Origin of the sequence: Rhizobium sp. PRIMUS64 (assembly GCF_023006465.1) — a bacterium.
In the GTDB taxonomy this organism is placed as follows: Bacteria; Pseudomonadota; Alphaproteobacteria; order Rhizobiales; family Rhizobiaceae; genus Rhizobium; species Rhizobium leguminosarum.
Map to the genome: position 1 here is coordinate 1 of NZ_JALBGX010000027.1, position 57671 is coordinate 57671.

Here is a 57671-nt window from a genome sequence, read left to right on the forward strand (position 1 = left end):
CTCCCACTCCATCCGCCGCCAAAAGCCGGATGGTCAGATGAAATCTGAGGGGGGTCAAAATTGGACGCCGATTACCCCGCCAAGGGGGTCAAATTTGCACGCCGAAACACACTCACACCGCGCCACTTGGCGTATTCAAAACCGCCGAGGCTCTAATCGCCGCCGGATGAAAATTCAGTGGCAGGTCACCTCTTCCATCCCTTGGTGTCCACCTATTTGGGTGGACACCTCATGCCAAAGCTCACTCAATTGCAGAAGGTGCGGAGAAAATCGCGCTTACGATCGTTCAGAAAACATTGCCTGTTTTTGGAGGCGCAGGCGGTGTTTGGCCGGGCCATTAACCAAGTACCGGTTTTGAGGCATTCTCTCACTCAACTCACCCAGCTTCACCGCCAAAACTGCATACGTTGGAACTCAACCACTGCCCAATATGGTCATTGATTTGCGGCACATTCAGAGCGCCAAGACAGCGCCCTTTTGCGTGACAGTTAAACTCAAACGGATGTCGGTGGCCGAGAACCCAGCCATCACTGCAAATTCCCCCGCCTCTATCCGCCAACGCCGCTCGGTCGTGTCGAAGAAGGCAAATGTTCGGGCGTCAAGTATGAAACGCAACCTTCGTTTCTCACCGGGTTCCAGGGCAATTTTCGAGAAGGCTTTCAGCTCTTTAACCGGTCTGGGTATAGATGCTTCAACATCGCCGACATAGATTTGCACCACTGCCGAACCTGGCCGCTCGCTGATGTTGGTCAATTCCAGTGTCACTGTCACCGCGCCGGCAGCGTCCGGTAGCCCTACCGTCAGGTCCGACATCGCAAAGCTTGAATAACCGAGACCATGACCGAACGGGAACAGCGGCTTAATGCCGTGGCGGTCGTAGTGCCGATAACCGACGAACACACCTTCGTCATATCGCACATGGCCGTCCTTACCTGGATAGACCGCGTCATCCTCGGTATGTGTGGGGTTGTCAGCCCAGCGCACGGGGAAGGTCTGTGCCAGTCGGCCCGAGGGCTCGGCCTTGCCGAGGAGCACATCGGCGATCGCGTTGCCAGCCTCCTGTCCGGGATACCAGCATTGCAGTACTGCACGAGCACCGGAAAGCCAGGGCATTTCCACCGGTCCACCGGTTTGTAGTACGACGATCGTGTTCGGATTGGCCGCAATTACCGCCTCAACAAGCTGGTTCTGCAGACCGGGAAGTGCAATACCGCGAAGATCGGAGCCCTCGGTATCCCAGTCGCCCGTTCTGCCCACGAAGACTACCGCATGATCAGCCTTTGCCGCGACGGCTGCTGCCTCGGCAATCTCCGCTTCGGCCGAAAATCTGCCTATTCCTACCCGAATTGCAGCGATATAGAGGTTGACGTGGTCGTGCCGGGCGTACTCGGCGACGACCTCGTATGTACGGCCGGCTTCGAGCGTGATTTCACCCACGACCTCTTCGCAGCCTTCTTCAAAGAATGTGGTACCACGTATCCAGGAAGCCCAAGCGTCCACCACAAGTCTGCCGTCCACATAGACCCGGCCAAGCCCGGCCGAGGTTAGTCCGACGCGATAGATGCCGGCTTCCGAGGCTGTGAAGATGGTGCGCATTCTAGCCGAAAAGCGAAGGGGATCGACAAAGCCCTCGGCCACGGGGGGCAACCATACACCAAGGCTCGACGGTTCCTCGACGACCTTCACCGGTTCGCCAGCTAGCTCCCTTCCTTGGAAAAACTCGAAGGTTGTGGGGTTTTCGATTAGCGGCTGAAACCGATAATTGTTGCAACCCTGAGCGTAGCACAGATTCTCCTCACCCAGCGCGTCCACCAGCCCCTGCCACGGACTGATGACATAGTGAGGGTTCAACTGCGCCGAGCCGCCTCCCATCACCTGCGCGACCTTAGCATTGGGTCCAATGATGGCGACCATACCTTGCTGAGCCAATGGCAGGACCCCGTCATTCTGTAGCAGAACTGCGCTTTCCGCTCCCGCGCGCCTGATCAATGCCCTATGTTCCGGTCGATCAATGGCGTACTCCTTAAACTCGCGATGATCGTTGATAGCGCCGGTGCGTTCCATCAAAGTCAGGATATTGCGCACACAGGCGCGGATCGTCTCGACACTAACCTCGCCGCCTTCGACCGCAGCCAGTAGCTTGGAGCCGCGATCGCGAGTCGGGCCCGGCATCTCCAGATCCAGCCCGGCATTCACGGTGGGTGCGGTCGAACGCGAGCCGAACCAGTCCGACATCACCACGCCGTTAAAACCCCAGTCACCGCGCAGAACCTCGTTCAACAGCCAATGGCTTTCCGCCGTGTAAGTACCGTTTAGCTTGTTATACGAAGACATCACGGCCCAGACCTTTGCCCGCTTCACCGCCGTCTCAAAGGGTATCAGGTAGACTTCGCGCAGCGTGCGTTCATCGATATCTGAAGAGATGGTTGTACGTTCAATCTCGGACTCGTTGCCGACGAAATGTTTTATCGTGGCACCGACTTTCGTGGACTGCAGACCTTCGATATAGCCGACTGCAAGTTCCGCCGTCAGGATCGGATCCTCAGAGAAGCACTCAAAGTTGCGGCCGTTTGTGACGCTACGCTGGATGTTAACGGTGGGGGCTAACGAGACGTGGGCACCTTTTGAAAGAACCTCGTCACCTAGGGCACTGCCGATTTCCTTGGCTAGATCCGGGTTCCAACTCGCTCCGATGGCGATGCCCACCGGGAAAGCCGCTGCAGTCACACCTCCGACAAAAGACCCCGCCCCGCGGGCGCCGTTGGGGCCGTCGGTCAAGCGCAATCTCCCTATCCCTAGGCGGTCGATGGGCGGTAAAGACCAGAACGTATCGCCGGAAAGTAGCGAGACCTGCTCCGCCAAGGTCATATTATCGAGTAATGCTTTCTTATCAATCATCTTCTCTGCTTCTTGAATCTCGATACTTACCTGTCCCAGATCGGCATCTCGAGATGCATATTGGGGAAGCTGGTGATCTCGGCGCCATGGAGCCGTCCATCCATAAAAAGGACGCCCGTTTGTTCATCAAGGCGTCGCGTCCCGCCGTCGCGAGGACGACGACATGTTCGAAGCCTTCACATAGCCGAGATGCGGTCACCGCTTTCCATTGAAAACAAGGGACATCGCGGCAATCGATTTCAGCAGTGAAAGTTGTGCCGGCTGCGGCAGCGCCGGTTCTGTTACGGAGTTATTCCTCCGCAAGTTTGTGAGACAGTTTGAACCTTAGCAAGCTTTATCAGACAATCTGTTGACAGACAACCTCGGTCGCGCAGCTTTCGTGTCGTCATTGATGATTCGATGCTTCCCTCGGAGGCGGATCCCGATTGATGAAGTTTCTTCGCCGCCTATGGACAAGGATCGACCACAATGGACAGGCTGTTGTCCCGTTTCCGGCTACAGAGTAATCATTTTCGTACTGTCTTTCATAATCAGCATTTGCGCGGTGGGGTTTTCGGGGCACTACGCCGCGGGTCTCCTACAAGGCCGCCTGGAAACCTCGAGCGAGGTGATGCAGGTGCTCTCGGGTTTCCGTGACGTCTCCGCCTCGTCCGTCTGCATCGCCCTCACGCCGTGCTTGAATCCTCCCTACATATGCAGGCATTCCCGGTTGATATCGATCCAGATTGTCTGAGAGCTACCAGTATTCGTTGATCCTGCCGTTATAGCTTTGCCTGCTCGTCTGCACAAATTTAGATATCGAGAGATCAAAAACGGGCGCCTGGAGGAGAGCCGTGGCAGTACCGCATTCGTACCGGCTGGTCGTGTCAGACAGCCGAAGACTTGCGGATTCTCTACCATCATGGATGGCCTCCGCTCAGAGAGGGATCGGAGGCTGTCACGTATTTTTTTCCGCTTTCGGCATGTTAAAGGATGCCAGGCGATCTTGCTGCCAATTATTTTTCTGGCTGCGAGCGACCGCTTTCTGCCGGCACTCAAATTCCCCTGGTGAAGCAGGGCTATCGCATATGAGCGATGATAGAGATGAGGAACTGATCGTCCCACCCTGCGTTCTTGATCTTTCGACGAATGGAGGCCTTATCTGGATGGGCTCGGATGAGGTTGAGGGCAATCTTTCGTAACAGAGCAATGTTTGCCGGTCCGTGATCCTTACGGTTTCTGGCGGCATCCTCGCGGAACTGGACGTCGAGCACCCAGTGCAGTTTGTTTTCGATCTGCCAATGAGTTCTGGTTACCTCGATCAGGGCGGCAGCCGACATGATGGTGGAGAGCAGGAAGTAGCGGACATGGCTGGTCAGACGGCCATCGGCATGACGGCTTGTGGCCTCGACGGATCCGATGGCCTGCAGGCCGGGGAAGTCGATGTCATTGACGGCGACGATGCAGGCACGGCGTCTTTCGCAGCGGTCATGGTCATTCTCGGCGGCGGTCTGGACGCCGAGTGGCTCGACGTCGTCCAGACGAGCAATCGTCTGTGCCAGGAGGCCGGGCTGATTGGCCTTCAACGCCAGGGCATAGTCGCCGCCGGCGGAAAGGATGGCATGAGCGGTATCGGCGCGGCAATGCAGGGCATCGGCGGTGACGATGGCACCTTCCAGCGACAAAAGCGCAAGCGCATCGAGCGCCCCTTGGACCTCGTTGCGGCCCGGCGCGGTCTGTTGGCCGATGACCAGGCCGCAACCGGCAGCCCAGACCTTGACGAGGGGCAGCGGCGGCGCCTCGTACCGCCTTGCCGTCGACCGCCACCACGCCTTCCATGCCCTTTGCAAAGGCTTCGGTAAAGCGGCTTCGAAGGCAACCTGATTGAGGCAGCGGAAAACGGTGGAGAAGGTGCCATGGCCGGCGATGCCATAGGGCAGCGGCACGATCGTCTTGAGCCACTTCTTTTTGGAAACGCCGAATCGGCCATGTCGGCGCAGCTTTCGGCGCCGCAAACGATCGCGGCAATGGCAATGAACAGGATCGACATCAGCGGATGACGTGTGTTGCGCCCCGAGGGTCGGGCAGATCTTTTAAAACAGGTGGCAAATCGATTCATCCGAACCTCCAAATTATCGGAGAGTTCTTGAGTCGATTTGCCTCAGCAAAACAACTCCTTACCATCCATGTGCGATTCTCCTGCCTGGTGAAGCTGTCTCGTCTGGTCGTCACTTCAATCGCCCGCAACCGGCGCCTTAAGGTAGTCGAGAAACGTCCGGAGAGCGGACGGCACCTGTCGATGCGAAACGTAGTATGCATGAAAACCCGGCCCGGTAGAGGTCCAGTCCGGCAGCACGACTTCGAGTGAACCGGCCGCAAGTTTGTCCTCGACCCGGGCCTGCAGGCAATAAAAGAGACCGCCTCCCTCCTCCGCCATGCGGATAGATAGTTCCGAATCTCCGAGCGTGAGAAGTCCCGGAACGTCGAGAGAAACCATGCGATCGCCGTCGCCAAGTTCCCATTTGCAGAGGTGATCTGTACCGGTTCGGATCCGGATGCACTCGTGCGTCAAGAGATCTTCCGGCCGCGCGGGCCGCCCTCGTTCGTTGAGATAGGCCGGAGAACCGACTACGATCCATTCGAGTTCGGATGTCAGACGCGACGCGATCATCCCCTCGGGAACCGTTCCCCCATAACGGATGCCCGCGTCAAAACCTTCGGCGACCATATCGATGAAGCGATCCTCGACGCTGACTTCGACCTCGACATCTGGGTAGCTCTTGCGAAAACTGTGCAGTCGAGGAGCGATCAGCAGCTCGGCGGCGTCACGCAGGGTGGTCACTCTCACTCTGCCCGTAGGCCCGCTCCTGAAACTGTCTAGGAGATCCATCGCAGCTTGAATGCCGAGGAAACGGGGCTCCAGTTCGGCAAGCAGCACTTCGCCGGCGGCGGTGAGACTGATGCTCCTGCTTGTCCGATGAAACAGACGGACGCCCAGACGGGCCTCCAAACCCCTGATCGAGTGGCTGAGGGCAGACCCGGAAACGCCGCGAAGCGCGGCGGCCTTTCGGAACCCCCCCGCACGCGCGATCGCGACGAAAGTTTCAAGGTCGGCCAGATCGGCCCGCGTTGATACCATGAGTTATGGATACTCGCACTTGTACTGAAAAAGATCGCCCTTGCCGGCGCCGACCTTGCTTCAGGCCGGCCGGCACCTTCAATCCTTATTTAACTGGCCCTGTATTTGGTATGTGATGGCCGAGGAAGCAGTCAAAAATTTGACCTAGTGATCCATGTTGGATCCTGCGAAGGACGGCGGAGATGGCCCGGTCGCTGAAAAACGAAAACGTCCGGGATTAGATCGTCATGCAATGAAGATCTTCGTGTCCACAGCCACGAGAGACGGCACCGGTTGGTTCCGCGAGGCGGTCTAACAGTCCCGGAGGTTCTAGTTCTGAGCTCTCGAAAACGCGGGCTACCAGTCCTGCCGGGTTGGATGGACGAAATGTCGTTGATCGTGATCTCCGGGGGCTGGTCTAGTGCATAGACCACGGCTTCAGCCATCGACGACGGCGGAATACCCTGCTTGTTGAGCTCTCCGGCGATCTTTCTGCCCGTCTCGTCATGAACCTTGTCGGCCCAGCCGGTATCGATCACGCCAGGGCTGATCATAGACACTTGGATCCCGCTACCCACGCCCACCTCCTTCCTGAGGCTTTCGGTAATACCGCGTATGAAGAACTTCGTGGCTCCGTAAACCCCTGCCGCCTCGCCGACATGAACGCCGGCGATAGAGCTCATATTCAGGATGCGGCCGGACCGGCGCTCCAACATCGACGGCAGCACCGCGGCGATCGCATGCAGATAGCCACGCAGATTGGTATCGATCATCTTGTTCCAATCGCCGACGGCGGCATCCTTCCAATAGGAAAAGAGCATGAGGCCGGCATTGTTGACCAATATATCGACCGGGCCGTACGTCGTTGTGGCGAACGCGACGAGGGCCTTGGTACTCTCAAAATCCGTGGCATCAGCAACCTTGTAGCTGGCAATACCTCCCGAACCGGTGATGTCTTCGACGATCTGACTGAGGCGTTCCTCATTGCGGCCGGCAAGGACGACGCGCGCACCTTTTTCCGCCAATCCTCTGGCGGTCGCCGCTCCAATGCCCGAGGAAGCCCCTGTGACGATGGCGACCTTGTTTTTCAGATGTGACATGACGTGCTCCTTCACTGCGGTTGGGTCAATTCGGCTTGCCGCGCGGCTTTGACGGGCTCGGGGGTCGTCCGGTTTTCCAACACCTGGCGCTTGGTTTCCTGATCTCCGCCGACGATATGGTCGATGCCGTTCATGAGAGCCTCGAACCCCTGCTGGGCGACGAGCGTCTTGTCGTTTTTTTGTTGGCCACCGAGCTTCGTACCGCCCATTCCAGCGTTCGCGTGGAAGTCGCTGTTGGTGGCGCCCGGAAGGAGTGCCGTCACCGTGACCCCGGTCGAGCGCAACTCCTCGCGCAGACGCGAACATATAACCAAATGCCTTCGACGGGCCGTAAACGGTTTCGTATGGCGTGGGCAGGGTCGCCGAAACCGAGGAGGTGATGAGAATCCTGCCGCGGCCGTTCTTGACCATATGTTGGACGACGCGTTTGGCCATATGGACGGTCCCGGTTACATTGATCGCAAGCAGGCGAAGCTCATCCTCGAGATCGTTATCGACAAAGGCGCCGCCAATACCGATACCGACGTTCAGAGCCGCGGCTTCCAAGGGGCGCCCCAGCCCGTGCGTAAAGGTCCAGAACCTCTCGACGCCATCGTACGTCGAGGCATCCGCTTTGAACGGATATGCTTCGGCATCAAGGCTTCGTAGCGCATCGGCGGCCTCGTTCACCTTGTCGCTTGAGCCTGAAATGGCGACATCGAATCCATTCTTGGCGAATTGTTTGGCAAGCTCGAAGCCTATTCCAGATGAGCCGCCCGTGATCATTGCGAGTGGTTTATTCCCTGTCATGATTTCACTCCTTTGGTTTGGTCAGCACCACGATCGTCTCGAGGCGCTGGTGACCAAATGCCCGTGGAGCCGATTGGTTACATGAGCAAAATTGATCGGGGCGGTGAGTGAAAATCATCCACCGATCTGGCAGGGACCAGGAGTGCGTTACCTTTTTGGTCCCGTCCGCGGTCGAACTGGCCAGGCATTCCCTACGTCACGAAGGCCCTTGAGTGAACACGGCTCATCGGTGCGTGCGATCCCGCTCACTTCAAGTAGCCGTCGCGCTACCCTATTCTTATAGTGCGATCGAACGGTCGTTCGCAGCCCGCGGATATGATCCGACGACCCAAGCGCCCGAGTAGCGTTGATGGACTTCTCTGCGCTGGTGCCATCGGCCGGCACGCTTCTCGGAGAAAAATTCCACGGCGACGGCTTGTCCGGCACACCTTCCAGCGGTGACGGTCCAATGACGGGAAAGACAAAAAATGAGCGAGAGAATGAACAGCGTCGTTGCTCCTGGCCGCGTTGCGGTCATCACGGGAGCTGCGAAGGGCATCGGCTTGGCAATCGCGAGGGCTCTCGCGGCCCGCGGCATGAAGCTCGCGCTGCTGGATCTCGACGCCGACGCACTTGAGGATGTTACTTCGACACTCGACACGGACATCCTGATCGTGAGCGGCGACGTATCAGATTTGTCGGCACTGACCAGGTTGCGGGACGAAACGATTTCGCGGTTTGGCGACGTGGCCGTTCTAGTAAACAACGCGGGCATAACGCAAGGAGCCGGCCCTTGGGACAATCCTGCAAAGTGGCGACGCCAGATCGATGTAAACTTCCGAGGTGTTCAGGCCGCGCAACACGTCTTCGTGCCCTACATGATCGAAGCCGGTCGCCAGTCGGCCGTTGTCAACCTCGGCTCCAAGGAAGGTATTACGACTCCTCCAGGTAACGCCGCATATTCGGTGGCGAAGGCAGCTGTCAAAGTCCTGACCGAACAGCTGTCGCACGAGCTTCTGAAGGAGACGGGAGGTCGTGTTTCGGCTCATCTCCTCGTCCCTGGCTACACGTGGACACCCATGAACATCGCACTCAAGCCGCAGGGCATTGCGAAACCCGATGAGGCATGGACCGCAGAGCAACTGGTGGAATACTTCCTGGTCCGTCTGCTCGACGAGAATTTTTACATCATCTGTCCGGATAACGCGGTTACGTCTGCGATCGATGCCAGAAGGATCCGCTGGGCGGCCGACGACATGATCCTGAACCGGCCGGCGCTTTCACGCTGGCACCCCGACTGGATGGATAAATTCGCAGCCTGGTTGAAGGCAGGTCACTGACGGTGGAATGTTTGTAGAGGAGAGTAATCCAATGCCCAGACCCTATGTAATCTGTCACATGATGTCGCCGCTGGATGGCCGATTGATCGTCAATGATTGGGCCGAGGCAACCGGCCATTCGGTCGATGAGCTCGTGAAGATCTATGACGGCCTGCATGAGAAGATCGGTGCCGACGCCTGGCTTTCGGGAAGAGCGACGGGAGAAGAGTTCGCGGACGCCGTCGACCGCCCCTATCAAGCAACCGGCACAGCCGCGCGACCGATCCATATCGCCAACCCGGACGCCGGCGAGTTCGCTGTCATCGTGGATAAGGACGGTCGGCTACGCTGGGACAAGAGCGACATTGACGGAGCTCACCTTGTGGTCCTGACAGGATCTGACGTGGATGATGCTTACCTGGCGGGCCTCACCCAGGCTGGCGTTTCCTATATCGTCTCGGAGAAAGATGGCGTCGATCTGAAAAACGCGCTTGACCTTCTTGGAACCGAGTTCGGTGTGAAGCGCTTGATGCTGGAAGGCGGGGCGCAAACCAATGGCCATTTCTTGAAGGCGGGTCTTGTTGACGAGGTCAGCCTGGTCATCTTCCCTGCGATCGGAGGCAAGTCGAATACACCGGCCATATTCGAGGGCGGCGAGGATGGGCTTGCCGGCAGGGCGAGGCTCACGTTTATCAGCGCCGAAGCCGCTGGCCTCGGCTCCGTGCATCTGAGATATCGCGTTGGACGTCCATAAGAGACGTCCATAGGAGAAGATTGTGGAAGGGCTCCCTCCTGCCGTCGTCGAAATGATCGTCGAGGAGCAGGGCGCGATACTCCTGAGCAAGCAACCTTGTTTCGAGATCATCGCGCAGCGCAGAGAGCCGGAAGAACTGGCGTAGTCTGCCCGTGGTGTCTCTCCGATTAGGCGGTGTGATGAACGGTATGTGACGCCGACATTAATGCCCGCGGCGGTGACCGCGATATGAGCGTCAAGGCGTTGCTCGAGTGCAGCTCGACAAACAAACAAGGTGAGACGCGTATTGCCGCACGTAACGATGCTCCCCACAAAAATGTCGGGCCTACTACACCTGCTGTCAGGTTTGTCAGGTGCGCGCCATGGTGCTGTTCCGCCCGACTTCCTACCGCGCTCTCGTGGAAGTCCTTGAAGCATAGGCACAAGATTCCTTCTGAGGCTCGATCCGGCCAGAGTGGCATGAGTCTTGAAACTTTCTCGTCGCGCGGCGGCAGCTGTCTTCTCCCGAGAAAGCGCGCGAGTCAAAGTCGAATTGCAGGTGAACGCATGGTGACGCAGTAGAACTTTGTGGATGCGGTTCGACCCGGGGAGAACAAAACTCCGGGCAGAGGTTTGGGAGGGTTGTTTGTCTGTGTCTGACAAAATTGCGATCTTCGGTATGGCGAGCGTTTTTTCGGTCACCCATGCGCTATTCGCAGTCGCTCAAGAGGCCAGGGCCGTGACTAACCCCCTGGCCTATATGCTGCAACCTATCACAAAATCCCAGGGGATGCTGAAAACCTTCGAACAAAGCCGGGAGACATTTCCGGGCGAGGTTCTGCTCGATATGAACGCTACCTATCTCGACCGACAGATCTACAATCCGGCCACGGCGCGCTACGACCACGTTAAACTGCGCGGCTATCAAGACGCCCGCCAGACCGGCTTATCCGGTGCCGACACGCCATTGGTTGGACCGACCATCGATCTACGGCCCGGTCAGACGGTGCGGGTAACGCTTCACAACCTGTTCCCTCAGGATTCCACCTGCGGCATCGGCGGTGGCAGTGCCAATACCCCCCATTGCTTCAACGGTACCAACCTGCATTCGCACGGTCTCTGGGTAAATCCGTCTGGCAATGGCGATAATGTGCTGATCTCAATCCGTCCCGGCGTTTCGTTCCAATATGAATACAACATCGCCGTTGAGCATCCCGCCGGCACCTTCTGGTATCACCCACACCTACACGGATCAACCGCATTGCAGGTGTCGAGTGGCATGTCCGGGGCGTTGATCATCCGTGGCGATCGCATGCCGACACCGACCGAGACTGGCGATATAGACCGCCTATTGAAGCAGCCGGGCGGCTCCGATATCGCCGAACGGGTTTTGGTGCTACAGCAGATTCAATATGCTTGCACCGATAACAATGGCGACATCACTTATGATTGCCAGCCAGGACAGGTGGGCGGCATCGAAAGCTACGATCAGTTCGGACCTGGCAGTTGGCCGGCTTCGGGCCGCTTCACCAGCGTCAACGGCCAGGTGCTTGGTCAGTTGGCATCAGCGGAGGCTGGCTCGGTCGAGCGGTGGCGGATGATACACGCCGGGGTTCGCGACACCATCAATTTCGAAATCCGGCGCAAGACCGGGACGACCGCGTTCCGCACGCTTGCGGCAGCGGACACCGACAGATGGATCGACCAGAATTGCGGCAAGGATACTATTCCGTATGGGGTGGTGGCCCAGGACGGGCTGACAATGGCGCAGGTGCAGATGCGGCAGCAAGCGATCCTGCAACCGGGCTACCGCGTTGACGCGCTGGTGGTGTTGCCAGGAGCGGGTGACTACTGCATCATCGATGGCGCCGCACCGGCAGCGGCCAGCGTCAACCAGGAGGCTCCAAGCCGACGGCTTCTCGGCATAGTCACTGCAGTAGGCGGCCATGCCGTCAATGGCGAGATCGGCACCTATCTTCAGGATTGGCTGATTTCGGCGGCTGAGCGCACGATGTCACAGAATGTCGCCGGCAAGGTTATCGATGACCTCAAGAACGAGATGTCGCTCTCAAGCTTTATTCCCCATCCGGACATCGACGCGGGCGAGGTCACCGGCGAGCAGCAACTGGTGTTTAACATCGATGTGAAACAGCCGGGTGCCACCTTCTTCGAGGTTGACGGCAAACCTTATGATCCCAACCGCATCGACCGGACGTTGCCGCTGAGCGGAGTCGACGAATGGACGCTCCGCTCGGATTTCGTCAGCCACCCATTCCATATCCATGTCAATCCGTTTCAGATCATCAAAATTGTCGATGCGGCCGGCAACGATGTCAGCGCGCTTGGCGCCGATGACGACGGCGATCCGCAATATCCAGGCTTGAAAAATGTCTGGAAGGACACGCTGTGGATCAAGAATCCCGGCACCGATCCGTCGGCGCGCTACACGATCACCGTGCGGACGCACTACCAGCGCTATATCGGCGAGTTCGTTCTGCATTGCCACATCCTCGATCATGAGGACCAGGGCATGATGCAGAACATCAGGATCACCCTGCCGGACGGCCAGGGTGGCACCGTTTCCGGCCATCATTAGGGCGTCGATCGCCATTGGGAGGAACTATGAGCTTCACTGGCACTTGGAGTTATCGCAGCCTGATCAACAATCCCGATTTATCGGTTGATTTCAATGCACTGGAATTTGGCCAGGGAACGCTGGTGCTGACCGAGTTGGCTCGGCGCAAGGTCGGCGGAACCATTGGTGGGCCCGGGTGGTCGCTGGAATTGACCGGTACGGTGCGTCCGGGAGACCCTGTCGAGCTGCAATTCACTGGAAAGGGCGATGTGGCCGGCGAGACCTGGATCTACAGCTATCGCGGCTACATCGTGCCGAACTGGCCGAATGGCGTCGATCAAAGGGACGCCATTGTCGGTAGCATCGTCCGCGACGTCCCGCATTCGCATGGGGTCGCCGCAGCCGGCTACGTTGCCTCCTGGTATGCCGTGCGACAGTGATGCTCCAGCATTTGCCGCAGCTCGAAGACATTCGGATCAACATTCACCGGCCAGGGTCTAGGTCGACGGACCGATGCCTCACATTTGAACCGCGTGCTCTGGCGGTTCAGCGGGATGTGCTGCCCGAACTTGTCGAACACGATCGTCGCCAGCAACTGAGGGCCGATGAAGCCGCGCGGGCGTCGCATGGAACGGTGCGGGAGCCTGACTGATCGCCTCGCAATCGCGGCAGGTAAATTTCTCGCGCACCGTCTCGATCACCTTGAATCGGCGCGGGATATCCTCCAGCGTTTCCGTCACATCCTCGCCCAGCTTCGACAGCCGCGAGCCGCCACAGCAGGCACATGCCGTCGGCGCTTCGATGACGATGCGTGCGCGCTCGACGTCTTTGGGCCACGCCTTGCGCACTGGACGCTTGCGGGCGAAGGCGCGCACGGACTGCGTTCTGGCCGCGGCCTCTTGGACGCTCAGTTCGTCCTCGGCGGCCTACGCCACGAGCTCTTCGAGCTGCAAATTCCAACTGATCGATCAGCCGCTGCGTGCGCTCGCGGCGCGGCCCGTGCTTCTCGCGCTCCAGCTTGCCGGTCAGCAACTGCAAATGCACGTTGAGCGCCTCAATGCTCGACAGCCGCGCCTTCGCGTTGGCCGCGTCCGCCTCAGCTTGCAGCCGCGCAGCACGTTCGGCCAGCAGCGCCGGATGAGCGCTGGCAAGGTCCGATGGCAGGGTAAGCGGCGGCAATGTCATAACGACATTGAATCAGATTTCTCAACAATTTCAATGCAAAAATTGAGTCAAACCCGGCTGGGGCGCCAGGTTTCCTGCCGTGCGCGCCAGTCAATTCCCTCCAGCGACAACGCATGTTGATGCCCCTCCTGGTGAGGCTGAATGATTCTCAGATCGAGTTGATGAATGGTACGGTTGCGAAGGTCGCGAACCGCGTTGACGACCGCTGGGGAATTTTGGAACAAATATGCTCCGGTTGATTGCTGGTCGATGAGCAGGCGCTTCCGCCTGATTTGAACGTAAATCCAATTGACGGGAATATCGAGCCTGGCGGCAAGTTGTACGGCGCTGAGCAAACTAGGTTCGTGTGTCCATCTGTTGCGCTGTGCCTTTACCTAGATGCCCGCTGCAAGGCGGAGGCGTTGCACAGTGATTGGCAAAACCTTCTCCTCACAATTGGGCGAATGGTGTCCTTCGCGCGTCAGTATTTCAGGCTTCGACATATCCCTGTGTCGCAGACACGGGTATCAGCAAGGTCGATCCACCACGATGTTCAACCTCATACGACGGCGCGAAGTTGCCGCCTCTACGTCCCACCTCACGCATCACATTAAAGGGGCGTCCAAATAACGGATGGCTCGGATCCAGCACCTCGATCTTGTCCGGTGATGATTCGTCAGACTCACAAGCAGGGATATTTCTGTAGACCTTCGAGCAGATAACCGAGCTGCGCCGGTGTGATCACCACCGTGCCGTCAGCGGCTGACGGCCAGATGAAGCGGCCGCGCTCCAGCTTCTTCGTGAACAGACAAGCGCCCTGGCCGTCACGCTAGATAAACCTTCCTCGCTCCAATTTTTTCGTGAACAGGCAGGCCCCCTGGCCATCGTGCCAAACGACCTTGATCAGATCGCCGCGTTTGCCCCAAGGCGGCGCATCCTCGGATGCTTACTTTTGTCCGGAAAGTTTTGGCCGCATTGAACTCATCAAATAAGGATTTGCGCCGCGCGGACGAGCACGCGGCGCTTTTATTCGGCAGGGAAAGCAGCTTCGTCTAAGCCTTTGGCCATATTCGATGAATTCTTGCTCCACAATCTCTGACGGGCCAGCGCCGGCAGGGCAGAGGAGATTAATCCTTCAAGAGGCTTTTGTTCTCAGTCGTCGGCACGTACTGGAAAGTGTCTTGTCCTTGCTCAATGGCCGGACCGGAGCCGCCTTCGTAAGCGAGGTTCCAGCTCGTGACTATCTCAGTGTTGTTGCCGTTGACCTGTGCGTAGCCGGTCCATCCGGTTGCGGAATTGCAGTTCTCCGTCGAATTGTTCCAGCCGACCGAAAATGCGATGAACGTCCCGTTTACCCTTCCTGTTAGCGGATAGGGCGAGTTCTGGCATCCGGTGCCCTGGGCTCTGTTTACATATTGGCCGGAGACATTTCCGAACGAGTCGACTTGAATGATCATCGTCGAGCCGGACTGGTTCTGCCAACTGCTGGAAGCCGATGCGATGCTTGAAAAATCCTTGAAGTTGCTTGCATCGAAAGCAAGAGCTGAGGTTGCTACAGCAAACACAAGTGCTGCAACTGCATTAGTACGGATCATGGTTTTTCCTCCTGATGTGCGCCGACCGTCGGCGATCGTACCGAAGGTTGCATATAAACTCGTAATAATCAATCAATCCGAGTAGCAATTTCCCGGGTTGAGAAAACCGAAAGACGGGCCGCGCGTTGCGTGGCGCGGCCCGAGAACGAGCATCAGGAGTGAAGACTTACACGATGCAAATTACGAACGGGATAGCGCAACGCTAATATTTGACCATCATTGGAACGGACAAACTGCATGGCCGCAACCCCGAGAGCTACCTCACGGACGTCCTAACCCAGATCAAAGATTAACCGGTAGATAGGCTTGAAGACCTGTTGCCGTGGAATATGCTTCCGACGGTCTCCACTGCGCAAAAGGCCGCCTGATGGCTCGTTCGATGCATATCTGCACGATCGAAGACGTGGCCACCATGACCGGCGAGAACCTCGAACTGCTCAGAGAGATCGTATCCATCCGAGCAGGGCCGCGGGATTTTGGGCGCCGCGCGTAGTAACGTCGGTTCATGGAGATCGGATCGAACTGCACGGAGATCGGGTGAGAATCGGCGCCGACGGTACGCCATCACATGACCGCGACAGACCCGATCATCCGCCAACACTTGCCGATCGTGCATGAGGCGATGCATCACGTCACCCATATGACCGTGCGCAACCGCGGCACCTTCGGCGGCAGCGTCGCGCATGCGGATCCAGCGACCGAGATGCCGATGATGACACGGTTCCTCGGTGGGACGGTCATCGCCTCCTCTCAGCGCGGCAGACGCGAAATACCTGCAGCCGATTTTTTTGTCGGATCGCTGGTCAACTCGTTGGAACCGGACGAGTTTGTAATTCGCGTCGAGCTCGACGCGATGAGACCGGATGCCGGATGGGGATTTGAGGAGTTTGCAAAACGCCACGGGGACTTCGCACTCGCTTGCTTTGCGACGACGCTGCATTGTGTAGATGGCAGGGCGTCTGACGTTCGCGTTGGCATGATGGGCGTTGGTGAAACCCCGCTGCGGCTTGAAGAGATCATCGAGGACGGATGTTTCCGAGCCGGCTCTCGATACGGTGGCGGATCGCCTGGCTGGAATCCTCACGCCCAACACGGATATCCATGCCTCTGCAGATTACCGCAGGCATCTCTCAGGCGTCCTTGCCAAACGGGCCCTTCGCGCCGCCTGGAGCCGCGCGAACCACGAAAGGCTTCAAGCAAGATGAGTGAGAAGACGATCACCGTCAGCGTCAACGAAGCGTATATGACGCGCACGATCGAAGCACGAACGCTGCTGAGCCACTTCCTGCGCCAGGATCCTTTGCCTGACCGGAACCCATGTCGGGTGCGAACATGGCGTTTGCGGTGCCTGCACCGTCATTCTCGATGGAAGGAGCGCACGCTCCTGTCTGATGCTTGCAGTGCAGGCAGACGGGAGCGAAATCGAAACCATGGCCAGGGAAGCGTCGATACTCGGACGAATCCAAGAAGCGTTCCGCCAGCATCATGGCCTGCAATGCGAATTTGTAGGCCCAGTTTCATCGTTGGCGATCATCGACCTTCTTCGCCACCATCCGCTGGAAACCGATGATAAGATCAGGGAAGCGCTCTCAGGAAACATCTGTCGTTGTACGGGCTATGAAAACATCGTCAACGCCGTCCGCGAACTGGCTAGCAAGAGAGGACCTTAAGATGAAGATGCATTTTCTCGAGGCCGGCCGCCTTCGTATGCGCCGGTCCATCTACGTCCCTGGGGCGCTGAAGGAAGAAGCGATTGAATTGCCGGTTCACGCCACCCTGATGCGCCATCCCCAAGGCAACGCGCTGTTCGATAGCGGATGCAATCCAGAGGCCGCCATCGATCCAGGCGCGCGATGGGGTGGGTTAAGCAAGGTTATGACCCCGATCTTTTCGCCAGAGCGGACGGTCGTTCATCAGTTGAAGACTCTTGCTCTCGATCCCGAGGACATAGATGTTGTGATCTGTTCACATCTGCATCCCGATCATTGCGGCTGCAACGCGTACTTTCGGCGCGCAACGATCCTCTGCCACGAAGCGGAGGCGCAGGCCGCCACGGCAAGCGGTGCAGAAAATCAAGGCTATCTTCGAGGAGAATGGGACCAGCCCCAGGGTTTCCAGACCTTCAATGCCGAGCATGACGTCTTTGGCGACGGGCGCATCGTCTTGCTGCCCATGCCGGGTCATACCCCCGGAATGACCGTCGCCCGTGTCGAGCTGGAAAAAGATGGTTCATTTATACTCGCTTCAGATGCTGCCCCGCTCCAGGCGAGCGTCGACACCGGTATCGCTCCGAGAAATACTTGGAACATCGAACTCGCCGCAGAGGCACTCGCTCGCCTGAAAGCTCTTCGGGAGCGGGGAGCTTCTATCATTTTCGGCCACGACGACGCGCAATGGCAAGAGTTGCGAAAGGGTGTGGAGTTCTACGAATGAGCCAGCAGGACCATTCCGTCGAGCTGCGGCCCAAACTTGTCGGCAAGCGGGACAAGCGCACCGAAGATCCACGTCTGCTGACGGGTGTTGGTCAGTATGTCGATGACATGGCGCCGCGGTATGTTGCATATCGCATTGCGACGCTCCGACCAGCCACATGCCCGAATCCTGAACATCGATGTCGGCGATGCGTTCTCGGTGCCCGGCGTCGTCGCGATCTATAACGCGAGCGACCTGGAAGGAGAGATCAAACCTGCCATACCGACCTCGCGTATGCCTGGTTATTACGCCACCCCCATATGGCCACTTGCACGCGGGAAAAGGTGGCCGTTCTATCGGATCGTGTCCCAGTACGTGGCGTAGGTGACGGTAGGGAGTAAAGCCGAGCGCCCGCGCGCTTCTCGTTGCGCTGTAGCGGGTGACCGGCTTTGCGGGCGGCCATCAGTGTTTTTCCGCTAGGGTCGGGTTGTTCAAGACCAACCTGACGGAAAGATCACCGATGACCAATGACATGATGAACGTGCGCTCCCTTGTTGAGAAGAGTGCCGATGCAGATTTGTTGCGTGAGATGATCGGTCTTGCTGCCGATCGGCTGATGGAGCTGGAAGTAGGCTCGGCTACGGGTGCAGACTTCGGTGTGAAGAACTCGATGCGGCTCGCACAACGCAATGGCTACCGTGACATCGGGAGACGCGGGCTGGCACCGTCGAGCTTCGCATTCCGAAGCTGCGCAAAGGCAGCTACTTTCCGAGCTTCCTTGAACCGCGCCGCATGGCAGAGAAAGCTCTGACGGCCGTTATCCAGGAAGCGCATATCCAGGGAATCTCGACTCGTTCTGTCGACGACTTGGTCAAGGCCATGGGTATGAGCGGCATCTCCAAAAGCCAGGTGAGCAGCCTAACATCGGGACGAACGCAATCTGCGGGGCGAAGGTGGCTGCGACGGCCATCCTCATCAGCGGCTGGAGATAGATCAGATAACCGCCCACGGTGACAAGGATGCCGATCTGGAGTAGCGGCTCGGAGATGCTGGTCCCAACGAAACTGCCCACCGGTTCCGCTTCCGCAAAGACGATCGACAGCTCAACCCCCTCGAGCGTGGATTCCGATGGCGGCGTCTCGGCCCGATGCAGAACGCGCGCCCCGAGCCAAAGCGTGCTTTTTTCGCCCACCCAGCTTCTTTAGAGGTTGGAGGTGAATTTATCGCGCCCTTCAACACTGCGACCGCGAGATAGAGGGAGACGAGAAAGAGAAGAGACCGGTATGACGCTTGCTCGGTCGCCTCATTGACGATCCGGCGCTGGAGTTCGAGAGGCGCCGCGCCGATAACGAAAAGAGCCAGGGACAGCCCTGCGACCAACGCCTGATGACGCCTTCCCATCAGCCAGATGAAGCCGAATAGTTCGGAGAGCATCGAATCCGTCGCGCCATTTGCGGGACGCGGCCGGACAATTAAATCCTGGAGGGCCAGATGTTCATCGCGCACTCACGGGTCAGAGAGAGCGCTCGACGCGCCCGGTTCGGGAGTCGTCGGATGGCCTCACCAGTAGGACGCTCACGACCGTCCCCACCATGAGGATCAGGATGACGAGGAGAAGCCTCGACACGACGGCGTCTGCGATGACCCTGACAAACATGACGGAAACTCCAGGGACGATTTCATAGTTTGAGAGAGCTCACCATGCGGTATCCAGGGTGATGTTGTTTACCACGCCGCCGACGCCGCGGATGCTTTCCGCCGCCACCCTGGCCGCCGAGCATTCCAGCTCCGTCTCGACCTCTCCCCTCAGGGTCACTGCCCCGTCGGAGACGGTCGCATTGACGATGGGGAACCTTATTTCGAACTCGGTTTCCAGGCGGCCACGAACGGCCGTCCCTAGGGCCTCGTCGCCGGAAGCAGTACACTGCCGTCGAACATCGAGAAGCGCTCGCATCAAGTCGTGACGGCTGATTATGCCGGCGAGTCTGCCGTTCGGTGTTTGATGTCGTGGGCCTGCAGGAGTTCTGCGAGCTGGCTCGCGGTTGCGCTCGGGGCGGCGCTGACGACGGGCGTCGACATCACGTCCTTGACGCGCCAGCTTCGGGCCTTCACATAGTCCGCCAGTGCATCTTCGCGGTCGCGCGTATGCGGTACCGCCCGTCTCGCCCAGGATGACGCCACCCGGCGCAGCAGGTCTCCCCGGTGACGATGCCGGTGAGCCGCCCTTCGCCATCGATGACGGGCACCGCGCCGATCTTGCTGGCGTTGACGATCTCGACGGCTTCCCTGACGTTGTGTCCCTCGTCGAGCGTCGTCACGGGGTCGTCATGATGTCTCTAGCAAGCATCGCGCTGTCTCCTTTTCGATCGGACAATTACGGAGCCAACTTGTTGAGCGCATTGACGTGGATCAAGGCAGACACGAAGCCGCGGGAGGCATCCTTCACGCGTCGTCGTCTCTGAAGCCTTCCGACGAAGTGCGGCGTCAGGCTCGCCCGCATTGCAACTTATTGAGGATCGAGGCGTTACGGTTCGGTCTCGTCCTCGCGCGGCGTACCAAATTCTTCCCGCGCCGTCGCAAGGAGTCTTATGCAGCAACCCGTCAAGCTGGTATCCGTCGGCACCGCCGTTCCGCCACATGTCATCGACCAGCGTGACGCGGCGCGAGCCTCGCACACCGCGTTCTCATCGCGATTTGGCGATTTCGAAAAGCTGGCAAGGGTGTTCGAAACCTCGGGAATTCGGCGCCGCTATGCCGTCCGGCCGATCGAGTGGTATCTCGAGACGTCGGGATGGCCCGAACGAAACCTCGCTCATATCGAGGGCGCTGGTGCAATGTTCGTCGCCGCCGCCAGCAAGGCTCTCGTGTCGGCGGGCATTGCAGCAGGCGATGTCGACACGATCGTAACCGTCTCCTCGACTGGTATTGCGACACCTAGTCTGGAAGCGAGGGTAAGCCGAGAACTGGGCTTCCGGGACGATGTCGAACGGGTTCCCGTGTTTGGCCTCGGCTGTGCCGGCGGAGTCTCTGGGCTTTCAATCGGGTCACGGCTGGCGGCATCCCGGCCAGGCTCAGTCGTGCTGGTGGTCGCCGTCGAGACCTGCACGTTGGCATTTCGCATGGACAAGCTTACGAAGGCGAACATCGTGGCGACCGCCCTCTTCGGCGACGGGGCCGCCGCCTGCGTGGTGCGTGCTAGTGAGACCGGTCTGGCCGAGGTCGAACTTGCAGGCCAGCATACGTGGCCCGACACGCTAGACATCATGGGATGGAGCGTCGATCCGGAGGGTCTGGGCGTGATCTTCGATCGTGCGATACCACCGTTCGCCGAAACTCATGTGCTGAAGGGCGTAACGTCCATACTCGCCCGATCAGATCTTGCTCCTGCCGACGTTGACCGGTTTGCGTGCCACCCCGGTGGATCAAAGGTTATCACCGCCTTGGAATCGGCGCTTAAACTAAGCCAGGGAACCCTCGACCAGGAACGTGAGGTTCTCTCGGACTATGGGAACATGTCCTCGCCAACCGCGCTGTTCGTACTCGAGAAGCTTCTTGCGCAAGGACTACCCAGGAGAACTGTCCTGACGGCGATGGGACCGGGCTTCACCCTTAGCTGCCTCTCGTTGACGGCTGCAGCATGACCCGGCGATCATTCTCCAGGACGTTTTAAGATCGCATCGTTTGCAGAACGAACAGGACTCGAAACACGTAGCTGACGCTGCAAAGGCTGCGATTGCCGTGGGACACCCCAAGTCGAAGGCGAGGTTGCCACCTCGCACTCGAATCCTTTCTCTTGCGTGCCGGCGTAGCTGCGGCAGTATGGCTGGTGGTAGTCGCTACCCAATCCGGTCCTCTGTCGCACTAGGAGGAGCGTGCCCAGCGCCAATTCTGGATTTCCGGCAAGTCTTCTCCACGCTCCCGCACGAACGCCCGGTGCTCGTCGAGCTTTGCATGCAAGGCTGCCGTCACATCTGGCACCTTTTCGGCGAGGCCGGGCACGCGCGCGATCGGTCGCGATGTCTATCTGCGTGTATCTGAACCATGCGATCCAGCCATGGCACTGAATGTGCATCGGCAAACAAAAGCGGATTTACAACCAACGTTGTCAGATACGTCTCCCCCAAGCGGGATTGATGTCTCGGGGGCCAGTGTCTCTCGATTACGCCTGTCATCGATCGCCGACCTCGGCAGGCCACAAGGAGTGGGAAACTTTGATCTCCTACGCACTTTGCTCATCGCTTCCCATTCCTAGCTGCATTGAAGCGTATCTGGGGCAGAGTGACTTCAAATAGGCGCTTCAGCGGAGTCCACCGACCGAGGCACTGGATGTTCGCAACCAACTGCCGCTTTTCCGGAAGATGATGAGTTAAGGTGGCAGGAAACGGAATAAGACTGGTTGACGAGAAGCCCGGGAAAAACAACAGAAACTGGTTCGAAAGTTCTTGTTCGTTCATCAGCGCTTTTTGTTGGATTGTGAGAGCACGGATCCTGCCAACTGCTTGGTAGCAGTGCTGTATTTCGTGCTCGATAGAACCTGCGAAGCCTTGTCCTCCATCGCAGCTCCTGTCTGCTTTGAGGTGCCCGCCTGCAAGGGCTCTGTTGCAAGATCGACTCCGACTATGTCCTGATGTACCCGGCGATCCGCCCCGGCAGCTACGTCCTCATTTCCGTGACCGACACCGGCACCGGAATGACGTCCGATGTGATGGAGAGGGCTTTCGACCGTTCTTCACCGCGAAACCGACGGGCTCGGGAACGGGGCTTGGGCTGAGCATGGTCTACGGTTTCGCAAAGCAATCCGCAGGGCACCTGCAGCTCTACAGCGAACTTGGCGAAGGGACGACGGTGCGCCTCTTTCTTCCACGCGCCGACGCCGGAAAGGATTCTCATCCGAACGAGCAGCGGGCTGAGGAAGCCCCGCCTCGGGGCACGGAAACTATCCTGGTGGTCGAGGACGACGCGAGAGTTCGCCGAGTGACGGTCAGCCGCCTGCAGACGCTTGCCTACTTCGTGATCGAAGCTACGAACGGGATCGACGCGGTGAAGGAGCTGGAGGCGGGGCATGACGTAGCGCTCCTGTTCAGTGATGTGGCCATGCCGGGAATGAACGACGACGAACTGGCCCGGAATGTCCGGGAGCGCTGGCCGAGGGTGAAAATTCTCCTGACGTCGGGCTTTTCTGAACCCCATGCCGCGGACAAGGAGATCGAAGCGGGCGCCGGCTGGCTGAAGAAGCCGTACACTGCATCGGAGATGTCGACACGTCTCAGGCTGCTGCTCGCCACGAGGCCTAATAGCGATTCTGCTCGACAGCAGGATTTCAATTTAGAAAAATCAAACCCAAACCTCAATCGCGCTGCCGTTGCGGGGACTCATATCTTTCTTCGCGGAAGATCCCAGCCTACGTCGCCACCCAAGGTCGCTCTCCAAGAACATCAATGGTCGCCTTGTGCTCGCGACGGAGGCTCTGCAACGGGTGGTGCGGAATTTCGTTCCGAAGACGAGATCTGCGCGCAAGTCGATCAAGGAAATTGGGCTCTATGCGAAGGGCGCTCAGCGGCGCCCTTGCTGCTGAGTGTGGGCAGAGCAGTAATGTCTAGCCAATCCCGATATTCGATCACCCGACCGTCAGTCGGTCGTCGAGAGTGCTGATCCCTGGAGCGGACCATGCAGCGCGCTCCGCCGCCTGCCGTTCCGACCAGGTCTTCACCTTGCCGGAGAGGATTACCTTTCTGCCTTGGACGTCGATTCTGATTGCATCGGCCTCAAGAGCGGCGTCGCGCTGGAAAGCATCCTCGATGCGTTTCTTGACATCCACCGCCGTAATATGCGGCTTCAGCTCCACTAGGTTGGACACCCCTACTACGCCGGCGAGATCCCGCACGGCGTCGTAGGCCGCGTTCTTTTGATATTGCCACTCGACCTCTCCCCGCAAGGTGATCCACCCTTTGAGGACCCGCACCTGCACCGAATCCTTTGGCACGGAAACGTTCCAGTCGAGCATTTTGACAGCTCGCCGGGCGATGTCGTCGTCGTCTGTTTCCTTCGGCCCGAAAATCCGGACCTCGATATCGGCAGCTATTCCGCGCACGCCCTTGACGCGACTAACCACGCGCTCTGCGGCTTCTTTCTCCGCGTAGGTGCGCACGTGACCAGTCAGTGTGACGATCCCGCTATCGACCGCGACGCCGATATCAGCCGCGTCGATGCTGGGCTCGAATTCCATTTCGTCGAGAATGTTCTGTCTGAGTTGAATGTCGTTCATGACAACCTCCTTCAGGTTTGCGACGTGCCGATCGTGACAGCGCCGCAGATTTTCGTCGTTGATCTTCATCAAGCACGAGAGCGACCTTGGAATTTCAGCGGACAGAACACGGTCTGCGGGCTGCTACTGGGTCTGCACGTCAGCGGCCACGAAGAGGCGGTGGCCGTTCCTCACGACGGTGATGAGAGCACGGGCATGCTCCTTCACGAGTATTGAGAGGAGTTGCCCGACGTCCGTCACCGGCTGCTGGTCGAGAGCGACGATAACGTCGTCCGGCTGCAGGCCGGCCTGTGCCGCGACCGAACCCTCGGCGACGACGACGACGCGGGCGCCGGGACCATCGGGAGAGTTCGCCATCTCGGCGTCGGCGAGAGGGCCGCGGGCGATATGAATGGTACGCGAAGCAGCCGGTTCGGCAACCGGTGCGTCGGACACCACGGGAAATGCTTCTATCCTTCGGCTCGCGCGGTCGATCTGGAAGGACGGCTTGGACTGCAACGGTAGCGATCCCACAAGCCTTCGAACGTCGGACGCGCCGCGCACCGTCCTTCCGTCGACCATCCGAATGACGTCGCCCGGCTGAATTCCTGCATTTGCCGCCGGTGAACCCGGAAGGACTTCGCTGACCAGCGCGCCCGCCCCTTCATCGACGCCGAACGCCTTTGCGAGACCGGGCGTCAGGTCCTGCGTTAAAATTCCCACCTCGCCGCGTACCAACTTGCCGGTCAGGATGAGCTGCCGCATCACGATGCCGACAGTCTCGGCTGGGACCGCAAAACCGATGCCGATGCTTCCTCCGGCGGGGCCGATGATCGCGCTATTGATCCCGACCACGACGCCGTCCTCGCTTACAAGCGCGCCGCCCGAATTGCCGGGATTGGTCGACGCGTCCGTCTGAATGAATCCTTCGTACCCCTCCGATCCCACGGCACGGCGCCCAAGCGCGCTTACGATGCCCATCGTCGCGGTCTGGCCCAGGCCGAAGGGATTCCCGATCGCCACGACGACGTCGCCGACGTGAAGCGAGGACGCGCTTCCAAACTCGGCTTGAACAAGATGATCAGGTGGAATTTGAACGACAGCGACATCCGTCTCGGGATCGGCGCCGACAAGTTTCGCTTGGAAGCGTCGGCCGTCGGAGAGCGCCACCTCGATTTTTGAGGCGCTTGCTATGACATGCTGGTTGGTGACGATGTAGCCGTGGACCTCGTCGATGACGACACCCGATCCGGCCGATTGGAAGCTGTGCTCTGCCGGCGCAGCGTCGTCAGGTAGTCCGAAGAACTTTCTGTAGAAGGGATCAGCAAGCGTTGCATCCGCGTCGTCGAGTTCCCTGCCCTGCACCGAGATGCTGACGACGCTCGGCACGACACGCTGGAGCATCGGCGCGAGCGACAGGCTGTCTGCAACGGCTGGAGCCGACAATAGGCTCTCACCTGCGATGAAGAGCGCCGCCAAGGCGAGCAACGAACGCGACATCTCTGATCTCCTTGCGGAAGCGCCGCCGGTTGTCGGCGGACGTCTTGACGAAGAAGCTTTTGTGTAGCGCAAGCAAAGCGCATTGATCCTTGTCAAGGGGAACATCGGCTACGGAACGATCACGGCGGCTCCAGAGACACGGCCTGCGCGCAGATCGTCGAGAGCCTCGTTCGCATGCTCGAGGGGGTAGACGCTGGTGAAGCATCTGACCCCTGCCGCCTTCCCGATCGAGAAGAATTCCGCCCCGTCGCTCCGCGTCAGGTTCGCCACCGAGACGACCCGCCGCTCGCCCCAGAGCAGACGATAGGGCATGCTCGGAATGTCTGACATGTCGATGCCGCCGCAGACCAACGAGGCCGGACGGAAGTTCACGCTTGATCTTGGCGCCGTCTGGACCGGGTTTTCCGGTGAAAGGCCGCCGGTGCCGCTCGACGCCGCCATCATCTTCGCGCCGGCCGGCGAGCTCGTGCCAATGGCGCTCGACGTGGTGCGGAAGGGCGGAACGGTTGCCGACCGGCAAAGATCTCGTCTTGAATCAGAGCGCCCGCGCGAAACGCGGGTGCGAGGTGAAATTAGATGTGGCGCTTGGATATAGGCCGCGTAGATATGGCATGTGGTGCTCCGATTGTGGGATGCGGGTTCGGCTCGAGCATCGACGGTCATTCCGTTCTGACTGCACTGCGTCCCGACACGGCCGTGACGGCAATGCCGTAGAAGACATGAGGAGAGCCATCGGGCATGGGGAACTCCTGGGGCTTTATAGAGCCGATTTCCCACCAGTCCGAATACTTTTGGAGAAGACCACGCGTGGAGCCGTTCGCTTTGTCGCGCCTCGCTGTCAGGAAATTCCTCGAACCTGCCTTCGACGACGATGCTCGTCCACCCGCCGGCGCTCGAACGCTGCTCGATGTGTAGGCAGACCTTGTCGTTCCCCGCATCCAGTCGAGCTTCTTGCCGGGCATGGTGAAGCTATAGGCGACGCCGTTGGAAAAGGCGAAATAGATCGCCGCCACGTAGAGCTGCCCATCCTTGCAGCATGCCAGATGACCGAAACGCTCGTTCTCCAGGATGCGGTAGCACTCACCGGGGTTGATCTCCGTCAGATTGATCGTCATGGCCGTGTCCTCCAGCTTCGATGAAGGCGCGATTATAGGAGCTTCATTGCGCCGCGGCCTTGACCAAGCGCAATGCGAACTCTCTCAGCGGCATGCATCATGACGGAAGTTAAACCTCAGGAGGCAAGCATGAAGCCGCAGTTCCATCTCCCGTTGTCGACCTATCCCGACGCGAGTTCCTTCGCCATAATCGACAATGCTATCGGCCTCGCTAGGCAGAATGACGCCCATCTCGTCGCCAGTATCCCACAAGTCCGGATCCCCCAGGTCCATCCGCCCTTTCCCACCGTTATCGATGTCGAGACATGGCGGGGACAAGCAGAACGGTATAGCCGGGACAGCGGGACTTCGCTGCGGGGACACATCGCCGACGCTATTTCGGAAACTGGCTTCGAGGTGCGAATCCACGGATTCGAGGTCAGGGAACCGTTCGTCTATGAACGCTTTTCTGAAATTGCCAAGTGCTACGACCTTTCCATCGTCGAAGCCTCGGAGCTCTCCCGGCAACTCTCCGAAACGCTGCTATTCGGAAGCGGCCGTCCGCTCGTGCTATTTCCAGCCACCAGCGTCTACTCTCGTGTGGACACGATCGCCGTCGCCTGGGACGGCAGCGCCACCGCAGCGCGCGCCCTTTCCAGCGCACGGGTCTTCATCGAACGCGCGATCAAGGTGCAGGTCATCTCGATCACCGACGACAAGGAGATCGACGAGGCGAACCGCGCCCTCCTGATCTCTTCGTTGAAGCATTCGGGACTCGACGTGGATGACGTATCGATCCAGGCAGGCGGCGAGACCGCGACAGGCGCCATCCAATCGGCCGCGCTGGAACGAAAGGCGGACCTTCTGGTCGCGGGCGGATTTGGCCATTCGCGGCTTCGTGAGTTCATCCTCGGCGGCGTCACTCGAGAACTTCTCGTCAAGGCCGAGCTACTAGTGCTTCTCGCCCATTAGAGGGCGCGAAGGGCGTTTAGAATGACCGCGACGTCGATGGCCTCCTAAAGCAATGCCCCGCCGACTGGCGGAAGGTATTGAAGCCGGTCTTCGAGCGTGATCGTGCCAGCCGGCGTGCCGTCAAACACTACCTTGACACGCATTGCGCTGCCTGACCCGTTAGGCGTCTCCTCCGACGCCGACGCGCACGCCATCGACGATTCCGGATCCCGCGGTCTCGGTCACCTCCGATGGGCGGCTCACTCCCAACCCACGTCTATGCGCCTCGTCCACCAGCGCGCGTCCGACCACATGGCCCGACGCCTGGTCCAGCGAGGCGGCCAGCCGCAGGATCCTGTTAGGATGCTCCGATCCCTCGATGTGGCCGACTTCGGGCTGTCCCGCGGTGAGCGTCCCCGTCTTGTCGAACACCGCCACGGTGGCCTGGACGAGTGCCTCGAGAGGTCCCGCACCCTTCACCAGAACGCCCTCCTTCGCAAGTGCGACGGGTACGGCCAGGATCAACGGACAGGGCGTGGCGACGACCAGCACGGCCACGATCCTTGACAGGTCTCCGGACATGAACGCCGAGACGCCTGCAATCGCTACCGTGGCGAACAAGAACCACACCGAGAACCGGTCGGCCAGTCGCATCAGCTTCGCCTTGGAGCGCCTCGATGCTTCCACGAGCCTCACTATTCCGGTATTCCGGCATAGGTGCTGTCTCGGCGCGACTTAGAACGCGGATTTCGATCACGTCCCCCTCGTTCGTAGCGCCACTTGAAATGTTGCCATCCCTCGCGATGCGCACCCTTAAAGGCTCTCCGGTCAGGACCGCCTGGTCGATCGTCGCGACTTCGCTGACGAGAGCCCCGTCGGCCGGTACGACGTCGCCCTTGCGTATCAGGAGCACGTCGCCGACCGCGATCTTCTCGATTGACCCCCTTGCTATGTAGATCAGCGCTTCGCCTGCCCGGCGCTGGCCGGGGCCAGATCTGAGACCGTGCGATGCAGATATTCGGCACAGGACCCCGCAGGACCATATTCATCTTCATTGTCTTCACGACTTCGAATCAAATCAACTGCTTAGCCTTGAAAGACGGCCTATTCTCCAAACGGAAGTTCAATTTCTTCGCCGTTTCTTTTTCCGCCCTCGGTCAGGACCGTGTTGAGCCGCTCGGCATCTTGTGCTGGCAGCATTCCCGCCCCGGTTCGAATACCTTCTCGCCATGTAGGCCCGCGCCTCCATGCTTCGTTGTAGACGAGCGCCAAGTCGGTAGATCGCCTTGTCTGCTGCAGCGCTTCGAAGAGCAGCGCAGCTTGTCGGATGTCCTTCTCACGCTTCGCCGGCCCCTGCCCGTCCGTGTTTCGGCGGCTGGCGACTATTAGCTTGTGGACGGCATACCGGGACGGATCAGGGACGACGACCGGAACACCGCTTCGGTGGAGCAGCATTGTCCTGACGGGTTCCCTTATGAGGAAGTCGAGAAAGCGCAGTGGATCCGCGCTGGCGCCACCAAGAGCGGGCATCTTCGCCGGCTGATCGATGTAGTCATCCGAACCACGGTTCGACGTCAGGAACTCAACCCTGTAGCCGTCGGCATTCTGAAACGCTGACGATACCGCGGCTCCCGATCGATGTGGAACTGGACGAAAGCTGGCGTCGACGCCCTGCAGCAACTCAAGGATCGGAGGCAGACTATCTTCGACCTCCCGACTGATGGCATAGTCCTGGGCGATGTCAGCATCGCCGGTCAGGATCGCAGCCATGGGAAGACGGACACCGAGCAGTCCTGAATAGCACTGAAAGGCCACCGTGCCTATGAGAATACCCCGGAGCCGAAAGAGACCGCCATCGGCAAGAGCCTCGACGATATCGCCCGACATGGCGTCAGGGGCGATCATCCCGCCTTCGCGGGTCAGGGTATTTACCAAGCGCCTGCGAGCGCGTAGATCGTCCTTGTCCCGCTTATGATCAGCTACGCGCTGTGCGATAACCGGATCATCAGCGGAACCGACGTAACGACGTTTCGTACCACCATGTCCATCCGGGATGTCGAAATACCAGTACTTGCGCCCCTTGATGTTTGCCGGGGTGAACCGACCCTCCGGAGGGAAATCGGCCGTCCAAGCGGCGTCGAGCGAGCGCTGACCGAGCTCAGCGAGCATCGTCTGATACATGAGGTCGATGGACTTCATAGCTCGACTCCAGGGTTATACTGTTTTTCAAAAACAGTATAACGGTCGTGAGGATAGGTCGCAAGATAGGATGCCGCCTCTATCGCCTTGAAAGGACACCTGCAACAAGCTTAAAAGGCAGGCAGCGCGTCACGCTCATCGTTCAAACCGCTCCAGCATTTTTCTCAACTGCGCGTTTTGCAACGTTAGCTTTCTGGCCAGCTGATCCCTGAGCATCCTGATCTCGTCATCGAGGCTCATCCCGTTTGCAGTTTGGATAAATTGGGGATCGTCTGCAATCGCCACCGCTTCCTTGCTGCGGCTCCTTTGCTCGCGCGGTGCGACTCGGCAATTCGCTTGAGCCTAGCGGCATCATTCGCAGCGGTGACGTCGAAACCAGTACCACCTGATATAGCGGGATCAGCGACCTCCACGATTTCGGCAACTTCGCCGTCGACCTTGTCGTGGACATCGCTTTCGGCTTCTTCGGAATGCACAGGCTTGAGGGAAATTGCACCGGGTTGACCGTGACGAGGTAGCTCCGCGCCTGCCGGCCGACCATCGCTATTCAGGCTGTCCTCGGCAGGCGTTTCAGTCGGACCAGAACTAGGCAACGCCTCCGGCGAAACCTTCTCGGTCGAGCCGCTTTCTCGCTTTTGTTCGCGTCCCGGTGAGACCAGTCGGGCAAGAAATTTCCAGGGAGACGCCATCTATCCGACCTCGCGTTTTATCCCGCAAGCAGGCAGTAAGTCTTCATTCCGGCAACAGCTCACCGTCGCCAAATTTTATCTCTTGATAAGCATGGAAATGCGGCCGGCGATTGACCAGCTGCTTTTATCAATCGAGCTTGAGCCGTTTGCGCAGATCGGCATTTTCAGCGCGAAGTTTTTCAGCCAGAAGCTTGCGCAGCCGCTGATTTTCCTCTTCTAACTGCAGGAGGTCCGCCATTTCATCGATCGCTGTCATCGGCGCGGCAGGCGCCGGCTGCACAGCCTTTGGAGCGCGGCGCACCGGTGCGCGTTTGGCACTCGCCGCAGCTTCGACCACCTTTGTCTTGCGCCCTCTCCTCTTCACACCACCGGCGCCGGCCAGAGCAGCTGCTGGCTCTGCCGTAGTGTCAGCTGACGCGGTTTCGAGTGCCGCGGCTTTCTTGGCCCTGGGTTTGCGCTGTTTCTTCGGCGTAATTGGCGTTTCGACAACGGCCGGCACATCGGCACTGGTTGCAGTATCAGTCTCGTCGGCCATGCTCGTCTCCTGTGTATCTGATGCAGTTGTCGACGGCTCAAGAGGCGGTGTCAACAACGACTCAGCCTGATCTGGTTTTGGTAGAGAAATTTCGCTGTTGGATTTGCCACTCTGAGAGCTATCCGACAGAAACGGCATTGCCTCTTTGTCTAGGTCGCGAGCGACGGATTTTAGGTCCACGTTGCCCCAGATCGAGTTCGACCTAGTATCGAGTTTTCGTCTGCCGCTTTTGTACTCGACGGCAAAACTGCGTTGCACTTTTTTCAATATAAAAGCCCTTGAAAAATTCACGGGATGATTTGGTGATAGGGTGGTGTATCCGAAATAACGATTACCGGACTGCCCGTCTATAGCCACGCTCGAATGTCCACCTCACCTTTCCAGGAGCAGAATTCGTGGCCAGTCGAATGGGGGATGAGACGGGTGAGGCTACATTGGCCCTGAACGAAGTCAAACCGTACTGATTCAAAAGTTGCACGTGGGCAACTTATCGGCGAGCTTCCTTGTTGTGCATCGCCGGAGTCTTAAAAGATTTTAACTGCCGAACCCTCAATCGAAGAAGCAATGCGCCTGTCAACCTTGTCTTTCTTTGCTCGCCTGCCGGGCCAGTTCCCTTCGATCCATTATGCGATCTTCCTGGCCCAAAACGTGAACTCCATAGCAACAAGCCGGCCGCTGGCCTCGAAAGCTCTCCCAGTACCAGCGACGTAGGAATGTCCTGGGCCGAGCGGATTGCGACTGACCGCTAGAGCCAATATCGGTGCGCCGGCGGAAGCTTCATGCGTGCGAGCCCTCATTCTTTTGGATGACTTTCCGCGCATCGTAAAAGCGTCATACTATCTTGGCGGGAAATTCGGAGAGGGGCATGCATTATCGCCAAAGGTCGGTGCTGTCTGCGGCACCTTGGCTGATCATCGGAGCTGCCGTAGTAGGCGCTTCGAGCGGTGTAACTGTTGCAGACTTCGAAAAGCCGGAACTGCTAATCGCCGCCCTGCTTGTCGGCCTTATCATCGGCATGTCCGTTGAGCAGTTCCTAACCAGGACGAGCAGACAGGCGTGGCGCGAGAGAAACAGGTCACGATCGGAGGAAAGGCGCTGGAACGAGCGCATCATACAGGAACCCAGGCTTCAGACGCCAGCTGCTGAGCCATTGCGTCCAGTCGACGCCACGGATCAACTGCGTATTGTGATGCGCTCCAATTTCACCATTCAGCCATTGTTGAACAAGAGCGAAGCCCGGGTGTTTCGGGAACTCGACAGCGTCGTGATCGGCTGCAATTCCACCTGGCAGGTGATGGCTCAGGTTTCGTTGGGCGAGATCCTTCGAAGTGCCGACCCAGACGCCTACAGTTGCATCAACTCCAAACGTGTCGACTTGCTCCTCGTCGACGGCAATTGCCAACCGAGGCACGTCATCGAATACCAGGGCGGAGCACACCACCAAGGCACCGCGGCCGCGCGTGATGCGGTAAAGAAGGAGGCGCTGCGACGCGCCGGGATCGGCTATTATGAGGTGGTGGCTGGCCAAACGACGCCGTCGGAACTCAGGCGATTGGTCGAGAAGCTGGTGGACAACCCGCGTGTCACTTAAAGCGATATCATCACAAACCTATGCACGGCCGAGCCTCTTCGACAGGAAGAAACGATTGTCTTGCCGCGATGTAATTGAGGCACACCCGGAATGATCTCCGATCTCCAGGCGGTTCGCGAAAATCTGTTTCCGGCCAGTCGCGCAGCGATCGAGGACTTGCAGGCGTTCCCTTGGCATCGTGATCGAACCAATCGAATCCAAGCCTACAAGGCGCATTCGTCGCAAGCCATCGTAATCGATGTACTGCCAGAACTTTGTCGCCATCCCGCAACGTTCCGGGCGATGAGCCTGATGGCCCTTGAAGGCACCCGGAATTGCCAGCGAGGCGCACAGGCCGGCTCCAGTCGCTCCGCCCAGATGTAGACGGCGACAATTGCCATGAGTGGCAGATGATGCGACGGCGCAAGCAAGGGCAACAGCATCAAGCCCCAACAGCTTGCAATGCACCAGAGACCGTGTGTCATCCCCCATGCCAGCACATTTTCATAGGCCGCCGGCGGAAAGGCGGCCAGGCTGGGGCGGCGATGACACCGGTTCAGGGCGACCTGCTTCCAGGGTGAAATCTGCCAGATAAACGCGATGATCAGGCACGCGACCAGAGGCAGGGCGGAACTGGTTGAAGCTAGGCGCAGCGTGATCGCGACGCCGAGGAGAGCAATACCCGCCACCATCCATGTACCGAGATAACTGACGACAAACAACAGCTCGGCCCACGGCCGCACGCGCCAGAAGCTGCGCTCGCGCACATGCCTCAGTGGAACAGAGAGCGTCGGCAGCATCATTGCCATCACCATCATCGCCCAGCTGACGATCAGCTGCAAAGGTGAGACGTAACTGAAGAAAAAGGCATAAGTCTTCGGTGAGGGAGTGGACCAGACGAAAGCAGCGGAACAGATCGTCGGCATGGAGGTGCTGTCGCCGCCGACAGCCAGGGGAATCCATGCCGAGCCGGCAGCCAGTGCGAGTGGCGCAAAACCGCGGCGCCACTCGCGCACCGCAGGAGAGGTGCTGCGCAAGACGCTCACTCGAATTGCCGATAGATGCTGATCCGGCCGATTTTGATATTCGCCGCATCCGGGATGTTTTCGAGCGGGACGAAACTTACCGGCAGGCGGGCGACATCAAATTCGCCGTCGAGGTGCATTTTATCGACAATGTCTGTGATTTCCAGCTTGTATGTGATGCCGTTTCCGGAATGTTTGCCTGCCGGATCGCTCGCCTGCGTCACGCCAAAGAGCGCGACACTGCCCGCCAGATATTTCTTGTTCCCGGCGGGATCGGCCCCCTCGGGCAGCCCGACATAGACCTGGAATATCACGGCGTCATGCACGCCGGTGACATTCTCGAGATTGAGAAACACGCGGTCGGGCGCCGTCGGGGCGATCCTGTTGGCGCTCAGGCTTTGGCTCACCCTGGCCCTCGCATCCGGCTCGACCTTGACAGAGCTGCGCATAGTGCCGCTGCCGGCGAGCGACATGCCGCTGTCGCTGGCCGCGACCAGTTCCACCTTGTTCTGTGTCGGCATGTCTAAACCTCTTGTGGCAGCAACGGAACTCCGCGCAATGCCCAGTCTCTCCATGCGTGCGGCGACGGTGACGATCGGTCCGGCCTCCGCGCCGGGTGTCAGGTCGTCGTATTCATAGCCCAGACTGGCCAAGTCCTGCATTTTCGTCGGAGTATAAACCCATTTGGTCTTATCTGGGTTCGGCATTGTAAATTCGCGCTCACCGATGCTCGCCGGCCCATCCAACCATTTGGAGTCTGTCGGATTTTGCCAATCCGTCGGCGAAGTAAAGGGTTTGCCTGTGGGAAATTTGTTCCAGCTCTCCCACAACCGATCGATATTGCAGTGATGTAGGTAAAAGATAGGGTCGAGCGCTGCCGCGGTCGGAGTCGACATCAGGCCCGGCAATGGGCGCCCGGCCTGAGGCGAACCTGGCGGAAACACCAGGGTTGGGTGACCACCACCAACCAGCACATGGATGATGTTGTGCGGATCCGATTCGATTCCGCCGCTTTCTTCGCCGCTCCAGCTGAAGCCCGTTTCAACGCCACCGAATCCGGCACTGCCCCCGCCGCCGGGTCCGGCAAATTCTGGATCCTGCATCGCATTCAGGTTGGTTTGCGAGCTGACGTCGAATGGTGTGCTGCTGCTGAGCACCCCCCACCGCTGTTCGACAAACAGCGGATTGTCTCCGGTGCCATCCGGCCAATTGGCCGTGCGGAATGCCGGCGGCAGGACGTCCTGATCGGTTCCGAAATAGTTCCAATAGGGCAAGGCCCAGCTGGCGCTTGGTCCGTTGAGCAGTTCGATCTCGTGCCGGAGCATATTTTCCAGAGCCAGGAGATACCCGCGATGCCAGGGCAGGAAATACCAGCTCTGGTGCTGACATTGGTCGAGATAGGTCGACGTGTCGGATGCATTGGGGTCCGCATCGGCACTGTCGGTGATCTGATAGAAATCCCAGAGCCCGCGCCACATCCCATGAATCGCCGCATAGAAGTTCCAGCTTGTCGGATCTTCCAGCTTGCGGGCCTTCATCGCCTTGACGCCCCTTGCATACCAGAGGATCGGGTCGGCCCAGTCACTTCCCAACTCAAAGATATTCTCCCGTTTGCGCATCGCACTGTCCTCTCAGGAAACGATCGAGAATTGCTGGCCGCAGACTGCACGCGACCACTCAGGCCGGCCGCATCAAACGCGCACCGCATAGAACGTGGCCGTATAACCCGCGGGTGACTGACCATTGGAGTGGGTCACTGTCCGAATAACCGTACCGACGATGGTGTCGATCTGGTCCACGCCGTTCGGCCAGCGGGGAACGGGATAGCCGAGATAGTCGTAGACCCATTCCTCGTTGTCGATCATGCCGCGCCCCTGCCATTTCAGCGTCGCCGGCGCGCCGTCCGTGGCAGCCCCGTCGAGGGAAAGAGACCAGCCGGTTCCGCCAAGAGAACCGCCGATCTTGCCGGGCGCAGGCTCGGACAAAATCAGCGTTCCCGCGCCAAAGCGCAAACTGTCGAAAGATGCGGAAAGGTCGGGGTTGTTCACCAGGCTTCGATAACTCCAGATGCCGGAAAAGCTTATCGCCATGATAGTCCTCCTTCGGTGAAGCATGCTCAAATCATGTGGCGAGCGGCAGAGGGTCCCCCCGCGTCAGGCGATGCCGACACCGTCGAATGACGCGTCGATCGCCGAAATCCGTCGCGCAAGCTGAGCGGATGGAGCGGTCCTGAACAAGGTGCGTGCCGCACTGACGACAGCCCGACGACTGTCACGGAATTGCGAGGTGCGCGAGAGCAGCTGCGTCACCGCGACATAGAAGACCGCGGCGACTTCGTCTGGCGTGAAGACCAGACTGCCGCCTTCCTCCGCCACCAGCATGAGATAAGCCGCCTTGTTATGGATACCGCTGTTGACATGCACCCCTCCCCAGTCGCCATTCTGAGTGACCGGCATGATCCGATACTGGTTCATATGTGCAGGCTGGCCCCGCGACGCGGGATCGGACATGTCGCGGATGGGACCGCCGCCTCGCGCGAACCCCTGCCCGAGCCTCCAGTCCCATTGGCGGGGATCGGGATTGCCTCTATTGGCGATCAGCATGCCGAAAATATCGGAATAGGATTCGTTGAGCGCTCCGGATTGCGCTGCATATTCGAGGCGTGAGGTATTGTCGGTCACGCCATGGAACATCTCGTGCCCGACGATATCGAGCGCGGCGGCCAGGGTGAGAAGCTGGTTGCCGTTGAGCACCTGGCCATAGACCATTTGGACGCCATTCCAATAGGCGTTGAACCACTGGTTTCCACCGGGGCTTTCGCGCATGACGACGCAATTGATGCTGGCGTTCATCGGGCCGCCGCGATTGTCGATATTATTCCTCAACACGACTTCACGGAGGAAATGCGCGACGGCCGCCGCATTTGCATGCGCGCTGACTGCGGCAGGCGGCCAGGCAGGTCCTATTTCGTCCCCCGGCAGCAGGGCATCGTTGACGTTCGGATCCCGAAAACGAAAGTCGAAGGTCTGGATATTGTTCACCGTGTCCTTCAGAACGGCGCGGGCACCAATTTTTTCGACATTTATGGTCCGTTGAACATTGCGGGCGTCGAAGGCGAGCTGCTCCTCGGCGGCCATTGTCGGGGTACGCGGTAATTCCGCAATCACCCTCCCGGTATTCGCATCCACCACGTAGTCGAAATAACGCGGCCTCAACGGACCGGATCCGGCACTCTCCGGCATCGTCACCTCGACGTCCTCGAAAATATATGCCAGATGCCATTTGTCCTTCTTGGCCTCGTAATAGAAACTGAGACGGGGCGCGACACCGGCGATCTTCTTCTTGAACTGGCCTTTCTTGTCGACCGCCGACGCCGCTCTGGTGGCCGAAATCTTCGCCACAGGCGGAACATTGGTCGGCTCCCCCAGCGCCGAATTCAGGCTCACGAGTTTGTTGTCGTCGTCCAGCTCCACGGTCACCAGCGACCCGTAGACAGGGATGTCGTGGAACGCCTGGCGAAATTTGACGGTACGGGTATGGGTCAGTGGAACCGTTTCTGTGCCGATAACCTTGAATTGAGAGTCAGCGTTTTCTGCAGACGGCGCAGTAAAGTCGGGGACGCTATTGCTTGTGAGCGCATGGCCGAGATATCGACGGGCCGCAGTCTCAGGGTCCACCACCTGTGTGGCAGCAGGCTCAAACGCGAAGGTCGGGAGGTCAGACTGTTCTTTAGCGAGAGCGGCGAACATAGGAGCCGATCCGGCGTCCGATACGTGCATCGAAAAAGATTTCATCCCGTTTCCGGGCCTGTGTGACTCTGCCATGGCAAATCCCCATCCCCATAGAGGCAGCCGCGTCGCAGGCGGCACGCCGGCTATGCAGTGTTGCTTCGGTCAAATCCGATATCGCTCACACCCTTCTAAATCGTTCGCGGAGGTATCCATGCTCGTCGGCTCGCCATCTGTAGCGCACGTCCTGTTCGTTCTGCCCGCGTCTACGGTTCAACGCCAAAGTCACAAAAGCACAGCATGCTCCGCGAGTAGGGTCACGACATAGTCGCGTCCCCCTCCGAGAGAGGATCCGGAAGAACTGAAATGGTGTGGATGCCCTTATAACGATAGGTTTTATTAAAACACGAACGCAAGCAACCATCAAGAGCTTTATCGTTCATAGTACAATTATTTCATGCACTCATTATTACTTGTAGGGACGATGGATCCATAGGTGTGCAGGTGGCCGCATTAGGCCTTGCAGGGAGAAAACGCGCACCAGCCGCCTGGATGAGAATCTGCATTGGTCGGCAAGGCGGATTTAGGCTCAGAGGCGGGTCTGGGAGAGCAGGCAACTTGCGAGCACGAGCAGCTTGAGCATGATGGCGACGAGGAGATCTTGGCTATTTTTCCTGCGGCTTTGAATGTGTTTGCTAAGCGAGCAAGAGCGGGGGGACTGAACCGCGCCGGGTTTGCCGGAGACCGTTTGGTTTAAGTTATGCGGCCATAGCTGGTGCGTCCAGCATGGCGTAGTATCGTTCTTCTGCCTCTGCTGGCGGAATATTCCCAATGGGTTCCAGAAGACGGCGGTGGTTGAACCAGTCGATCCATTCGAGCGTGGCGAACTCCACGGCTTCGAAGTTGCGCCATGGGTCCTCGCCGATGGATGACCTCGGCCTTGTAAAGACCGTTGATCGTTTCGGCGAGAGCATTGTCGTAACTGTCGCCAACGCTTCCGACAGACGGCTCGTGCCCGCCTCCGCCAGCCGTTCGGAATAGCGAATGGACACATATTGCGAGCCGCGGTCGGAATGATGAACCAGCGCGCCACGTTTAACGGGCCGCCGATCATGAAGCGCCTGGTCGAGGGCATCGAGCACAAAGCCCGCATGGGCCGTTCGGCTTGCCCGCCAACCGACGATACGGCGGGCGAAGGCATCAATGACGAAGGCCACGTAAACGAAGCCCTGCCAGGTCGCGACATAGGTGAAATCGGATAACCACAGCATGTTCGGCGCTGGAGCGAAGAACTGTCGGTTCACCCGGTCGAGCGGACATGGAGCGGACTTGTCCGACACGGTGGTTTTGACTGGCTTGCCGCGAATGACGCCTTGAAGCCCCATCATTCTCATAAGCCGAGCGACGGTGCAGCGGGCGATGTCGTAACCTTCTCGCTGCAACTGCCGCCAGACTTTGCGCACGCCATAGACCTGGAAGTTCTCGTTGAACACCCGACGTATCTCGACTTTCATGGCAATATCATTCCGTTCGCGGGCCGATAGGCGGTCCACGTCCATGCGCTTGGCGATAACCTCATAATAGGTGGACGGGGCAATCGGCAGCAGTCTGCAGATCGGCTCGACCCCGAGCACCGAGCGGTGTTCGTCGATGAAGGAGATCATCGCTTCAGTGGGCGGTCGAGCTCCGCCTGGGCAAAATACGCCGAGGCTTTGCGTAGAATCTCATTCGCCTGACGAAGCTCGCGTTTCTCTCGCTCCAGAGCCTTCATCTTCTCCGCCACGTCACTCGGCAAACCTGCACGCTTGCCGCTGTCGACCTCGGCCTTCTTCACCCATTCATGGAGGGTATGCGCCGAGCAACCGATCTTGGCCGCTATCGATGATACCGCCGCCCAGCGGGGGGGGATGTTCGGCTTCATGCTCCGTCACCATCCGAACGGCGCGGGCACGAACTTCAGGAGAGAATTTGTTCGTCGTCTTGCTTGTCATAGACCCTACTTCTCACGAGTTGGGGGCTCCGGCAAACTCGGCGCGGTTCATTCTGACAAGACCTCCATACCTACGACCCGGCCCGTGAAGGGCTTGAGCCGCTAATCGAAAAGGTGTGGAGTTATTGCGAGGCCAACGGGATCGCCGCGAAGACTGTGACGCTCAAGTTGAAATATTCTGATTTCGCCCAGATCACCCGCAGCAAAACGGTTCCCACACCGCTGCCGGTAATCGCCGACCTGAAGGAGATCGTCAACCTTCTGCTGGTGCCGATCTTTCCGCCCCGAAAGGGCATTCGCTGTGTTCCGGCGTGCAAATTTGGCCTAAAGCTCGTCAATGCCAATGATTGTCGTGGTCGTGGTGCGCGCCGGTCAATGCGTTTTTGAAATAACGGTTATAGTATTCGAGGTCGACGTGATGCACCTGTATCCACACGCCGGGAACATGAATTGCATCGACATGCGCGGGGAAGCGACCATGGGTATCATATATGTACTCGCAAATGTCCGTCACGCACTCAATCACGTCGCTACTGTACTCGGCGGCCTCGGTTAGGTAACGATCGCCAAAGTCATCCTTGTAAATTCCCTTGAAAAGGGCCGCATCCTTGTAAATCCCCTGTGAACCAAACTTGGCCGAAACCACTTCGTCCACGGCTTCTCTCATGTTTTGATAGTTCGGGGGGGACTTCGCCTTGATAAGGTCGCGGTCTCCCAGTCGCAGACCAACCGGATGTGCCCTGAGGCTGCTGTATTTCGGCAGCGGCACCTGCCAGCGTAAAATGTCGAGCAGTCGCCATTTCGGCACAGCGAAATCGAAACCTAGCATCGGACCGTAGCTGTCCCGGAATTTTGGATCGCCGAGCAGTACCGGCGGGCTGATGGAGGCGTGAATATAGGCTCCTAGGCCCATGGCATCAGCGACCAACATGAGATTCTGGAGCAATAAATCTGCTTCGATCTGGGTCCGTAGGCTACCGATGACGCCGAGCGGCACCTTGATCTCTTCGTTGAGAAATCGATTCTTGACCCATTTTCCTACGCCGGCCCTAAGATAGAAATTACGATCGTCAACGATTGTTGGTCGGTGTCCTTCGGGCTGTGTCAAGAGATACATCAGGCCGTTAATATATTGATGTGACAGGTCTACGACGGGAAAAAGCACCGTCGTGCCGGGCAGGTTCGACAGCAAGCGATTGGAATCGAGATAGGCGGGGAATTCGCGGTTTGCCGTATCCAGTCTGCCATTGCTAATTTTCACTTTCGCTCGTTTGGCATGTGCGATTAGTGCCTCCGGTTCGAACGATAATGGTGGGGTGAACGGAACCCTGTCGATGAAGTATGTGCCGGTATCGTTGATGAGGAAGAAATATGTCCCTTGGGCATTGTCGGGGCTGCCGGCCGTTCGCCCTTCCATATGGACATTCGGCTTTGCCATTACGAACTCGCCGGTGACAGGATCCTCAAACGGCCTGTCCGGCATTGTAAGGCCGGTAAGGCCAGTCATGGCGATTAAAATTGCCTCTTCGAGGTCGGTAAGTGGCACCGGTTTTTGGGTGGATTGATAGGTCATGGTGCCTGCTTTGATCAGGGGAACACCTCGGCCGATCCGGTGCGTACGCCGTTGAAGAATCGTCTGGATTAATGGGCGCTCGAGCAATCGCTCAAAACCGGTTTTGTTTGTCTCCTCGCTGCTCATGTTTCCTCCCCAGCCTCCGAATGTGGCGTCGACGACCCAGCTTGGCCGTCTCAGTATTGGACGGCGCGCTCACGTACCCACAGCCGAATGGCCAGGGATAGCGAGATCACGGCCGCAAAAATGATCCCAAGAATATGAACCGGACCACTTCGCAAAAACAGGAAGGTGGTCGCGAATATTAGAAAAGTAAGCGTGCGTACAGCGATCTGGAAGCGCGCCGCGGGCGGGGTCCGGCTCGGCGCAAACCATAGAAGCAAAACATCCAAGCCCCACAGGATAACGAGCAGGAAATTTATGCTGGCAATGGGAATGCCCATCTGCACGAAGGTGTCCTTAAGCCCGTTGAATATTACGAATATGGCCCAATAAGCGTGAACAAGAAAAAGCAGATAAGCGAAGGTCCAGAACAAGTGTACGACGTTGGCCATGCGTTGGGAGAGCGTGCGGTAGGGATAGAGCGCCAAGCTCGGGAGAAGCATGAGACTTGTCACCCAGATAGTGGCTTTCGTGCGACCGAGATCGACGTCGTCCAGCGTCGTCTCCGGCCAGAGGAGCGCAAGAACCAGCAGTACGCCAAACGTCACGAACGCCAGCGAGAACTGCGGCAGAGTTATACTGTTCGGAGGCATGGCCTTCATGGGCTCGTTCCTGACGTTAGAGCATTTTCAAATAGTCAAGCAGCGCGGCAAGATCGTCCGGATTTCGTTTCGGGTCGTCATAGGCCCATGGATAGTCATGTCCCCTGTTCGAGTTGCCGATCTGAGTCGTATCGAACGTGAAGTAATTTCGATCGTCAGCGCTTTCCGGAGAGCGAAAGCCGACGTCGGCCGGATCGTAGGTGTTATCGCCCCGATAAAAGACATCTCTACGCTTCCTGAGATTAATCAGTTCAGCCAACGTCATGACACTGCCGTTATGGAGGTAGGGGGCACGCAGGAACATCCCGTCCAGCGGCGCGTTTACGTAGCCCCTAATGGATGTCTCCTCCTCTTGTCCACGCTGGGGCCAAATATCCTCTCGCTTAAAATGGAACGGGTGCTTGTCGGGGAAGAGCGCAAACATTTTTTCGGCGAGAGGTCCATAATGACGAAACCGCACGCGTTCCGGATCGGTGTTGAGCTCACCGGCCGGCACGACTTGGCCGGTCTTCTCGCCGTTGACCCAAGCCCCGGTCGAATCCCGATCGCCGTGGCAGGCGGCGCAATATTGCCCGTAGACTTTGCGCCCCTGCAGGATACGTGCAGGATCGATCGAGGCCGCATCTTCCGGGAACATGTCGGAATAGCGCAACGGACGCAACGTCTTCGTGAAATCGCTCGCTTTGCGGATATTGTCGGCAATTTCCGGCTTAGCCATATTAGTGACCGTGGCCCCGGCTGCGAGCGCCGCCAGCGAACTGCGGGCATATATGTCGCCGATCGACCCATCGAACTGGGCGCGCGCGCGATGATCCTCCGAAAAAACCGTGGCAATCTTCGTGTAGACGGGCATATCGTTGCCAGGCCGGTCGAGCACAGTGCGAACGAGAGTGCGAAACGGTTGGGTACGTGTTGGACCCGTCGGTGTTACGTCTGCATCGCGGGATCGGTAATTTCCGATCGGTTCGTCGAAGCGCGGCAATCCTGCCTCGATCCGAGCGCGAACCTGGCGAAGCCATAGCCCAATCAACAGGCGTTGTATCGAGCCCAGCGTTTCACCCGTCTTGGCTCTATACGAATCGCAAATGCTGTCGACGGTCAGACGATAGGGCCGTTCCATGTCCGTTTCGCCATCTCTTTGCGGCTTCACCCTGGTCAAGACCGCCGCCTGAAATGCATCGATCCAGGCGAAGAGATTGATCGATACGCTGCCTGGTCCGTAGACGACGACGCCCTTGCTCTCCTCACTTTTGCGAATTCGCGTGGTGTGGCAAAGAGCACAACTGAAGCCGACGAACGGGACAGGCGACGGCGCCGCGGAACCGGGGCGGTAGTTGCTGGTCGCAAAGCCGAGTGGCAAACCGTTATTGGCCTCCGGGTTGTCATACGGCAAGAACCCGAATTGCTTCACCCAATCGCCGGCATCCGCACCGGCCGGCTGAAAATGCTCGGGAAACAGGTCGGGCAGTACCAAAGCGACCGGTAGCGGCATGAGTTCCGTGCCGATGGTGCCATTTTCGAACGCATCCTTTGGATCCCGGATAGTTGGATGCACCCAGTCGCCTTCGAGCCTGATGAATATCCCCGTTGCAACAAGAGTGATGAGTACAAGCAGGTTGACGCTCACCAAGAGGAAGCGAAAGAGCCGGTATAATCTGTCGCGGGAAATTGGCATGGTGTGCCCCTCAAGACAGGATAGGCCGGAAAGGGGCGAATGCACTGGCAGTGCGCGGCAATACCGGGGCGAGTTGCGGACAGTGACGCAGGATGATGCTGGTCATACCGTTGTTCTCGATCCAATCGAGCCCCAGGGGCGAGTAGATTTCCGGCCGAAAGTCGACGGTGAGAAAACGGTCGCTCTGCAACCGTCGGGAGGCCATCAGAATAAACACGCGAAAAGCCGTATCGCTGAAGCCGAAACCGTCCGGCGGAGGCTCAGAATGCAGGCCGACCATGGTGTCCACCATGTCGATATTGCCATAGAGAACCTGCATTGCCCGCACCGTTTCTGGATCCGACGACAATTCCTCCCAGTTGCTTAAACGCGGCTTGTGCAACGCCTCGCGAAAGTCATTGAAGCGAGGAATTCCGCGGTGCCTATCCCTGACGATGTCGACGACGGAAAGATCGATAATCTCCTCCACGTCGCCTGACATCCGTTTAAACTGGCGTAACGCATTGGGGTAATTATGCAACGTGATTGCACCGGGATGTGCGATTCCGAGTGAATAGATGACATTGTGGAGCCGAAGGTGCCGCATTTTGGCATCGGTTCCCGCACCTTGAATGTCGGCGAAGCCCAATGTTTCTGTTCGCGCACCGGTCTCATAGTTGAAAAACTGATAATCGTCGGGAATGAGCGGATGGAGACGGTAGACCGAAACGAATTCCTCCGTCAGCGAGTACGGGATGCCGTGATGGTCGGGCACAGTCTGCGGAATGCCTTTGAGTTCGTGCGTGTCGAGCATCCAGATGCCGAGCTGCGTGAGCCAGTCCTTAGGCGCGCCGTACCAGTTCGCCGGCAGGCCGACTTTGATCGCCCGCGTCGCCAGAATAGCTGGCGTCCACTCAATGGTGTGAATCTTTGCGATCAGAGCCGATACAATCAATCGAGCGGTGTTGTAGATCCGGTCCGGCTCCCAGTCCGGATATTCGCGCATCAATGCTTCGGCGAGCACGTTGTGTTCACGAGCAAACAGCGTGTGCATCATACTGAGGCCCAGCCACCAGCTTTCGTTGAAGCCAGTGACGTTCATGCCGTTCAATTCGGTCGGCAGATAGAGATCCTCGGTGAGCTTAAGACGACCTCCGTCTCGCAGATCCAGCGCTTTTTCCGCTGTATTGCCGTAAACCTCTGAACCGTCCCACCACGGTGTCGTCATATTTTTGAAAATGGGGTAGCCGCCGGCAGCCATGCGGAAAACCTCATTGCCAGCAATGCGCATAAAAGCCTCCGGCTGACCGCCTGTGGTGCTCTTCCAGAGCTCTCCGTTCGGCATTCGCAATGCAATGTCGGTCTCCGCATTCCCGAGACTATGGCGCTTGTGGTTGACCCAGTCATGCACCTGGAACTGAATCCAGGCCGCGGCAAGCACATTTAGCGAGCGTGCCGGAATGAAAGCCTTTCGCGTCATCAGTTGGCGACTGACTTCGATTGGGTTCGGCTGCCCGAATAGCTCTGGCTTGTAGACCGCTCGCATCGTACGGCCGAACGTCGCTCCCTCCGCACCCATCCGCGGGTTTGAGAGATCGTTGTAGGTACCGTCGAATGTCCGCTGAGTGCGGACCGCCTCGGGAATTACTGGCGGCTGCGGGGTCGCCTGCGGTGGTGCATCCGGCAATTCGGTGTCAAACAAGTTCTTTGTGCGTAGCTCTTCCCGGAGAATGGAGATGTTAAGCAGGCTCATGCGCCAACCGAACCTATACCAGGGCACGTGTGCATTAATCGCCTTAAACAGGGCCGCGACAGCCCGGGCAATCACGATGTTGCGTAGCGGCTTCCGTTCCCGGAACCGTTGGTTCAAGCGATGCGCGGAGCTGGCCGTATAGGCTGCCTTGCGGACACGGTTGAGATTGCCCAGCGGGCGAAATGTCTCGGTCGTATTCCAAGGATTGAAGCCAAGCTGGTCGACAAGCCGCTCCATCGCCCTGCCAGGCGCCGCATCGATGTCCTGCGACGGAATGGTCAGCGTTGCGACCCCGATCGGCCTCGATGCGTCTTCCGTCCACTCGACCGCACCATCCTCGATTGGAGTAAGTTTCTCATCGACATAGCGCTGCAGCAGGAAATCGAACTCGACAGGGCCTTCGCGAAGCCGCTCGGCAATCTCACGATGTAGAAAGTCAGGGTCAGTTGCCGAGGCGGGCTTTGCCGCGGTCGTCTTGGCGCTTGGACGCAGCAGGAACCGAACTGGACCTGCTTCATTGCCCCAGAGAAGAGCGCCTCGGCTCCAATAGCCCTCTGTGGCTAGGCTGTCGACGACGCGCGCTCCCCTCAGGACGTTTCTGAGCATCCTGAGGGTTTCGGAAAAGCCGACTGCGAGGACGAGGCGCGGCAAAAGCAGCAGCTTCGAGCCGGACATCGCCTTGGCGAACGCCACGAATTGATAAGCGTTGCGGGCATGAGAAACCGGAAAATTCGTTGCGAGGAAATCGTGATATTCGTTCTCGGATACTTTAACGCGTAGCGCTATCCCACGCATATCCTTCTTGAAGTCGGCCTGACGGACACCGTTGGCGTTGGAAAGCCGCACGGTCACGTCGTATTGCTTGCCACGCTCAAAAAAACCGACTTCGAGATCTTCTGGAATATTAGGCAGAATCTGAAGTTTCGCATTGTCGACACCAAGTATACATTTCGCGTGAAACGCGCGACTTATGTCGCTTGCTCGGGCGTTCGCCCTATTGGCAAGTTGCACATCCATGATATCGCGTGCCAGCTCTGCAAAAAGCAATGCTTCCGCCTCAGGGTTTCCTCCCTCGTAATTTTCACGCCAGATATGGCCCGAAGACATGCACATCCCCCTGCACAAAAAGCATTGCTAAGAAAAACAAGAATGCGCGACTGGCCATTTTCAAACGCAGGCGTAGCTCCCCACACAATACGCAGGGCTGCGCAAGCTTATCGCCAGTCAGGATACTCGAATAAATTGCGAATTTGATGATAGCACCAATAATGGGAAAATAAAGTGCCATTAGCAAAGACCTTTTTCTCCCCATGACGGCATCGCAAGGGGCACTGGTTGGCCTAATGACTTCAACCAAAGGCGATCAGAGCGTCGGCGGCTTGAATACAGCCAATCGGAAATGCCAAGCGATCATCTTGCGCAGGGTTAGAGGCGGTTGCGGCAACTTCCCGACATAGTCAGCCGAGGTTTTGCGGCACAGCTCTGCCGCCTTTGCGCTCCAATCCGGAAATCTCTCTGCTTTTTCATTTGTCCGTCGGGAAGGTGCACCGATTTCGTGATAGCTGAATGACCGCAATTGACCCGTAGTTGCCGCATCCATCATGGATGCGACCGTTGCCTTCGAATATCCGATTCGGTCAGGGGCGAGTGGCACGCCGCTTACGATGAAACCTGTGAAGCAGAGACTTCGCTGCTCGTAGCGGGAGGCAACGCGCCGGAAGTGTTGCGGCCATTGGAGCACCTCTCGATGCAATAGCCGAAACAGTTCAGAGGCCGTCAGTTGCCGGAGCCATTCCCCCGGGGCGGGGCGGTCTTAGAGCTGACCGATGCCCGCATCAGTGCGAGAAAAAATGAAGAACGAAACGCCAAGCCTCGTTGCCAATCCCGTCCCGCGCTTCTTGCTGCTCGCCAATCGTCGCGATCGGCATTATGGTGCTAGCGCAGTTGCAACACTCTTCCACAAGCTTGGCGCAATTCCATGTTTCTATCCTTGTCGAGGTTGCCTTGCAAAGGAAAACCGCTTTTATGGACGCCTAAATAAAAAGGACGCCTGCAATGAACGAACCGCTCAGAAACCTCCTCGAAGCCGCCAGAAAAGTGCAGTTGTCGAAGAGTGACATTGAAGTCCAGCGTCGCAGCTTTGCATACGGCAACACTCATTTCGAAAATGAGATGATAACCCGCGAGTTGGTCGATCGCGTCGCCGACGAGATGGCAGATCAAAAGAAACATGACTGACGCTACGCGCCGCCACAGCGTGGCAACCGAAGCTTATTTGATCATGGATGAGAAGGCGCGCGCCGAAGCCGAAGCCCGCAACGGCCTTCTCCAGTTCGACCTAGCGCGCGACATGATTGTCGATGCAATCGACAAAGGGGAAAAATGGAAGCTTCGTCCCTCGATGCTACTGTCGCTTCACCGTGAGGCATTGCAAGGCATTAGCATCTATGCCGGCAACTTCCGGCCCGCTGAAGTTTCAATTGAGGGCAGTAAGCACAAGCCTGTCGGGGCATTTCAGGTCCCTGGACTCATTGAGGATTTGTGCGATTATGTCAACGACAACTGGACCGAAAAGACAGCCGTGCATCTTGCGTCGTTCGTGATGTGGCGGCTCAACTGGATCCACCCCTTCAGTGATGGGAATGGGCGGACATCGCGCATGGTGTCCTATTTGGTTCTTTGCGTAAAGCTTCAATTGCCCCTACCCGGGGTCAAGACCATCCCGGACCAGATTGTCGATAACCGGCGCCCGTACTTCGACGCTTTGGAAGCGGCCGATGCGGCTTCAGAAGACGGTGCCTTCGATCTGACAAAGATGGAAGAACTCATTGAGGGCATGCTCGCTACCCAGTTGGCAAGCGTCCTGGAGACCGCGACGGGAAAGCATTTTCTTTCCTGATCGAGGAGGCGTGGCCGGGACGACAGACCAAGTCTTCCGAAAGGCGGCCTGACCGTGGTTGTTGTAGTGCGGCGGCGCGCAGCAGCCGCGGCCAGTGCGGGGGATCGCCCAGCTACACTTGGGACGCCGCGCACCCACGTTCTCTGTTCTTCCAGAGGCCGACCGGCTTGCGTCCTGCCAGCCGAAAGTGAAATGGGCGCGGTCGTGCTGCCTGCGGCGCCTCGGCACCCCACGTCCTCACTATTTGCCCGTCGAGGTCCGGATTTCGCCATGGAGGGAGTCGATGATTGAGCATTCGTACGCATCACCGTTCACCATAGTCCGTTTTAGACGCTTGACGAGGAGTCACCGCGGATTCATAGTTTCGCTGGTCCGTCCCGGTTCGATTTCTGTACCAAACCGTTTCGATGATATCACAGGCGGAACAGTTCGCGACCAATGCAAAGCCGAGGAAATCAATTCATGGACTTCCCATCGCTCGCCCTTGACGCCGCCATCGAGCTCGACAAGTTGGAAAAGCGGCAGCCGGCTGATCTGGCGACTATCCAGCGCTTCGGTCACTATCTTGAGGCGCCGCCGAGTGGCGGACGGCCTGTCAGTCTTTTCGCCCTGAGTGAAAACCCGGTCAACGTCGAGATCCTCAACTCAGCGATCTTTCACACCGAAGGCGCCTCACTCAGCAACTTCAACGATCTTGAACAGTGGGTCAGGGATCTCGTCGCGCAGGCAAAAGCCATCGCCGCCGGTGAAAGCACCGGCAGCGAGGAGATTGGCTCCCTCAAGCGCTTCTGCCTGTCATTGCATCAGGTTCTTCTCGAGGAACTGACACCCGCGCCCGACGACGAGTGGATGCCGGCATATGACGAACGGGTCGCTTGACATCGATTTCGTGCGGCAGAAGCTGCTGTCGGTCATTGACCAGATCAAGCATCTGCAGACATCGGAGTTTCCCTATCAGGAATCGAGAGAAGCTCTTAAATTGCTGGCCGATCTTTACGGTCGGGAACTGAACCGGCTTTCCGGGATCGGGCCAACGACTGACCATACAATACGCCAGCAGGTAACCGCGCAGGTCAATGCCTACATAGCGCGCTATTATACCGTTCTCGGCTTTATCCTGCGCTCGACTAACGTGCGCAATGCGTTCGAGATCTACGATCCGCTTCTGCGCATGAGCCAGACTATCTACGGGCCGGAAGCCAAGTTGATCGTCAGCTCGGAATGGAGCTTTTCGCCGTTTACTTATCCCGCGATTACTGACGAATTCCCCAATCTCATGTTCATAGGGCTGCCAGCGACCGAATCCGGCAACCCGTTGATCGTTCCTCTTGCCGGTCATGAACTCGGCCATTCCATCTGGCGCAAGAAGCCGCACCGCAGCCCCCACCTTTCTGCCCTTGACGCAACATTGCAGAGCCGCCTGGTTGGCGAATATCAAAACAGCTGGAGTGAATTCCAGCAGTTGTTCGACGTCCAAACCAAGCCGGCCGACCTGTTGAGCGACCTTTTCCTGCGCAGCATCTGGGCGCGCTCCTACCGGCTGGCCACGCGCCAGATTGAAGAGCTTTTCTGCGATATCATCGGGCTGCGACTGTTCGGTGAAAGCTACCTTTATTCGTTCATCTACCTGATCGCGCCGCACACAGGCGAGCGCGCCGCCTACTATCCGTCCTTGGGCTCGCGGGTCACGGCACTCGAAAGCGCAGCGAGAGCGTTCGGGATCACCGAGCCGCCGGCCTTCTCGGGCTATTTCATCGATTTGCCGAAGCGGCTACAGGCCAACGAGGCGTTTTGCCTGCGTATGGCAGATCAGGCGTCCACCGCGATGATCGAGGATCTGATCGCCGCCGTAAGTGGTCACGTCGCCCGCACCGGCCTGGCTTTGCCTTCCGACGCCGAGCGCGATCGAATTGTGAAACAATTCTGCGCCCTGTCACCGGCAGCATCGACGACTTCGATCGGCGATACGATCAACGCAGGTTGGGCGATCCGGCTCAACTGGGCGCATTGGAAGAATTTCAACTTCCGCGAGGACACTAGACTGGAAATCCTCAACGATCTGGTGTTCAAAACCATGGAAGTCATGGAATTTGAGTCCCGCACGAGGTAATCTCTATGTTGAGCAGCACTGGATTGATCGGCCGGCTCAATCTCGCTCCTGGCGCCGACGGAGGCATGCTGGCAATCGTGCCGCGCCCTGATCTTGGACGGCTGGCCGCCGTGGGCGCCGCGTCGCTCGATCTGCGTCTCGGCCGATGGTTTCGGACACTGCGGCACTCGCGCACCTCGCTGTTGCGCGTCAGTGAACCGGATGAGGATCCGGTTCCGACCAAGGAACATTTCGTTCGATTCGGCGAGGAGTTCATCCTGCACCCGCACAATTTCGTACTCGGGACGACCTTGGAGTGGATGCGCCTGCCGGCGGATCTCGCCGGCTATGTCACAGGGAAATCGTCACTCGGACGGCGCGGTCTGATTATCGAGACGGCAGCCGGAATCCAGCCGGGGTTTGCTGGCTGTCTTGCCCTCGAATTGAGTAACGTCGGAGAGGTGCCGATCGCCCTGCAGCCGGGAATGGAGATCTGCCAGATCTTCCTCCACGACGTCGGCCCGGACGCAAAGTTCGCAAAGAGCCAATTTACCGGCCGCCGGAAGCCGGTTCTCGGCAATGTCCGGTCCGACGACGTACTCAGGCGGCTCAGCAGCAAATGATACGGCACCAGGGTTAACGGGAGAAAGCGAGCCCGCCTCTATAATCTTGCTGGTCATGTGACAAGACCCGGAAGACGTGTTGAAACCGGCATGCAATCGTTGCTGTAAAGAATGTCAGCAGTATTGTTTATATTGCTGATTCATACAACCATGGCAGCGTATCCTCATTGCAAAATCGAAAAATAAGAGACATAAAGTAGTATCCTTGGGGGGCGATACGGTGATTGAACTTGATATCCTGCGTTCCGTCTGTGAAGCCTGCGACGCCGAAGATCCCGTTCTCCGGCCAGGAATTATACGCTTCGAACTGGAGTTGAAGCGGCCAGATGACGCTGGCGGGTTGGAGGCCCACATCGCCGGTTTGCTGAAAGACGGCCGCTTCGTCCTTCAGCCGCTCGATCCCTTGCTCCCGACGTTCTATGTCCTGCAATTTCCTGGCGTTGCGCGCACCATCGCACCGGACCGCCTATTCGCGATTGCCGACTACCTTGCAGGTGAACTCGAACTCGTGTCCTGCACGCCCGACATCGGCTCGACACTTTACGCCGAGCCCGATGCCCATAGGCTTGACCGGACCAATCCGGAATCAGCGGCTGTCGATGCCCTTTGCTGGTCGAAGGCGTCGGCCCCCACTGATTTCCACTGGTCGGCAAAGGCGGTGCGCGCGCCCGAAGCCTGGGCGATTTCGCCCAAAAAGGGTGCGGGCATTATCGTCGCTCAGCCCGATACCGGTGTCGCCAGTCATCCCGAACTGGATACCGAGGCGCTTCGCTTCGATCTCGCCATCGACATCGTTGGTGGAGATAAGGACCCCGCTGATCCCCTTGATCCGTCTTTTGCCAATCCCGGACATGGAACGGCCACGGCGAGTGTGGTCGTAAGCCGTGAACGTGGCCAGATGGTCGGAACGGCACCAGCAGCGAGCCTTGTGCCGATCCGTTGCACGACCGACGTCAAGATATTCGACGGGACCCCGGTGGCGGCCGCCATCCTTCACGCCGTGAAAATCAAGGCCGACATCATCACCATGAGCCTCGGGGGGATCTTCTCAAGATCGATTTCGGCTGCCATCGGCGTCGCCGTCGATCGGGGACTGATCGTGCTTGCCGCGGCAGGAAATTGTGTCAACTTCGTCGTCTATCCGGCCTCAGACGACCGTGTCATTGCTGTGGCCGGTGTCGATTCGAACGACAAACCGTGGAAGGGAACCAGCGCCGGGCCCAGTGTGACGATCGCCGCTCCAGCGGAGAATGTCTACGTGGCACGCAGGACACCGAATGATCTCGGCATCGGCACGGTTAGCGGTGGGCAGGGGACCTCCTTCGCGGTAACGACCACCGCCGGCGTGGCGGCGCTATGGCTTGCGCGGTTCGGACGCGACAAGGTTCGGGCGGAGGCCAAGCGCCGCGGCGTCAGCGTCCAGGCGCTCTTTCGCGCGGCACTGACGGCGACTGCACGGCGTCCCGCCCGCTGGAACAGCTGGCTTTACGGTGCCGGTGTTGTCGATGCCGCTGCCTTGCTGCGCTTGGCGCTGGCGAAGATCCCGGCAGCAACCGGGAATGAAATAGCACCTGAAGCCGTTCCGGATGCGCCGGAGAGCGCCGCCGTTGCGCAAGTCTTTGCCGATGCCCAGAGCACGGATGTGGTTTGGGCGCGTTACGGCGCAGAGGCAAGCTACCTTGCCGCCGACGCCTGGAGGCGCGGCGACGCCGGGCGCTCCGCGCTGCTCGAAACCCCTGCCCGGCCGCTCCCGTCACCAGGGCTTCAAGCCAAGGCGCCCACCGTCTTGAAACGAAGCCTGCGATTTGCGAATGCAGTTCCACATCTCCAAGCTCCGATTCTTGCGCCCACACCGCCTGCGCGCCACCCTCTGACAATAATTGCGCCGTTGAAGCCTGGCCAGGAAAGCACTGCAGAAAACGCGCGCGCAAGTCTTGCCGGGACGGGTCTGAGGGACTTGCAAGATCTCATCGAAGGCACGCTGACGCAGATCGAATCCCAGACGGAAAGTACCCCTGAGGCAACCGCCGCACGCCGCGATCTGTTGAACAGCACCGAAGCGGTCGTCCGCCAGCTTGCCAGCGATGGCGAGGCGGCGCTTTCCATCGAAGGCAGAATCGTGACCGAGGCGCTTGTCCGGCTGAAGGGCCGCCCAGCCTTCAAGGTGGAGGATGGCGCGATCTCCTCGAAGCATGCCGAATTCACCGATTGGAGTGCGCTTCTGACGGCGGCCAAGCAATATCTGCCCGCCCTTTGTGCGAGCGTCGGCCGCATCGACGTTGCGGGCGCACATGTCGGTACGGGATGGGTCGCCGGTCCCGGGCTCGTCGTGACCAACCGCCATGTGGCAGAGGCCATCGCGGACGTCGTCGTCAAGAGAGGTAGCGGATCGAAATGGTTCATGCGTGACGGTGTCACGATCAATTTCAGCGACAACGGAAGGGGCAACGAATTGCGTTTCAAGGTCAAAGGGGTTGCCGCTGCTGGTGATGCCCAAATTGGCAGAAGCGTCGATTTCGCTCATCTTGACATGGTGGTGCTCGACGTCGAAACGGAGAACACTACCGCGAAGCTCCCCGCGACCGTGGGGCTGACGGGCGATCCCGGCGAAGCCGCAACTTTGCAGGATATCGCGGTGGTCGGTTATCCTGCCCGTCCTGATCGGTCCGCTCTGGAGGATCCTTCCGGCAAGGAAGCTACTGAGACGATCGGAGGCCGTCTGGCGATGATCTTCGGTCTCGACTATGGCCGGAAATATTTCAGCCCGGGCACCATCGTCCAAGCGGCCGGGGGCGTGAAGGCGGACGGCAATCACTGGATATTCAGCCATGACGCGACAACGCTGGGTGGCTCGTCAGGCTCCGCAATCATTACCTTTTCAAACGATCTTCCGATCCTTGGCCTGCATTTCGCAGGCCAGGTGATGACCGCCAATTACGCTCACTCTCTGGCCGCAGTGAAACAATCGCCATTTATCGGGGCGGATGTTACCGAACGGATGGTATGGAGATAGGGCGCGCCGTGTCAGAAGGTCCTGATGAGCTCGATCCCGGCAGGCTCTCACGTCAGGTCAAGGTAACCCGCGAGACGTTCGAAAAGGCCTTCGACGCCTTTGCCGAGGTGAGCCCTGACGAACGCATCCCGTTCAAGGCCGTCGCCTTGAAACGTCAGCGGGCAGCGCCCCTTGGCCCGGGCCGCGAGCGAGATTTCGCCGATTTCGAAGCTGCGCTGCGCTATGCGAGCGATAAAGGGTTCCTGCAGGGTTTCTGTTCCGCAGGCGGTGCAACGCTGTTCAAGGCAAGCAGCGAGGATGATGGTACTGGCGGGGTGGTCATGGCGGCCGCGCTGGTTGCGGATGCGCGCGATCGCGCGAGCGTGCTCGTCACCTTCGAGGCAATCGTTAATGACCAGGAGCGCTTTCGCGATCCCGACGACGTCAATGCCGCGGTGATGCGCGCACAACGCTGCACCTGTCGCATCGTTGTGCGCGATGGTGCCCGGCGTACACGGGGAACGGGTTTCCTGATCGGGCCGCGCCTCGTGCTGACGAACTGGCACGTCGTTCGTTCGCTGTTGGAACCTATGAGCGACGAAGAGGCTGCGGCCGCAGGGCTCGCCCCGGCAGAATCATGGAAGGCTGCCGCCGGCAGCGCGGCAAGGCTCGGCGTGGAATTCGATTTCACGGCACGCGCCGCACAGGCGGGCGGTGTTATCCGCATCGGTGTAATCGAGAACTGGCTGGTCGCGGCAAGCAGTGCCGAAGGATCCGAGCGAACCGGCAGTGAAGGTGCCGGCGACTGGCCGGCAGACGGCGCGGATTTCGAGCCGTACGACGATTTCGCCGTGATTGAGATCGCCGAGCCGGCAGGACTGGAGCGGCGCTTTTATGATATCGTCTCCGAAGACCCGCCTATGCCAAGAGGCAATATGGTCCTCCTGCATCACCCGGGCGAATTTTCGATGCGCCTGTCCTACGGAAGTTTCGATCTCGGTCTACCAGCTGCAAACCTTCTCGGCGGCGTTCCCGCGAAGACATCTGCGAGGATCCTTCATAGCGCAAATTCCATCGGCGGCTCATCCGGCGCACCTTGCTTCAATTTCGACATGATGCCGGTGGCGCTGCACCAAGCGGGCGTCACCTATGGCGGCAATTCTGATATCAGCGACGATAACGGCGATCCCGTGCCAAGCGCGAACGTCAATATCGCCATACCGTTGCGCCGTATCCGTGCCAAGGCCGGACCGGCCATCATCGCCCGGATGGGTGCTCTCCAAGCACTCAAACCAGCGCTGTCAAATGGCGATCCATTGATTGGGCGCGGAGAGTTGCAGGAGGCGATTGCGGAGGCAAGCCGGGGCAAGGTCAAGATACTCATCGTTCGCGCCGATCTCGGTGTGGACGGAAAGCCGCTCCAGCGCGTCGGCAAAAGTTTCTCAAGGCGCATCCTGCGGGAATTTCTTGATCTCGCCGAACACGAAATCGTCGAGATCAGCGCCGCAAACCTAATGCAGAACGCGTACCGCACTGCAGCCGCCCTCCTTGAGGCTGTCAGCGCCGGCCGGTCATCCGCCCTGACCCCCGTTGATGACAGCAGCCTACCTGCCGATCGTCAATCGACCGAGATCAACGACGTTGTCATGCGCGTTGCTGGCGAACTAAAGGCTGAGCTCGTCAGGATCGCTGGCCAGCGAACATTGTGGCTCGTCATCGACGAACTTGAAAAACACGCGCTGCCGGACACAACTACGCGAACGCTCCTCGACCGGCTTTATGCAGACGTCTCCGTCGAACCGTCGCTTCGCCTCGTCATGCTCGGCCTGGTTGACGTCGATCTGCCGTCACTGCAAGGCATCAAGGCCAAACGCCTCGAAAAGCCGCTGACGCATCTCGACAGCAGCCGGGTAGCCTCCTGGGTAGGCAATCGAGTTGACGGGCGGTTCGGCTTGCCGGACGTGGCGTGCGAATGCCTTGCCGCCGTCGTCTCGTCGGTCGCAAGCAGCCGGGTCAGCGAGACCTTCAGCATGACGCAGGCCGTCGCCGCGGTTGTCCGCAACGACCTCGACCCCCATCTCAAGAAACGGATGGGTGTATGAACGCAACCAAACATGACACACCCGAAAACGCCGCTCTCGTCCTTCGCCGGCGGGCCGCCGTCGTCGGCACGTTCGATCCGGTGGCTTTCCTGCAGCTGCCGGTCCGCGCGGAGGACAAGGAGGCCTTCGAGGACCGTGTCCTGGCATTCTTATCGCCGATGATGGAAGAGGTCATCGAAGACAAGCGCGTGCTCTGGCGCCTGCGGCCGCAGCCACGGCGCGACACTTTGAGGGAGATGGCCGCCGAGGGGGTACTGGAACAGACCGTCAGGCAAACCAAACCGCAAGTTTCTGATCGCTTCGGCCAAGTCCTCCAGGCAATGTTGAAAAAGGGGGCGGCAGCCGGCGATCCGCGCAAAATGTCGACGGACGACCTGATGTTACAGGCCTTGGCGCTCGATTTCGTCCGTTCCTTGCCGACGGATTGGCCGGTCAGGGAACCGCCGGTAGACCCGCGCGTGATGTTGGCGCGCAAGGCCGAGCGACGCCGGCAGGACTTTGTGGCCCCCCGTAAGCTGTTTGGCCGTGCGCTCGAGGCACATGCCCTCGACCAGTATATTGAAAGCGGCCTTTTGCAGCAGCCACTGGTCGCGCTCCCCAAACCGCCAAGCGACTTCGCACGCCTTCGTCCTCTGCTCGTCACCGGCATAGGCGGCTCGGGCAAGTCGGCTCTTGTCGCCGATTTAATGCGCCGCACCCAGAAAGACGACTGGTCAGGTCCGATCTGCGTCTGGATTGATTTTGACCAGCGCAACGTTGCTCTCGGGGGCGAGCGCGAATGGCTGAACGAGGTTACTCGGCAGATCGGCTTTGCCAGGCCAGCAGCGGCCGAGCGTCTATCGGCGATCCGGAACGCGGCTCGAAACGATCTGCACAGGCTCACTCAAGAGAGCGGCGACGTGGAGCGGCTCTCCGGTACCGAGAGCTTGAACGTTGTTTCATCCATGCGCGAGGAAATGCAACGGGCCTTGGGTGACGGGATGTTTGCCGAACAAACCCTCGTTGTCCTCGTCGATACCTTCGAGGAAGTCCTGGTACGCTCCAATATGAAGGCCCCTTTTCTGGACCAGGAGCCGTTCGGCCTTGTGCTCGAATTCTTGAACTCACTCGAAGTGCTCCGGTGCCACGACGGACGTCCGCTGTTCAAGGATGTAAGGGCGGTAGTCGCTGGCCGAGCGCATCCCTTCCAGGGCGATGATGGTGATGCTGCTCGTTGGTTCGAAGCACGCCTGGAGATCGGCGAGCTCGGTCCCGAGGCCGCGGTCGAGTTCCTGAGGAGCCGTGCAGATCGCCAAATCTTCACACAGGCGCGAAGCCGGCGCCTCGTTGGCGCCATTCCGCGGTTTCCAATCGTGCTCCTGTTGCTCGCTGCGTTTTCGCGCGGGCGCACGGCTGCGGAGATCGAGGAGGCTGCCACGCTTGCCGAAGGCTCAGGGGTTCTTGGTGCCGCATCCAGTACGCGCGTGCTCTATTCCCGCTTTCTGCACCGGTTGAAAGACCATATCGTCACCGATGCTGCCGGGGAGCGGCTGATTTCCAGGGACGACCTTTCCAAACTGGCACATCCGGGACTTGCGCTCACGGTGGTCACGCCCACACTTATCCGGGAGGTCCTTGCCGGTCCGACAGCACTTGGCGCAATCGATGTGCAGAAATCTATAGACCTCTTTGAGGCCCTCTCCCGTGAAGTCTGGCTGGTCGAGCGCTCCGGCGATGACGCAATACGCCACGTTCCTGTCCTCAGGCGCATCATGCTGCCGATGCTCGACAGCGACCTGTCACCGGCGGGAAATTCCGAGATCCCCATGCGCGAGACGGTTCGCGCGGTCCATCGCGCTGCCGCCAACTGGTACCGGGCTGGCGGTGGGGCTGGCGAGCCGGACGCTGCAACTCTCGCAGCCTATCATGACGCCTTCTTGGGCGAGGTCGGTTTACTGCTCACCGATCCCAGCCTGGTGCGCCGCCTGATTGACCTTGCCGGGGAAGACGTCTTCGCGATGCCGCTTGCGGCGCGTGCAATCCTCCGCCGCGAGGAC

46 protein-coding genes, 14 pseudogenes and 1 other annotated feature (1 of these 61 running past the window's edge) are annotated in these 57671 nt (G+C 58.8%); of the genes and pseudogenes, 28 read left to right on the top strand and 32 right to left on the bottom strand.

What is annotated here, in order from left to right; translation table 11 throughout:
- Positions 1–453: 453 nt before the first annotated feature.
- The gene (locus MOV76_RS13515) at positions 454–2898 is read right to left on the bottom strand and encodes a glycoside hydrolase family 3 protein (protein ID WP_016737400.1); all 2445 of its coding nucleotides are present in this window, start codon (positions 2896–2898) and stop codon (positions 454–456) included.
- A gap of 468 nt (positions 2899–3366) precedes the next feature.
- On the opposite strand from MOV76_RS13515, the pseudogene MOV76_RS13520 reads away from it, so the two are divergent.
- Positions 3367–3547, top strand: a pseudogene (locus tag MOV76_RS13520) (hypothetical protein); the annotation flags it as partial.
- A 409-nt stretch (positions 3548–3956) separates the two neighbouring features.
- Here MOV76_RS13520 and MOV76_RS13525 read toward each other — a convergent pair.
- The 3 genes from MOV76_RS13525 to MOV76_RS40325 form a co-directional block, all read right to left on the bottom strand.
- The gene (locus tag MOV76_RS13525) at positions 3957–4823 is read right to left on the bottom strand and encodes an ISAs1 family transposase (protein WP_237353186.1); all 867 of its coding nucleotides are present in this window, start codon (positions 4821–4823) and stop codon (positions 3957–3959) included.
- Between the two features lie 287 nt (positions 4824–5110).
- Positions 5111–6016 (bottom strand): LysR family transcriptional regulator, encoded by a 906-nt coding sequence (locus MOV76_RS13530; RefSeq protein WP_004674388.1) that lies wholly within the window; start codon positions 6014–6016, stop codon positions 5111–5113.
- Between the two features lie 131 nt (positions 6017–6147).
- Positions 6148–7884: an SDR family NAD(P)-dependent oxidoreductase gene (locus tag MOV76_RS40325; protein ID WP_225884156.1), complete on the bottom strand. Its 1737-nt coding sequence runs from the start codon at positions 7882–7884 to the stop codon at positions 6148–6150.
- Between the two features lie 467 nt (positions 7885–8351).
- Between MOV76_RS40325 and MOV76_RS13540 the strand changes: the two genes are divergently transcribed.
- The 5 genes from MOV76_RS13540 to MOV76_RS13555 all read left to right on the top strand — a co-directional run bounded on the left by MOV76_RS13540 (position 8352) and on the right by MOV76_RS13555 (position 12930).
- Complete coding sequence (locus MOV76_RS13540; protein WP_008534165.1) at positions 8352–9203, top strand: SDR family oxidoreductase; 852 nt, start codon at positions 8352–8354, stop codon at positions 9201–9203.
- Between the two features lie 31 nt (positions 9204–9234).
- The gene (locus tag MOV76_RS13545; RefSeq protein ID WP_008534164.1) at positions 9235–9936 is read left to right on the top strand and encodes a RibD family protein; all 702 of its coding nucleotides are present in this window, start codon (positions 9235–9237) and stop codon (positions 9934–9936) included.
- A 22-nt stretch (positions 9937–9958) separates the two neighbouring features.
- A complete protein-coding gene (locus MOV76_RS39845) occupies positions 9959–10081 on the top strand; it encodes a hypothetical protein (RefSeq protein WP_009982859.1) in 123 nt (40 codons plus the stop codon).
- A 480-nt stretch (positions 10082–10561) separates the two neighbouring features.
- Positions 10562–12511 carry a multicopper oxidase family protein gene (locus tag MOV76_RS13550; RefSeq protein ID WP_016737399.1) on the top strand — a complete coding sequence of 650 codons (1950 nt, stop codon included), beginning with the start codon at positions 10562–10564 and terminating at the stop codon, positions 12509–12511.
- A 26-nt stretch (positions 12512–12537) separates the two neighbouring features.
- Complete coding sequence (locus MOV76_RS13555; RefSeq protein WP_004674379.1) at positions 12538–12930, top strand: hypothetical protein; 393 nt, start codon at positions 12538–12540, stop codon at positions 12928–12930.
- Positions 12931–13007: 77 nt separating this feature from the next.
- Here the strand turns inward: MOV76_RS13555 and MOV76_RS13560 are convergent.
- The 4 genes and pseudogenes from MOV76_RS13560 to MOV76_RS13575 form a co-directional block, all read right to left on the bottom strand.
- A pseudogene (locus tag MOV76_RS13560) lies at positions 13008–13675 on the bottom strand (IS66 family transposase zinc-finger binding domain-containing protein); the annotation flags it as partial.
- A 47-nt stretch (positions 13676–13722) separates the two neighbouring features.
- On the bottom strand, positions 13723–14010 hold the full coding sequence (locus tag MOV76_RS13565) for a hypothetical protein (protein WP_008534161.1): 288 nt from the start codon (positions 14008–14010) through the stop codon (positions 13723–13725).
- A gap of 326 nt (positions 14011–14336) precedes the next feature.
- Positions 14337–14564 (bottom strand): annotated as a pseudogene (tnpB, locus tag MOV76_RS40330) (IS66 family insertion sequence element accessory protein TnpB); the annotation flags it as partial.
- Between the two features lie 217 nt (positions 14565–14781).
- A complete protein-coding gene (locus MOV76_RS13575) occupies positions 14782–15249 on the bottom strand; it encodes an avidin/streptavidin family protein (protein ID WP_004674376.1) in 468 nt (155 codons plus the stop codon).
- Between the two features lie 209 nt (positions 15250–15458).
- On the opposite strand from MOV76_RS13575, the gene MOV76_RS13580 reads away from it, so the two are divergent.
- From MOV76_RS13580 to MOV76_RS13610, 7 genes and pseudogenes are all read left to right on the top strand, one after another.
- A complete protein-coding gene (locus MOV76_RS13580; RefSeq protein WP_237358376.1) occupies positions 15459–15542 on the top strand; it encodes a transposase domain-containing protein in 84 nt (27 codons plus the stop codon).
- 275 nt (positions 15543–15817) lie between these two features.
- Positions 15818–16036, top strand: a pseudogene (locus MOV76_RS13585) (FAD binding domain-containing protein); the annotation flags it as partial.
- 268 nt (positions 16037–16304) lie between these two features.
- On the top strand, positions 16305–16454 hold the full coding sequence (locus MOV76_RS13590) for a hypothetical protein (protein ID WP_237353190.1): 150 nt from the start codon (positions 16305–16307) through the stop codon (positions 16452–16454).
- 186 nt (positions 16455–16640) lie between these two features.
- On the top strand, positions 16641–16919 hold the full coding sequence (locus MOV76_RS40075; RefSeq protein WP_008534159.1) for a (2Fe-2S)-binding protein: 279 nt from the start codon (positions 16641–16643) through the stop codon (positions 16917–16919).
- Between the two features lies 1 nt (position 16920).
- Positions 16921–17682 (top strand): N-acyl homoserine lactonase family protein, encoded by a 762-nt coding sequence (locus MOV76_RS13600; RefSeq protein ID WP_004674371.1) that lies wholly within the window; start codon positions 16921–16923, stop codon positions 17680–17682.
- Positions 17679–18003, top strand: a pseudogene (locus MOV76_RS13605) (xanthine dehydrogenase family protein molybdopterin-binding subunit); the annotation flags it as partial. The gene MOV76_RS13600 and the pseudogene MOV76_RS13605, both read left to right, overlap by 4 nt.
- A 178-nt stretch (positions 18004–18181) precedes the next feature.
- A pseudogene (locus MOV76_RS13610) lies at positions 18182–18582 on the top strand (transposase); the annotation flags it as partial.
- Here MOV76_RS13610 and MOV76_RS13615 read toward each other — a convergent pair.
- From MOV76_RS13615 to MOV76_RS13630, 4 genes are all read right to left on the bottom strand, one after another.
- The gene (locus MOV76_RS13615) at positions 18533–18853 is read right to left on the bottom strand and encodes a hypothetical protein (RefSeq protein WP_008534157.1); all 321 of its coding nucleotides are present in this window, start codon (positions 18851–18853) and stop codon (positions 18533–18535) included. The pseudogene MOV76_RS13610 and the gene MOV76_RS13615 sit on opposite strands and share 50 nt — an antisense overlap.
- Positions 18854–19174: 321 nt before the next feature.
- The gene (locus MOV76_RS13620; RefSeq protein ID WP_016737394.1) at positions 19175–19318 is read right to left on the bottom strand and encodes a hypothetical protein; all 144 of its coding nucleotides are present in this window, start codon (positions 19316–19318) and stop codon (positions 19175–19177) included.
- 39 nt (positions 19319–19357) lie between these two features.
- The gene (locus MOV76_RS13625) at positions 19358–19615 is read right to left on the bottom strand and encodes a BON domain-containing protein (RefSeq protein WP_008534156.1); all 258 of its coding nucleotides are present in this window, start codon (positions 19613–19615) and stop codon (positions 19358–19360) included.
- 154 nt (positions 19616–19769) lie between these two features.
- Positions 19770–19979: a CBS domain-containing protein gene (locus MOV76_RS13630; RefSeq protein WP_008534154.1), complete on the bottom strand. Its 210-nt coding sequence runs from the start codon at positions 19977–19979 to the stop codon at positions 19770–19772.
- Positions 19980–20249: 270 nt separating this feature from the next.
- Here MOV76_RS13630 and MOV76_RS13635 point away from each other — a divergent pair, with 270 nt between their 5' ends.
- Positions 20250–21302 (top strand): type III polyketide synthase, encoded by a 1053-nt coding sequence (locus MOV76_RS13635; RefSeq protein WP_008534153.1) that lies wholly within the window; start codon positions 20250–20252, stop codon positions 21300–21302.
- 220 nt (positions 21303–21522) lie between these two features.
- Here the strand turns inward: MOV76_RS13635 and MOV76_RS13640 are convergent.
- Positions 21523–21669 (bottom strand): annotated as a pseudogene (locus MOV76_RS13640) (hypothetical protein); the annotation flags it as partial.
- A gap of 765 nt (positions 21670–22434) precedes the next feature.
- On the opposite strand from MOV76_RS13640, the gene MOV76_RS13645 reads away from it, so the two are divergent.
- Positions 22435–23313 carry a response regulator gene (locus MOV76_RS13645; protein ID WP_016737392.1) on the top strand — a complete coding sequence of 293 codons (879 nt, stop codon included), beginning with the start codon at positions 22435–22437 and terminating at the stop codon, positions 23311–23313.
- Here the strand turns inward: MOV76_RS13645 and MOV76_RS13650 are convergent.
- The 3 genes and pseudogenes from MOV76_RS13650 to MOV76_RS13660 form a co-directional block, all read right to left on the bottom strand.
- Positions 23279–23926 (bottom strand): BON domain-containing protein, encoded by a 648-nt coding sequence (locus MOV76_RS13650; protein ID WP_012489422.1) that lies wholly within the window; start codon positions 23924–23926, stop codon positions 23279–23281. The two genes, MOV76_RS13645 and MOV76_RS13650, sit on opposite strands and share 35 nt — an antisense overlap.
- Before the next feature lie 123 nt (positions 23927–24049).
- Entirely contained in the window at positions 24050–25405 is a 1356-nt protein-coding gene (locus MOV76_RS13655; RefSeq protein WP_016737390.1) for a trypsin-like peptidase domain-containing protein, read from the bottom strand.
- A gap of 108 nt (positions 25406–25513) precedes the next feature.
- Positions 25514–25756: pseudogene (locus MOV76_RS13660) on the bottom strand (alcohol dehydrogenase); the annotation flags it as partial.
- Between the two features lie 16 nt (positions 25757–25772).
- Between MOV76_RS13660 and MOV76_RS13665 the strand changes: the two are divergent.
- Positions 25773–25913 (top strand): annotated as a pseudogene (locus MOV76_RS13665) (alcohol dehydrogenase); the annotation flags it as partial.
- 151 nt (positions 25914–26064) lie between these two features.
- Here the strand turns inward: MOV76_RS13665 and MOV76_RS13670 are convergent.
- Positions 26065–26520 (bottom strand): annotated as a pseudogene (locus MOV76_RS13670) (pyridoxamine 5'-phosphate oxidase family protein).
- A 129-nt stretch (positions 26521–26649) separates the two neighbouring features.
- Between MOV76_RS13670 and MOV76_RS13675 the strand changes: the two are divergent.
- Positions 26650–27471 (top strand): universal stress protein, encoded by an 822-nt coding sequence (locus MOV76_RS13675; protein WP_008534144.1) that lies wholly within the window; start codon positions 26650–26652, stop codon positions 27469–27471.
- A 77-nt stretch (positions 27472–27548) separates the two neighbouring features.
- Here the strand turns inward: MOV76_RS13675 and MOV76_RS40080 are convergent.
- The 4 genes and pseudogenes from MOV76_RS40080 to MOV76_RS13700 form a co-directional block, all read right to left on the bottom strand.
- Positions 27549–28387, bottom strand: a pseudogene (locus tag MOV76_RS40080) (HAD-IC family P-type ATPase); the annotation flags it as partial.
- A 167-nt stretch (positions 28388–28554) separates the two neighbouring features.
- The gene (locus tag MOV76_RS13690; RefSeq protein WP_012489416.1) at positions 28555–29649 is read right to left on the bottom strand and encodes a GSU2403 family nucleotidyltransferase fold protein; all 1095 of its coding nucleotides are present in this window, start codon (positions 29647–29649) and stop codon (positions 28555–28557) included.
- Between the two features lie 135 nt (positions 29650–29784).
- Positions 29785–30338: pseudogene (locus MOV76_RS13695) on the bottom strand (hypothetical protein).
- 127 nt (positions 30339–30465) lie between these two features.
- Positions 30466–31140, bottom strand: coding sequence for a transcriptional regulator (locus tag MOV76_RS13700; protein WP_008534132.1), 675 nt, complete (start codon positions 31138–31140; stop codon positions 30466–30468).
- 598 nt (positions 31141–31738) lie between these two features.
- Here MOV76_RS13700 and MOV76_RS13705 point away from each other — a divergent pair.
- Positions 31739–32464: a DUF2726 domain-containing protein gene (locus tag MOV76_RS13705; protein ID WP_016737385.1), complete on the top strand. Its 726-nt coding sequence runs from the start codon at positions 31739–31741 to the stop codon at positions 32462–32464.
- Positions 32465–32667: 203 nt separating this feature from the next.
- On the opposite strand, the gene MOV76_RS13710 is transcribed toward MOV76_RS13705, so the two are convergent.
- From MOV76_RS13710 to MOV76_RS13725, 4 genes are all read right to left on the bottom strand, one after another.
- Positions 32668–33489 carry a DUF2182 domain-containing protein gene (locus MOV76_RS13710; RefSeq protein WP_016737384.1) on the bottom strand — a complete coding sequence of 274 codons (822 nt, stop codon included), beginning with the start codon at positions 33487–33489 and terminating at the stop codon, positions 32668–32670.
- A complete protein-coding gene (locus MOV76_RS13715; protein WP_016737383.1) occupies positions 33486–35087 on the bottom strand; it encodes a tyrosinase family protein in 1602 nt (533 codons plus the stop codon). Before MOV76_RS13715 ends, MOV76_RS13710 begins: the two co-directional genes overlap by 4 nt.
- Before the next feature lie 72 nt (positions 35088–35159).
- The gene (locus tag MOV76_RS13720; protein ID WP_029532339.1) at positions 35160–35552 is read right to left on the bottom strand and encodes a hypothetical protein; all 393 of its coding nucleotides are present in this window, start codon (positions 35550–35552) and stop codon (positions 35160–35162) included.
- Between the two features lie 69 nt (positions 35553–35621).
- The gene (locus tag MOV76_RS13725) at positions 35622–37217 is read right to left on the bottom strand and encodes a M4 family metallopeptidase (RefSeq protein WP_176536397.1); all 1596 of its coding nucleotides are present in this window, start codon (positions 37215–37217) and stop codon (positions 35622–35624) included.
- Between the two features lie 544 nt (positions 37218–37761).
- Here MOV76_RS13725 and MOV76_RS13730 point away from each other — a divergent pair.
- Complete coding sequence (locus MOV76_RS13730) at positions 37762–37953, top strand: hypothetical protein (RefSeq protein ID WP_016737380.1); 192 nt, start codon at positions 37762–37764, stop codon at positions 37951–37953.
- Position 37954: 1 nt separating this feature from the next.
- Here the strand turns inward: MOV76_RS13730 and MOV76_RS13735 are convergent.
- Positions 37955–39187, bottom strand: a pseudogene (locus MOV76_RS13735) (IS3 family transposase).
- Positions 38786–38902: a sequence feature (AL1L pseudoknot), on the bottom strand. (Overlaps the previous pseudogene by 117 nt.)
- A gap of 56 nt (positions 39188–39243) precedes the next feature.
- Between MOV76_RS13735 and MOV76_RS13740 the strand changes: the two are divergent.
- Positions 39244–39486 (top strand): annotated as a pseudogene (locus tag MOV76_RS13740) (DNA polymerase IV); the annotation flags it as partial.
- 34 nt (positions 39487–39520) lie between these two features.
- Here MOV76_RS13740 and MOV76_RS13745 read toward each other — a convergent pair.
- The 6 genes from MOV76_RS13745 to MOV76_RS13770 form a co-directional block, all read right to left on the bottom strand.
- Positions 39521–40885, bottom strand: coding sequence for a hypothetical protein (locus tag MOV76_RS13745; protein ID WP_016737376.1), 1365 nt, complete (start codon positions 40883–40885; stop codon positions 39521–39523).
- A gap of 50 nt (positions 40886–40935) precedes the next feature.
- Positions 40936–41523, bottom strand: a complete 588-nt coding sequence (locus MOV76_RS13750; RefSeq protein ID WP_009991263.1) for a hypothetical protein — start codon at positions 41521–41523, stop codon at positions 40936–40938.
- Between the two features lie 16 nt (positions 41524–41539).
- The gene (locus tag MOV76_RS13755; protein ID WP_016737375.1) at positions 41540–43198 is read right to left on the bottom strand and encodes a cytochrome c; all 1659 of its coding nucleotides are present in this window, start codon (positions 43196–43198) and stop codon (positions 41540–41542) included.
- Between the two features lie 10 nt (positions 43199–43208).
- Positions 43209–46037, bottom strand: a complete 2829-nt coding sequence (locus MOV76_RS13760) for a peroxidase family protein (RefSeq protein ID WP_199287286.1) — start codon at positions 46035–46037, stop codon at positions 43209–43211.
- The gene (locus MOV76_RS13765; RefSeq protein ID WP_016737373.1) at positions 46012–46218 is read right to left on the bottom strand and encodes a hypothetical protein; all 207 of its coding nucleotides are present in this window, start codon (positions 46216–46218) and stop codon (positions 46012–46014) included. The genes MOV76_RS13760 and MOV76_RS13765 overlap by 26 nt, the downstream gene beginning before the upstream one ends.
- Before the next feature lie 75 nt (positions 46219–46293).
- Positions 46294–46533 carry a hypothetical protein gene (locus MOV76_RS13770; protein ID WP_125462013.1) on the bottom strand — a complete coding sequence of 80 codons (240 nt, stop codon included), beginning with the start codon at positions 46531–46533 and terminating at the stop codon, positions 46294–46296.
- 452 nt (positions 46534–46985) lie between these two features.
- Between MOV76_RS13770 and MOV76_RS13775 the strand changes: the two genes are divergently transcribed.
- The 8 genes from MOV76_RS13775 to MOV76_RS13810 form a co-directional block, all read left to right on the top strand.
- A complete protein-coding gene (locus MOV76_RS13775) occupies positions 46986–47168 on the top strand; it encodes a hypothetical protein (protein ID WP_009991623.1) in 183 nt (60 codons plus the stop codon).
- Positions 47161–47829, top strand: a complete 669-nt coding sequence (locus MOV76_RS13780) for a Fic family protein (protein WP_016737371.1) — start codon at positions 47161–47163, stop codon at positions 47827–47829. The genes MOV76_RS13775 and MOV76_RS13780 overlap by 8 nt, the downstream gene beginning before the upstream one ends.
- Positions 47830–48291: 462 nt before the next feature.
- Positions 48292–48708 (top strand): hypothetical protein, encoded by a 417-nt coding sequence (locus MOV76_RS13785; RefSeq protein ID WP_016737370.1) that lies wholly within the window; start codon positions 48292–48294, stop codon positions 48706–48708.
- Positions 48689–49939, top strand: coding sequence for a hypothetical protein (locus MOV76_RS13790; RefSeq protein WP_016737369.1), 1251 nt, complete (start codon positions 48689–48691; stop codon positions 49937–49939). Before MOV76_RS13785 ends, MOV76_RS13790 begins: the two co-directional genes overlap by 20 nt.
- A 5-nt stretch (positions 49940–49944) precedes the next feature.
- Positions 49945–50541 carry a dCTP deaminase gene (gene dcd / locus MOV76_RS13795; RefSeq protein WP_016737368.1) on the top strand — a complete coding sequence of 199 codons (597 nt, stop codon included), beginning with the start codon at positions 49945–49947 and terminating at the stop codon, positions 50539–50541.
- A gap of 220 nt (positions 50542–50761) precedes the next feature.
- Positions 50762–53554 (top strand): S8 family serine peptidase, encoded by a 2793-nt coding sequence (locus tag MOV76_RS13800; RefSeq protein WP_125462012.1) that lies wholly within the window; start codon positions 50762–50764, stop codon positions 53552–53554.
- An 8-nt stretch (positions 53555–53562) separates the two neighbouring features.
- The gene (locus tag MOV76_RS13805; protein ID WP_064820001.1) at positions 53563–55635 is read left to right on the top strand and encodes a serine protease; all 2073 of its coding nucleotides are present in this window, start codon (positions 53563–53565) and stop codon (positions 55633–55635) included.
- A 236-nt stretch (positions 55636–55871) separates the two neighbouring features.
- Positions 55872–57671, top strand: the 5' portion of a protein-coding gene (locus MOV76_RS13810; protein ID WP_247264708.1) for an AAA family ATPase. Its footprint extends 1332 nt past the window's final position; 1800 of the gene's 3132 nt are visible here — the first part of the coding sequence; the start codon lies at positions 55872–55874; the stop codon falls past the right edge of the window.

Bases quoted from the DNA above. Each gene is read 5' to 3' on its own strand.
- MOV76_RS13785 (WP_016737370.1), top strand. From the start codon at position 48,292: ATGGACTTCCCATCGCTCGCCCTTGACGCCGCCATCGAGCTCGACAAG.
- MOV76_RS13620 (WP_016737394.1), bottom strand. From the start codon at position 19,318: ATGTTTGTCAGGGTCATCGCAGACGCCGTCGTGTCGAGGCTTCTCCTC.
- MOV76_RS13675 (WP_008534144.1), top strand. From the start codon at position 26,650: ATGAAGCCGCAGTTCCATCTCCCGTTGTCGACCTATCCCGACGCGAGT.
- MOV76_RS40075 (WP_008534159.1), top strand. From the start codon at position 16,641: ATGCTTGCAGTGCAGGCAGACGGGAGCGAAATCGAAACCATGGCCAGG.
- MOV76_RS13650 (WP_012489422.1), bottom strand. From the start codon at position 23,926: ATGAACGACATTCAACTCAGACAGAACATTCTCGACGAAATGGAATTC.
- MOV76_RS13515 (WP_016737400.1), bottom strand. From the start codon at position 2,898: ATGATTGATAAGAAAGCATTACTCGATAATATGACCTTGGCGGAGCAG.
- MOV76_RS13600 (WP_004674371.1), top strand. From the start codon at position 16,921: ATGAAGATGCATTTTCTCGAGGCCGGCCGCCTTCGTATGCGCCGGTCC.
- MOV76_RS40325 (WP_225884156.1), bottom strand. From the start codon at position 7,884: ATGACAGGGAATAAACCACTCGCAATGATCACGGGCGGCTCATCTGGA.
- MOV76_RS13705 (WP_016737385.1), top strand. From the start codon at position 31,739: ATGCATTATCGCCAAAGGTCGGTGCTGTCTGCGGCACCTTGGCTGATC.
- MOV76_RS13555 (WP_004674379.1), top strand. From the start codon at position 12,538: ATGAGCTTCACTGGCACTTGGAGTTATCGCAGCCTGATCAACAATCCC.
- MOV76_RS13625 (WP_008534156.1), bottom strand. From the start codon at position 19,615: ATGCGAGCGCTTCTCGATGTTCGACGGCAGTGTACTGCTTCCGGCGAC.
- MOV76_RS13750 (WP_009991263.1), bottom strand. From the start codon at position 41,523: ATGAAGGCCATGCCTCCGAACAGTATAACTCTGCCGCAGTTCTCGCTG.
- MOV76_RS13790 (WP_016737369.1), top strand. From the start codon at position 48,689: ATGACGAACGGGTCGCTTGACATCGATTTCGTGCGGCAGAAGCTGCTG.
- MOV76_RS13755 (WP_016737375.1), bottom strand. From the start codon at position 43,198: ATGCCAATTTCCCGCGACAGATTATACCGGCTCTTTCGCTTCCTCTTG.
- MOV76_RS13690 (WP_012489416.1), bottom strand. From the start codon at position 29,649: ATGAAGTCCATCGACCTCATGTATCAGACGATGCTCGCTGAGCTCGGT.
- MOV76_RS13530 (WP_004674388.1), bottom strand. From the start codon at position 6,016: ATGGTATCAACGCGGGCCGATCTGGCCGACCTTGAAACTTTCGTCGCG.
- MOV76_RS13545 (WP_008534164.1), top strand. From the start codon at position 9,235: ATGCCCAGACCCTATGTAATCTGTCACATGATGTCGCCGCTGGATGGC.
- MOV76_RS13715 (WP_016737383.1), bottom strand. From the start codon at position 35,087: ATGCGCAAACGGGAGAATATCTTTGAGTTGGGAAGTGACTGGGCCGAC.
- MOV76_RS13775 (WP_009991623.1), top strand. From the start codon at position 46,986: ATGAACGAACCGCTCAGAAACCTCCTCGAAGCCGCCAGAAAAGTGCAG.
- MOV76_RS13575 (WP_004674376.1), bottom strand. From the start codon at position 15,249: ATGATCCGTACTAATGCAGTTGCAGCACTTGTGTTTGCTGTAGCAACC.
- MOV76_RS13770 (WP_125462013.1), bottom strand. From the start codon at position 46,533: ATGATGGATGCGGCAACTACGGGTCAATTGCGGTCATTCAGCTATCAC.
- MOV76_RS13635 (WP_008534153.1), top strand. From the start codon at position 20,250: ATGCAGCAACCCGTCAAGCTGGTATCCGTCGGCACCGCCGTTCCGCCA.
- MOV76_RS13645 (WP_016737392.1), top strand. From the start codon at position 22,435: ATGGTCTACGGTTTCGCAAAGCAATCCGCAGGGCACCTGCAGCTCTAC.
- MOV76_RS13745 (WP_016737376.1), bottom strand. From the start codon at position 40,885: ATGAGCAGCGAGGAGACAAACAAAACCGGTTTTGAGCGATTGCTCGAG.
- MOV76_RS13760 (WP_199287286.1), bottom strand. From the start codon at position 46,037: ATGTCTTCGGGCCATATCTGGCGTGAAAATTACGAGGGAGGAAACCCT.
- dcd (WP_016737368.1), top strand. From the start codon at position 49,945: ATGTTGAGCAGCACTGGATTGATCGGCCGGCTCAATCTCGCTCCTGGC.
- MOV76_RS13725 (WP_176536397.1), bottom strand. From the start codon at position 37,217: ATGTTCGCCGCTCTCGCTAAAGAACAGTCTGACCTCCCGACCTTCGCG.
- MOV76_RS13780 (WP_016737371.1), top strand. From the start codon at position 47,161: ATGACTGACGCTACGCGCCGCCACAGCGTGGCAACCGAAGCTTATTTG.
- MOV76_RS13765 (WP_016737373.1), bottom strand. From the start codon at position 46,218: ATGGCACTTTATTTTCCCATTATTGGTGCTATCATCAAATTCGCAATT.
- MOV76_RS13655 (WP_016737390.1), bottom strand. From the start codon at position 25,405: ATGTCGCGTTCGTTGCTCGCCTTGGCGGCGCTCTTCATCGCAGGTGAG.
- MOV76_RS13540 (WP_008534165.1), top strand. From the start codon at position 8,352: ATGAGCGAGAGAATGAACAGCGTCGTTGCTCCTGGCCGCGTTGCGGTC.